The organism is Comamonas sp. C24C (genome assembly GCF_053345995.1).
This window is the reverse complement of the sequence record NZ_JBKFBC010000004.1, coordinates 249,850-290,516: the sequence shown is the minus strand read 5'-3', so window position 1 is coordinate 290,516 and position 40,667 is coordinate 249,850. Positions and strand designations below refer to the sequence as shown.

At 61.3% G+C, this 40,667-nt stretch carries 25 protein-coding genes, 1 tRNA gene and 2 pseudogenes (1 of these 28 running past the window's edge); 7 read left to right on the top strand and 21 right to left on the bottom strand.

Translation table 11 applies throughout. The annotated features are described in order from the left end of the window. Positions 1-39 precede the first annotated feature (39 nt). A complete protein-coding gene (locus ACLBXN_RS10105) occupies positions 40-1,500 on the top strand; it encodes an efflux transporter outer membrane subunit (protein WP_447612030.1) in 1,461 nt (486 codons plus the stop codon). A gap of 113 nt (positions 1,501-1,613) precedes the next feature. Here ACLBXN_RS10105 and ACLBXN_RS10100 read toward each other — a convergent pair. The 12 genes and pseudogenes from ACLBXN_RS10100 to ACLBXN_RS10045 form a co-directional block, all read right to left on the bottom strand. Beyond that, positions 1,614-1,823, bottom strand: a pseudogene (locus ACLBXN_RS10100) (IS3 family transposase); the annotation flags it as partial. Positions 1,824-2,033: 210 nt separating this feature from the next. After that, on the bottom strand, positions 2,034-2,675 hold the full coding sequence (locus tag ACLBXN_RS10095) for a response regulator transcription factor (protein ID WP_447612029.1): 642 nt from the start codon (positions 2,673-2,675) through the stop codon (positions 2,034-2,036). Next, positions 2,672-3,745 carry a sensor histidine kinase gene (locus ACLBXN_RS10090; RefSeq protein WP_447612028.1) on the bottom strand — a complete coding sequence of 358 codons (1,074 nt, stop codon included), beginning with the start codon at positions 3,743-3,745 and terminating at the stop codon, positions 2,672-2,674. Before ACLBXN_RS10090 ends, ACLBXN_RS10095 begins: the two co-directional genes overlap by 4 nt. Positions 3,746-3,906: 161 nt before the next feature. Beyond that, positions 3,907-6,693, bottom strand: coding sequence for a magnesium-translocating P-type ATPase (gene mgtA, locus ACLBXN_RS10085; protein ID WP_447612027.1), 2,787 nt, complete (start codon positions 6,691-6,693; stop codon positions 3,907-3,909). Positions 6,694-6,721: 28 nt separating this feature from the next. After that, positions 6,722-8,128, bottom strand: coding sequence for a TolC family protein (locus tag ACLBXN_RS10080; RefSeq protein ID WP_447612026.1), 1,407 nt, complete (start codon positions 8,126-8,128; stop codon positions 6,722-6,724). 20 nt (positions 8,129-8,148) lie between these two features. Beyond that, a complete protein-coding gene (locus ACLBXN_RS10075) occupies positions 8,149-11,325 on the bottom strand; it encodes an efflux RND transporter permease subunit (RefSeq protein ID WP_447612025.1) in 3,177 nt (1,058 codons plus the stop codon). Next, positions 11,318-12,451 carry an efflux RND transporter periplasmic adaptor subunit gene (locus tag ACLBXN_RS10070; RefSeq protein ID WP_447612024.1) on the bottom strand — a complete coding sequence of 378 codons (1,134 nt, stop codon included), beginning with the start codon at positions 12,449-12,451 and terminating at the stop codon, positions 11,318-11,320. Before ACLBXN_RS10070 ends, ACLBXN_RS10075 begins: the two co-directional genes overlap by 8 nt. Positions 12,452-12,521: 70 nt before the next feature. After that, positions 12,522-12,839: a hypothetical protein gene (locus tag ACLBXN_RS10065; protein WP_447612023.1), complete on the bottom strand. Its 318-nt coding sequence runs from the start codon at positions 12,837-12,839 to the stop codon at positions 12,522-12,524. A 372-nt stretch (positions 12,840-13,211) separates the two neighbouring features. Next, a pseudogene (locus ACLBXN_RS10060) lies at positions 13,212-13,523 on the bottom strand (IS3 family transposase); the annotation flags it as partial. Between the two features lie 651 nt (positions 13,524-14,174). After that, positions 14,175-14,741: a sigma-70 family RNA polymerase sigma factor gene (locus ACLBXN_RS10055; RefSeq protein ID WP_447612022.1), complete on the bottom strand. Its 567-nt coding sequence runs from the start codon at positions 14,739-14,741 to the stop codon at positions 14,175-14,177. Positions 14,742-15,675: 934 nt separating this feature from the next. Next, positions 15,676-17,094, bottom strand: a complete 1,419-nt coding sequence (locus tag ACLBXN_RS10050; RefSeq protein WP_447612021.1) for an amidase — start codon at positions 17,092-17,094, stop codon at positions 15,676-15,678. 170 nt (positions 17,095-17,264) lie between these two features. Continuing rightward, a complete protein-coding gene (locus ACLBXN_RS10045) occupies positions 17,265-18,200 on the bottom strand; it encodes an AraC-like ligand-binding domain-containing protein (RefSeq protein ID WP_447612020.1) in 936 nt (311 codons plus the stop codon). Between the two features lie 721 nt (positions 18,201-18,921). Here ACLBXN_RS10045 and ACLBXN_RS10040 point away from each other — a divergent pair. The 4 genes from ACLBXN_RS10040 to ACLBXN_RS10025 all read left to right on the top strand — a co-directional run bounded on the left by ACLBXN_RS10040 (position 18,922) and on the right by ACLBXN_RS10025 (position 24,455). After that, positions 18,922-19,692 carry a fimbrial biogenesis chaperone gene (locus ACLBXN_RS10040; RefSeq protein ID WP_447612019.1) on the top strand — a complete coding sequence of 257 codons (771 nt, stop codon included), beginning with the start codon at positions 18,922-18,924 and terminating at the stop codon, positions 19,690-19,692. Between the two features lie 84 nt (positions 19,693-19,776). Next, positions 19,777-22,431 carry a fimbria/pilus outer membrane usher protein gene (locus tag ACLBXN_RS10035; RefSeq protein ID WP_447612018.1) on the top strand — a complete coding sequence of 885 codons (2,655 nt, stop codon included), beginning with the start codon at positions 19,777-19,779 and terminating at the stop codon, positions 22,429-22,431. Next, positions 22,428-23,645 (top strand): fimbrial protein, encoded by a 1,218-nt coding sequence (locus ACLBXN_RS10030; RefSeq protein ID WP_447612017.1) that lies wholly within the window; start codon positions 22,428-22,430, stop codon positions 23,643-23,645. Before ACLBXN_RS10035 ends, ACLBXN_RS10030 begins: the two co-directional genes overlap by 4 nt. 291 nt (positions 23,646-23,936) lie before the next feature. Then, entirely contained in the window at positions 23,937-24,455 is a 519-nt protein-coding gene (locus tag ACLBXN_RS10025) for a hypothetical protein (RefSeq protein ID WP_447612016.1), read from the top strand. Here the strand turns inward: ACLBXN_RS10025 and ACLBXN_RS10020 are convergent. Then, on the bottom strand, positions 24,452-24,964 hold the full coding sequence (locus ACLBXN_RS10020; RefSeq protein WP_447612015.1) for a pyridoxamine 5'-phosphate oxidase: 513 nt from the start codon (positions 24,962-24,964) through the stop codon (positions 24,452-24,454). The genes ACLBXN_RS10025 and ACLBXN_RS10020 overlap by 4 nt on opposite strands. A 182-nt stretch (positions 24,965-25,146) precedes the next feature. Between ACLBXN_RS10020 and ACLBXN_RS10015 the strand changes: the two genes are divergently transcribed. Continuing rightward, positions 25,147-26,835, top strand: a complete 1,689-nt coding sequence (locus tag ACLBXN_RS10015; protein ID WP_447612014.1) for a long-chain fatty acid--CoA ligase — start codon at positions 25,147-25,149, stop codon at positions 26,833-26,835. 17 nt (positions 26,836-26,852) lie between these two features. Here the strand turns inward: ACLBXN_RS10015 and ACLBXN_RS10010 are convergent. From ACLBXN_RS10010 to ACLBXN_RS09975, 8 genes are all read right to left on the bottom strand, one after another. Beyond that, positions 26,853-26,948: transfer RNA gene (locus ACLBXN_RS10010), tRNA-Sec, on the bottom strand. Between the two features lie 182 nt (positions 26,949-27,130). Further along, on the bottom strand, positions 27,131-29,056 hold the full coding sequence (gene selB / locus ACLBXN_RS10005) for a selenocysteine-specific translation elongation factor (RefSeq protein WP_447612013.1): 1,926 nt from the start codon (positions 29,054-29,056) through the stop codon (positions 27,131-27,133). 95 nt (positions 29,057-29,151) lie between these two features. After that, positions 29,152-30,591 carry an L-seryl-tRNA(Sec) selenium transferase gene (gene selA, locus ACLBXN_RS10000; protein WP_447612012.1) on the bottom strand — a complete coding sequence of 480 codons (1,440 nt, stop codon included), beginning with the start codon at positions 30,589-30,591 and terminating at the stop codon, positions 29,152-29,154. 89 nt (positions 30,592-30,680) lie between these two features. Further along, positions 30,681-31,649, bottom strand: coding sequence for a formate dehydrogenase accessory protein FdhE (gene fdhE, locus ACLBXN_RS09995; RefSeq protein WP_447612011.1), 969 nt, complete (start codon positions 31,647-31,649; stop codon positions 30,681-30,683). 102 nt (positions 31,650-31,751) lie between these two features. Then, positions 31,752-32,378, bottom strand: a complete 627-nt coding sequence (locus ACLBXN_RS09990) for a formate dehydrogenase subunit gamma (protein WP_211456137.1) — start codon at positions 32,376-32,378, stop codon at positions 31,752-31,754. Beyond that, positions 32,375-33,304, bottom strand: a complete 930-nt coding sequence (fdxH, locus tag ACLBXN_RS09985) for a formate dehydrogenase subunit beta (RefSeq protein ID WP_003055535.1) — start codon at positions 33,302-33,304, stop codon at positions 32,375-32,377. The genes ACLBXN_RS09990 and fdxH overlap by 4 nt, the downstream gene beginning before the upstream one ends. Positions 33,305-33,316: 12 nt before the next feature. Then, positions 33,317-36,382 carry a formate dehydrogenase-N subunit alpha gene (gene fdnG / locus ACLBXN_RS09980; RefSeq protein WP_447612010.1) on the bottom strand — a complete coding sequence of 1,022 codons (3,066 nt, stop codon included), beginning with the start codon at positions 36,380-36,382 and terminating at the stop codon, positions 33,317-33,319. 234 nt (positions 36,383-36,616) lie between these two features. Beyond that, the gene (locus ACLBXN_RS09975) at positions 36,617-37,792 is read right to left on the bottom strand and encodes an AI-2E family transporter (protein WP_211456139.1); all 1,176 of its coding nucleotides are present in this window, start codon (positions 37,790-37,792) and stop codon (positions 36,617-36,619) included. 220 nt (positions 37,793-38,012) lie between these two features. On the opposite strand from ACLBXN_RS09975, the gene ACLBXN_RS09970 reads away from it, so the two are divergent. Beyond that, positions 38,013-40,667, top strand: the 5' portion of a protein-coding gene (locus tag ACLBXN_RS09970; protein WP_447612009.1) for a 2-oxoglutarate dehydrogenase E1 component. It continues 225 nt past the right edge of the window; 2,655 of the gene's 2,880 nt are visible here — the first part of the coding sequence; the start codon lies at positions 38,013-38,015; its stop codon lies beyond the right edge, outside the window.

The window sequence follows — 40,667 nt, the reverse complement described above, 5'->3', positions numbered from 1 at the left end:
CGGGCAGCAAGCTGCCGGCACGCAGACGGGAGTGAACCCATGAAAGTGAATGCAAACCCCATGCCCCGGCGTGCGCTGCAGGCCGTGGCCTGCGCCGCGCTGCTGGCGCTGGCCGGTTGCGCCAGCATGGCGCCGGTCTATGAACGCCCGGCCCTGCCGGTGCAGCCCAGCGTGGGCGGCCAGGTGGGAGACAACGGTAACGTCATCGGCAGTGGTGCTGCGGGTGGTGCGCAGGAGCAAGCCGCCGCACTGGCCGCACTGCAGTGGCAGCAGGTCTTTACCGACCCGCGGCTGCAGCAGGTGATCGACGCCGCGCTGGCCAACAGCCGGGACCTGCGGGTGAGCCTGCTGAATGTGGAAAAGGCCCAGGCCCAGTACCGCATCCAGTCGGCCAGCCTGTTCCCCAGCGTGGCGGCCAGCGCCAGCCAGACCAATGCGCGCAGCGCGGTGGTGGCCGGCGGTGAGGCGCAGGCCCAGACCAGCCGCAGCGGCGGTCTGAGCGTGGGCTTTACCAGCTGGGAGCTGGACCTGTTCGGCCGCGTGCGCAGCCTGAAGGACGAGGCGCTGGAGAACTACCTGTCCCTGGCCCAGACCGGGCGCAGCACCCGCATCAGCCTGATCGCCCAGGTGGCGAGCAACTGGCTGAATGTGGGCGCCTACGGCCAGCGCCTGGAGCTGGCCCGCGAGACCCTGGCCAGCCAGCGCAAGACGCTGGAGCTGACGCAGGCCAAGCACCAGTTTGGCGTGGCCTCCGCCGTGGATGTGAGCCAGGTGCAGACCAGCGTGGAAAGCGCCCGCGCCGATGTGGCCAGCTACACCACGGCGCTGGAGCAGGCGCGCCATGCGCTGGACCTGGCCGTGGGCTCGCACGTGGCCGATGCGCTGCTGCCGCGCACCACCAGCACCGGTGATGTGGCGCTGGCGCGCCTGCCCGATGCGCTGTCGTCCGAAGTGCTGCTGCAGCGCCCGGATGTGATGGCGGCCGAACATGCCCTGAAAGCCGCCAACGCCGACATCGGCGCGGCGCGCGCGGCCTTCTTCCCCAAGGTGTCGCTGTCGGCATCGACAGGCTATGGCAGCGACACCTTGGGCAATCTGTTTGATGCCGGCACGCGCACCTGGTCGTTCGTGCCCAGCATCTCGCTGCCCATCTTCAATGCGGGATCGCTCAAGGCCTCGCTGGATGTGGCACAGATCCAGAAGAACATCTATGTGGCGCAGTACGAAAAAAGCATCCAGAGCGCCTTCGGTGAAGTGGCCGACGCGCTGAGCGCACGCCGCCATATGGCGGAGCAACTGGATGCGCAGCAGGCCCTGGTGCAAGCCGCGCAGACCAACTACGACCTGTCCGATGCGCGCTGGCGCAACGGCGTCAACAGCTACCTGCAGGCGCTGGATGCCCAGCGTTCGCTCTACAGTGCACGCCAGTCGCTGATCAGCCTGCAGCTCAGCGATCTTGTCAACCGAGCAACCCTTTACAAGGTTCTCGGCGGAGCGTAAGGAGACCTCAATGCAATCAAATTTTACGGATGACTAAATGCGCTATTTAGTTATCGAAGTCGCCCTTGCCCGGTTGAATCGCACCGGGTTTCGCGGAGGCCGTTTGGTTTAAGTCAGGCCACCAATGCTGTGCTCTGACTGGCGAGTTGCCGGCAGTAGTTTGCCTCGGCTTCTGCTGGCGATATATATACGATGGGTTCGAGCAGGCGGTGGTGATTGAACCACGACAACCATTCGAGTGTCGCGAACTCTACGGCCTCCTTTGTCTTCCAGAGAGCTCGGCGGTGAATCAACTCTGCCTTGTAGAGCCCGTTGATGGTTTCATGCTCTCAGCTAGAGCGTTGTCTTCGGCGCGATGGACTCGATGGCTGCCCACAGCGATGGGTATTTCCGACGATGCTCCCGCACTATCCTCATGGCACGCTCACGGATTCCAGGCGAAAATTTGTTCGACTCCTTCATGGCTCAATCCTCTCAGAGTGTTGAGCCTCCTCCAAAGTCGGGGCGGTTCACTTTTGAGTGCTGAAGGCAACTCAGGGAGGCGTCAAACGATCGACGATGCGAACCAGATCCGCCAGGGTCCTCACCTGCAACTTGCGCATCGCTTGGGCACGGCGAACCTTGATGGTGATCTCGCTTACACCCAACTCAGCAGCGACTTGCTTGTTCAGCAATCCGGCGGTCACGCCACGTACCACGTCCTGCTCACCGGGCGAGAGACTGTCCCACTGGGCCTGCAACGATTGTTCAATCTGGAGGCGAGCTTTGCGAGCGCGGTCCAGTGCAATGCCCTGCTGTATGGCATCCAGCAGCTCCTGATCACGAAATGGCTTGGTCAGAAACTCGATGGCGCCACCCTTCATGGCTTGCACGCTCATCGGAATATCGCCATGGCCGGTGACAAAGATCACTGGCAGTTCCAGGCCCAGGTCTTGCATCTGCCGCTGGAACTCCAGGCCGCTTTGCCCCGGCATGCGAATGTCCAGGACCAGGCAGGAGGGCAGATCATGGCTGATGCTGTGCCAGTGTTCGTTGAACTCGGCAGTGGAGCCGAAACCTTGTACCGCCAACCCGACAGAGGCGAGTAGATCCTCAATGGCGGCGCGCACAGAGCTATCGTCGTCGACCACATAGACCATGGCAGCAGGCGCAGAGTGTGAAGGGGTGCTGCTCATGGGCGGGAGTCCTTGGCTGCTGGCAGGCTGATATGAAACTGTGTGCCGGGCAGGCCGTGGTCGCGAGGTTCTGCCCAGATGCGGCCTCCATGGGCTTCGACCATGTTGCGGCTGATGGTCAGTCCCAGTCCCATGCCGTGCGATTTGGTGGTCCAGAATGCATCGAACAAATGGGCCTGGACAGCGGGTGATAGGCCGCAGCCACAGTCGGTCAGCGTCAGCTGTAACTGCTCCTCACCGAGGCGGCGTGCTGTGATGGTGATTTCAGGCTGCCGGTGGTCGGTAGCGATGGCGTCGATGGCATTGAGCAGCAAATTGCCCACCACCTGCTGAATCTGGATGCGATCGGCCCAGGCATCGGGCAGGTTGGGGGCAAAGTCCCACCGCACGGTAATGCCGCGTTGCTCCAGGGCTCCCCGTGATAGCACCACCATTTCGCGCACGGCATCCTTCAGCACAAAGCGCTGGTGCTGCGGGGCCTCACCAGCAGCCATGCCGCGGATGCGGGTGATGACATTGCTGGCGCGTTCGGCATCGGCCAGTATTCGCAACAGGGCCTGGTTGGCCTTTTCCAACTGGGGAGGTTGCTGGCCCAGCCAGCGCTGGCCGGCTTGGCTACTGGTGACAATGGCTGCCAGAGGTTGGTTGACTTCGTGGGCAATGGAGGCCGTCAATTCCCCCAGGCTGGTGGCGCGCACAATTTGCAGCAACTGGGCCTGAGCGGCATGGGCAGCGGCCTGGGCAGCCACCATCTTCAGTCCGAGGTAGGCGGTGATGGCAATGGCCAGAATGCTGATGCCGGTGTTGACCAAACCCACCTGATACATCCCATCGTGTGTGAGTGCAAAACTGATCAGGGTCAGCACAATGCACAGCGCTGTCAGCGCAATGACGGTACGTGGGTGAAACCAGCGCACGGCCATCAAGATGACGGCGGTGTAGAAAACAGCAGCTGCCACTGCATATTCAGTCATGGTGTCTGCCACAAAAATGGAAACCATGACCAACCCCAGCACCAAGGCAATCAGGCTGCGACGTAGCGAAAGGGAAGTAGACGATCGGGAAGTCATCGAGGCAGGCGATGCGGCAGGGCACGAAAGGCGTACATAGCGTATATGGTAGAGGAGACCAAGTCGTAAGCTGCTACGAATAATGCATCTGCTTGAACAGCCTGGGTGCAGAGGGCCTGTGCATTACAAGCCCACTGCAATCGCAATATGCCCGCCTTGGCTTATTGCCAGCCAAATCTGCGGATGTAGTAGCGTTTGACCACGGTAGTCAATGTGGCGTAGCCCAGCAAGATGACCACGAGGAAGGGCCAGTACATCGGTGGCAGTGCTTCCATCTTGAAGTAACCGGCCAGCGGTCCCATGGGCACGAATACGCCGATGGCCATGATGGCTGCAGTGGCCAGCAGCAGCGGCCAGGCGGCACGGCTTTCAATGAAGGGTAGATGAGGGGTACGGATCATGTGCACGATCAGGGTCTGGGTCAACAGACCAACCACGAACCACCCAGACTGGAACAGCGTTTGCTGTTCTGGCGTATTGGCCTGGAAGATCCACCACATCATGCCGAAGCACAGAATGTCGAACAGTGAGCTCAGCGGGCCAAAGCACAGCATGAAGCGTCCTATGTCCTGAGGGTTCCAGGTCAGAGGCTGGCGCACCAGATCGGCGTCTACCTTGTCAAAAGGAATGGCGATTTGGGAGATGTCGTATAGCAGGTTCTGCACCAAAAGCTGCAGAGGCAGCATGGGCAGGAATGGCAGGAACACCGAAGCCACCAATACCGAGAACACATTGCCGAAATTGGAGCTGGCCGTCATGCGGATGTACTTGAGCACATTGCAAAAGGTCCGGCGGCCTTCGACCACACCCTGCTCCAGCACCATCAGGCTTTTTTCCAGCAAGATGATGTCGGCGGCTTCCTTGGCGATGTCTACAGCGCTGTCCACGCTAATGCCGATGTCGGCCGCGCGCAGTGCGGGAGCATCATTGATGCCGTCGCCCATGAATCCCACCACCCGGCCTTGGGCGCGCAGTGCATGGACAATCCGCTCCTTGTGAAGCGGGGTGAGGCGGGCGAACAGGCGGTGCTGTTGCACGGTGCTGGCCAGTGCGGAATCGCTCATGCGATCCAGTTGCGGCCCGGTCACGGGCTTGCCCACATGCAGGCCCACATGCTCACAGACCCGCGCTGCGACCAGGTCGTTATCCCCGGTCAGCACCTTGACATCGACACAGTGTTCGGCAAGTGCTCGTAGCGCCGGCGCAGTGGACTCCTTGGGCGGGTCGAGGAAAGCGATATAACCCACCAGGGTCAGCTCGGTTTCGTCGGCCACACTGTAGCTGTAGCTGGACACGGGGCTGGCCGGCAGTTGACGGCTGGCTACGGCCACCACGCGCAGGCCCTGGGCGTTCAGCCCTTCGGTGACTGCTCGCACGCGAACCAGCATGGCGCTGTCCAGCGGCACCGTGGCATCGCCGTTGCGTACCTGGGTGCATACGGCCAGCATTTCCTCGACCGCGCCTTTGCACACCAGCAGGGTGCCACCTAGGTCGTCGTCAGGGTGCAGGAGCACGGACATGCGCCGTCGTTCGAAATCGAAGGGGATCTCATCAATCTTCTGCCAGTTTTGCGTAAGTCTGGATTCCGGGTGCTGGTCCATGTGTTCGATGACGGCGCGGTCCAGCAGGTTCTTCAGCCCTGTCTGGTGGTAGCTGTTGAGCCATGCCAGCTGCAGCGTCTCGCGCGACTCGTTGCCGAACACGTCGGTGTGGCGTTCCAGCGCGATCCGGTCCTGAGTCAGCGTGCCGGTCTTGTCGGTGCACAACACATCCATGGCGCCGAAATTCTGGATGGCATCCAGTCGTTTGACGATGACTTTCTGTCGCGAGAGCACCACCGCACCTTTGGCCAGGGTGGAGGTGACGATCATGGGCAGCATCTCCGGTGTCAGGCCAACGGCCACGGACAGGGCAAACAAGAATGCCTCCATCCAGTCGCCCTTGGTAATGCCGTTGAGAAGCAGCACCAGCGGCACCATGACCAGGGCAAAGCGGATCAGCAGCCAGGAGACGCTGTTGACTCCGGCCTGGAAGGAGGTGGGGGCGCGGTCGGTGGCAATGGCGCGGTGGGCCACTTGACCGAAGTAGGTCTGGTTGCCAGTGGTGACGACCACGGCTGTGGCCACGCCGGAGACCACGTTGGTCCCCATGAACAGCAGGTTGGATTGCTCCAGAATGCCATTGGAGAGGTGCTGTCGCTCGGTGAACTTCTCCACCGGTAGAGATTCACCCGTCATGGCCGCCTGGGCTACAAACAGGTCCTTGGCCGTCAGCACGCGGCAGTCGGCGGGCACCATATCGCCGGCAGAAAGCCAGATATGGTCACCGGGTACCAGTTCGCGCATAGCGACTTCGCGTCGGATCTGGGGGCTGCGCGAGTTGATGCGCGCATTGACGTCGCTCTTGGCGAGCTCGGCAGCCTTGGCGTCCACGTCGCGGCGAATCACCGTGGCGGTGCTGCTCACCATGGCCTTGAGCTGCTCGGCACTGCGCTGTGAGCGGCCCTCCTGCACAAAACGGATGACCGTGGACAGCAAGACCATGGTGCCAATGATCACGGTGGCCTGAATGTCTTCGGTGGCCCAGGAGACGATGGCCAGCAGCGTCAGCAGCACATTGAAGGGGTTGCGGTAGCACTGCCACAGGTGTTGCCACCAGGGGAGCGGCTTTTCGTGGTCGACCTCGTTGGGTCCGGTGCGATGCAGGCGCTCTGCCGCTTCCGTGTCGCTCAGCCCATCCTCATGGGACTGCAGCCGTACCAATGCGCCAGGTATGTCGTCGCAGGCCGCGCGCCACAGGGCGCGGGTCAGATGTTCCGGGACGGAGCCCGGAGCGATCGGCTTGCCACCAGTGCCGTGCTCTATGCCCGGCAGTGCGCTGCGGCGGAACAGTCTCAGGTTGCGGCGGCGGCGCAGGAACTGTCCAAACCATGCAGTGAAGAAATCCAAAATTCGCTCCTCAGGTGGTTTCCATGCCTCAGAGAGAGGGGCGCTGCCCCACACTCAACTGCAACTCGACCGTGGCAGTCGCCAGATCAGCCTGGGCCTGCAGATAGTCTTGGTAGGCTTCGTCGGCAGAGCGCTGAGCCGACAGCAGTTCCAGCAGTGAGGCCGCACCCTGGCGGTAGGACAGACGCATGCCCTCCAGCACCTTTTGCGCATCGGCCAACACTCCGTCGCGGTAGCGTTTCACAACGTCGCGTGCAGCCAGGAAGCGAAACTGCGCGGCGCGTACTTCGGCCTCGGACTTATTGCGGGCATGATCAAGTTCTAGCATGGCCTGGGTCACTTCGGCTTCGGCCTGGATCAAGGTTCCCCTGTTCAGCCGTGAGAATGGCAGCGGCACGCTGATCCCTAGTTTGAGCATTCGCGAGCGCATGCTCGCGTCATAAGGCTCTCCTTCCCCACCTATACCCGCCGCGTGGCCGGGCGTGCGCCCAACGCCGACCGACACCGTGGGATTGACCCAGCGCTCGGCCTGCGCCAGATCGGCCTTGTCGCGAGCATTGGCCAGGGTAGCTTCGGCGATGCGAATGTCATCGCGCGCACGCATGGCCTTTGGCAGCAGGGTTTGCAGGTCATCGCCCTGGGAGAACTGTCTGAAGTCGCAAAACAGTGATGCTTCGCCCGGTCCGGTGCCCAGCACTTCGGCCAGACGTCCTCCCAGCGGTACCGACAGGGCCAACATGGCTGCCTGGGCATCTGCACGGGCGGAGGTCACGTCGGCGGCGAACTGATTGCGTTCCACACGTGATTGCAGCAGCTCGATGCCACCTACGTCTCCGGCTTTGCGCCGTACCTCGTTGGCTTGCACCACAGCGCTCAACGCCTTCAGCGTCTGCTCCTTGCGCACCAGCACTTCTCGGGTGCGGCAAGCCTCGGTGAAGGCAGTGGCTGCAGTGTTGAACAGCGCGTTGCGGAAGCCTTTGACCTCCGCCTTCTTCAGCCGTACCTCGCTCTTGGCCGTGCGAATGCGCGCGTCTCGCTTGCCCCCGGTCTCCACTTCCCAACTGAGGGTGGGCGTAAAGGTAGAAGGGCGGGGTTCACCAGTGTGCACGCGCTCACGTTCCCATTCCATGGATAGCTCGGGGTCGGGTCGCAGGCCGGCAATGCCGACCTGGGCCTTCGCGGCGGTAATGGTGGTTTTCTGGGCTTTGAGTTCCAGACTGTGGGACTCCACAGCCCGCAGGTAGTCGGAAAAGTGCACGGACTTCTGGGGCTGGACATCTGACGTCGCATCCGCCGATGCGGTGAGCGGTGCTTGGGCTGATCCCGCGGCGGTCAACGGCCCGGCCAGTGCGGCTGTGGTGTAGACCAGGCTCAGGCTGCCAAGGGCCAGTCGCACGGCTTGGGAGAGGGAGGAGTAGAAAAAGACAATACGCATGAGATTCCTCGCAGCAGGCCTCAACGGCCGGTGTGGGTTTGCTCTGGATGGTCTGCTTCGGCAGGTTCGTCCAGCAGGTTCCAGTCGATGTCGCCGCGGAGCGCTGCGCGGGCTGCTTGGCGCTGGGTCCGACGCTGCTTCCAGGCTTCGACCGCGTAATAGATCGCGGGCAGCAGAAGCAAGGTCAGCGCGGTGGCACTGATCAGACCACTCACCACTACGGTGGCTAGCGGGCGCTGCACATCGCTGCCCAGATCGGTGGCGAGCATGGCCGGCATCAGGCCGAAGGCGGCCACGCTGGCGGTCATAAGCACGGGGCGCATGCGGCTGGTGGCACCCTCGATCACCGCTTCGCGTAGTGCCAGTCCGGTTTCCTGGCGCAGGCGGTTGATCTGCGACACCAGCAGCACACCCGAGAGCACGGCCACACCGAACAAGGCGATAAAGCCCACGGAACTGGAGACATTGAGCGTCATGCCGCGCAGGTGCAGGCCGGCCAGGCCACCAATCATGGCCAGTGGCACCGTGGCCAGCACCATCAGTGGTTGACGAAAGTTGCCGAAAGCACCGAACAGCAGAACCAACATCAGGCCCAGCGTCAGGGGCAGAATCAGTGCCATCCTGGCCTCGGCACGCTGCAGGTTTTCGAACTGGCCACCCCATTCAAGCCGGATGTGTTGTGGGTCGAACTGGAGGCTGCGGTCGAGGGTGGCCCGGGCTTCGTCCAGAAAGCTGGCCAGGTCGCGGCCACGGACGTTGAGCTTGACCAGGATGTGGCGCTCGCCGCCTTCGCGCACGATAACGCTCTGGCCTTGAGTGGTGGATATGCGTGCCACGTCGGCCAGAGGTACCTGAGCACCGTTGGACGAGCTTAGGCGCAGTTGGGAGATGGCGTCGATGTTGTTCCGTGCCGCTGGCGCGAAGCGCACGGCGATGTCGTAGTTCTTTTCTCCCACATACAGATCGCCAATGCTGGCGCCGCCGATACCGGTGGCGATCAGTTGGGCCACGTCGGCCGCGTTGACTCCCATCCGGGCGGCTGCAGCACGGTCCAGTTCTATGCGCAGATTGGGTAGTGGTGGCTCGATGTCCACGGCGACATCGACGGCACCGTGCACGGTTTTCAGTAGGGCAGCCACTTCGTTGGCCACGCGGCGATCGTTTTCCAGATCGTCACCAAAGACTTTGAGCGTCAGGTCGCTATGGGCGCCGGAGAGCTTGTCCTGCACGCCGTCGATCATGGGCTGCATAAAGCCGATGCTGTAGCCCGGCATGCGGGCAAAGCGTGCCTCCATGTGGCTGATCAGCTCCTGCTTGGTCCAGCCGGACTTCCAGCTCTTGTAAGGGTGCAGGCCTACGCTGGCTTCAATGTGAGAAGGAGTCCAATAGTCGGTTCCGTCGTCATTGCGCCCGGTCTGGGTGACCACATAGGACACCTCGGGGAACTCGCGCGCGGCACTGCGCAGTTCGTCCGCCATTTGCTGGGCCTTGCCCAGCGTGATGCCGGGGGGCAGTTGCACCTGCAGCCAGATCGATCCTTCGTCCAGGTAGGGCAAAAAGTCACGGCCTATGGTGGCGCCCAGCCCTGCCAATGTCAGCAAGGCCATGCACAATGTGGCTACCCACCAGCGGCCTCGGCCAACGACCCGCTGCAGAAACAGGCCATAACGTGTTTCCATGGTGTGCAGTACCGGGTTGTGGAAGATCTTGCGAGGATGGCGAAAGGCCAGCCAGGCCAATGCCGGCGTCAGCAACAGGGCCACCGCCAGCGCAGCGGCCAGGGCGGCGGCCACGGCACTGGCCATCGGGGAGAACAGCTTGTACTCGATGCGCTCGAAGGCGAACAGCGGCAGATAGGCTGTCGCGATCACGCACATACCAAAAAAGATGGGGCGAGCTACCTGCAAGGTGGCCACTACCGCTTGGCGCGGTGATAGCGGCCGACCGGCGCGTTGCTCACGCTGGCGCAGCATGCCCTCGACCACCACCACGGCACCGTCCACCAGAATGCCGAAGTCGATCGCGCCCAGAGATAGCAAATTGGCGGGAATGCGGGCGTGATGCATGAAGGCGAAGGCCAGCAGCAGCGACATGGGAATGGTCAGTGCGACGATCAATGCGGCGCGAGGGCTGCCCAGGAACAGCAGCAGCACCAGGGTGACGACCACCAGGCCTTCGATCAGGGTGTGGCCTACGGTGTCTATGGTGCGATCGATCAGTGTGCTGCGATCCAGGTAGGGGACGACCTTGACATCCTTGGGCAGCAGTCGGTTGTTGAGTTCATCGACGGCGGCGTGGATGGCTTGTAGTGCCTGGGACGGGTTGGTGTCCTTGAGCAAAAGCACAATACCGCTTACCGCGTCGCTGTCGTCGTCCTTGCCAAGCACGCCGCGGCGCTCAACGTCTCCATACACCAAGCGGCCCAGATCTTTGACCAGCACTGGCACACCATCCTTGTTGGTTTTGACAACCACATGGCCCATGTCTTCCAGCGAACGCAGCAGGCCTACACCACGAATTACGTAGGAGACTTCGCCTCGGTCGAGCACGCTGCCGCCACCGCTGGCGTTGTTTGCATTGATGGCCTCCACGACCTCGGCCAGCGTCACGCCGTACTGCAACAGGTGCTGTGGGTCCAGCTCCAACATGTACTGCGTGGTCAGTCCACCGAAGTTGGTCACATCCACCACGCCGGCTGCTTTCCTCAGCCTTGGTATTACGGTCCAGGTCTGTAATTCGGACAGCTCGCGCAGACTGCGGGAGGGGCTTTGCAGCGTGTAACGATAGACCTCACCGGTCGGCGAGCTGTATGGGTCCAGTTCCGCCTTGGCCTCGTAGGGCAGTTTGACCTCGTTGATGCGCTCCTGCAGGCGCTGGCGAGCCCAGTAGCCGTCCACGCCGTCTTCAAACACCACAGTGATCAGCGACAGTGCAAACAGGCTGCGCGATCGCAGCACGTGCATGCCTGGTGTGGTCAGCAGGGCGCGCTCCAACGGTATGGTGATCTGTTGTTCGATTTCCTCGGCAGCCAGCCCCGGTACCTGGACCACGATTTGGGATGTGGTGTCGGCAATGTCGGGATAGGCCTCGATGGGTAGTTGCTTCCAGCTGAATGCGCCATACAGGGCGGCAAAGGCGAATACCAGCCAGACTAGGTTGCGCCGCTGAAAGCACAGGGTGACCAAGCGTTCAATCATGGAGGAACACTCCTCCGTTGACGACCACGCGCTCGCCCGCCTTCAGACCTTCGCTGATTTCCACCTGCTGGTTCTGTTGGGAGCCCACTTGCACATCACGTTGCTCGAACTGGCCGGTAGACTGCTCGACAAATACACGGGTACCCACGCTGCTTTGCAGCAGGGCAGAAGCGGGAACCACGGTCGCCTGGCGGACAGGGCCATCAAATCGGACCTGGGCAAACATACCGGGGAGCAAGCGGCCATCCCGGTTGTCCACCGCCATGCGTACTTTCACACTGCGGGTTTCGAGATCCAGCAATTCGCCGACATAGCGCACTTTGCCCAGCAGAGTCTGGTTCGGGTAGGCGTTGAGAACGATATGAGCGTTCTGCCCCACTTTGATGTTGCCCAGATCCCGCTCAGGCACACTGGCACTGAGCCAGACGGTGGACAGGTCCGCCACGGTCATCACGGATTCGTTGATGTCGTTCCAGTAGCCACCTTGTGCGCCGTTCATCTCCACCACGCGGCCATTGATGGGTGAACGCAGCACATAGCTGCCACGGCCACTGCTCTTGGAGGGGGCGCCGATTTGTGCGAGATGATCCGTCACCGCAGCCACATCCGCCCGTGCCGTGGCCAGTTCCCGCTCGGCGGCTTCATAGTCCTTGCGTGCGGCAATCTCGGCCTTTAGCAGCATCTTTTGACGATCGGCTTCGCGTTGGGCATGGACCAGCGCAGCCTGGGCCTTAGCTTGGTCGGCTCGCAGATTGGCCATATCGGCCGAGTCCATGGTGAATAGCGGATCACCTGTGCGCACGGTATCGCCCAGTGCTCGATGGATTTGAACCAGCCGTCCGGCCAACGGAGGTGCCAGCTTCACCAGCTTTTCGGGTGCGGCCTCGATACTGGCTGGGGCGGTCACGGGAGTGGATAGCTCGACGTTGCCAACGACTTCCACCTGCAGCTTGTTCAGCAGAGGCGAGTCCAAGGGAACCTCGATAACGTTGCCCTGGCGGCGCAACACCAGCGCGTCAGCGGTCCGGGTGTCGGTAGAGGCGGCATTGGGGTGGCAGGCGCTGAGCAGGCTGCACACGAGCAGGGCGGTGCCGGGCCGCAGTATGGCGGCCATATGGAAAGTCATGGGAGTTCCTCGCGGGAGAAGAAAACAGCAAGGCCGGCTTCACATCGAAGAGACGCCGGCTTGCGCAGAGTCAGGCTTGGATGTGCGCGTCGGAATTAGCGCTGGTCAGCAGTTGCCAGCGGATACGGCGGGTCGGATAGGGTGTGGCCACGGCGATTCCCAGCGGTGACAAGCTGTCGCATAGTTTCCGTGGCAGGTGGCGCAGCACGGCATTGCGGTTGCTCTGAGGGAGCAGGCTCAGTGCGTCGGCGGCAACGCGAGGAGAACAAAGCGCCACAGCGCTGGAAAAAGTGGGCAAGCCATAGGTGGCCAGCAAAGCGCGGATTTGTTGCACATTGCGCGACATCAGGGCGGCGCGCAGAGCAAGGGTGAGAGATTGGCGGGTCATGGGAGCTCACTGTCAATGTGGCGATCGAGAGCCCCCTGTGATTAAGCGATCAGAGGTTCTCGAGTGGCAGCCAGGTGGGCAGGGAATGGCAACGCTTGTGCCATGCGGAGGTCTGGAAGATGGAGGTGCACAAGCACCTGTCAGGGCCGGGTTCCATAGCTGTATGTCGTTAGGGTGGAAAGACATCAAGCAGCACTCAAAGGAGAGAGGCCTTTGCTTGAGCAACAGGGGGGATTTTCTGGATTACCCGGTATAGCGTCTAGCCGCCATTGGGAAGGCGCAGCTATACCTTCGTATAGCGTCGATTGCGGCAGAAGGGCGAGGAGGCGCCGCTTTCGATGCGGAATGTGCAGCTGAATCGACCAGCTTTTCCTAGATAGCCGCGAGCCTCACGAAATTGCGCCTCTCAAGCGCTACTGGAAACAGGCCATCCGCAGGCGAATGTCTGCGGATGGGGTTGTAGAACATCTCGACGTAGCTAAAGATTGAACTGCGGGCCTCTTGCCTCTTCGCATAGGTTTGTTTGCGAATGCGTTCACGCTTGAGTAGTTGGAAGAAGATCTTCGCCACGGCGTTGTCGTGGCAATTGCCCCGTCTGCTTGTGCTGGGTTGCAGGTTGTGGCTCGCCCAGAAGCGCTGCCATTCATGACTGGTAAATTGGTAGCCCTGATCGTCGTGTTCGAGCTCGCTCTTAGCGGTGATTGAAGCGCATTGGCCGTTAAGCGGCCGCTGCAGGTCGATTGCCAGCCGGAAGTGACTTACTAGGCAGTGAATTCAATATGCATTCACGGAGTTGCTGGTTCACCTTTGAAGTCCAGAAATCACCGCGAGGATTGCCACAAGTGCCACACGCGGGTGCTCGATGGCTTGCTCATGTACTTGCGGTTTTATTGCACTCCCTGACTCCGAAAGGACTGCAATCGCAGAAGTGACGGTCCCGCCACCAGTCTGAAACATGCGTTCTAAAGCGATTGAGCAGGGCCGCTCTTTCATCAGGCTACAAGCCTTTCGGCGTTCTGGAGCCCAGGCAGTGTTTGCAATGGGCTGAACTGTGACAGCTTCAGACTGCCCCATTGCATTGGCTTGAGCCTCAAGCTGCTGTTCAGCGATTGCAGAGGTGACCCCGACTAAGGAATCAGTCTTTCACCGCCTCATCGGGGGACAGAATATTCTCCCGATACGTAGTGAGCAGCGCTGATAGCTGCTGGTCGTTTCGTGCGAAAGTCCGGCAGTAGACGCAAGTCAGTCGGTGCTGGGTGACCCGAAAACGGTCAATCAAGCGGGCTTCTTGTGCTTGCCCTGACGTGACGTAAAAGATGTATTGCTTGCAGGTCATCATAGTAGAGTCGCATCTCCAAACCATTCCTGGTTCAAGCACAGCTGCATCTGTTTTCGTGCCCGGCTCATGCATTGCCAGTAATCGGTTTTGCTCAAGCCCAGGGTGGAACAGATTTCATCAGCTTCACATTCCAGAAACTCCTTCATGCTGAATACCTGGGCAAGCTTGGGTGGTAAATGATGCATGCAGAGGTCCACCACCGCAAAAAATTGAGCTGTTTGCATCTGCTCATCAGGCCTATGCCAACGTGCCGGAGCGACACCAATCAACCAATGACCGCTCTCATCGAACAAACAAGTGTCAAGAAGATCATGGGGGGATTCTTCACTGTATCTTGCTGCGTCGCGGTAGTGTTTGCGTAGTCGGTCCATGATCTTGTTCCTGAGAATTCCGAACAAGTAGCGTTTTGGTTCCGTGCTTTGCAGCTTCTCGAGGTCAACTTCACATAGCGCAAGCAATGCTTCCTGTACAGCGTCCTCTGCCTCCTCAAGCGGACTCAAGTGCAGGCGAGCAAAACGAAGCATTGGCCCACGGCATTGGTTTATCCATTGCGCCGAATTCATACGGCGCTTTGCGAGGAAGAAGCTCGCTTGTATTCGTCCTGTGTGATGTTGGCTACGGCTCCTGCATGCCCAACATTCAGAGAGAGCCGTCCTGGCCCCTGAGATAGAAAAGTAGATGGCCTCGGCCCTTGCAGAGTTGTCGCCCCTCCCTGACCTGCACTGGCCTGTCGCTCCGCGCCTGTCACAGTGGCCCAGGGCAACGCAGCGATCGCTGTGGTGAATGTAATGGTGATGGTTTTGAGATTGACAGTGATCAAATTTATTTCCTAGAAAATGGAATGCACAAAATGAGTACGAATACCAATTCGTAACTAGATGTGTATTTCTGACATGTCTCGGAAAATTATTTTGAGTCAGTAGCCTTTCGCAGACCTTGTTCAAGGCGCACCTGGAGCCGATACCCCGGGCGCTTGGCCCTGACGGGTGGGCGGCCAAGGCGTATGGTGTTCAACGAGGTCTACAGACCGGCGTTACCGGTCAGAAGCCGCCAGTCGGCCAGAGATTTTCTAAGCCAACCGCTTTAGGCTGATTGCGCTCCTTCAGCCTCTCCAGGCCGATGTCGGTTCCGCCCTGAACGCTGCCGTCGAGGGATTGCTCCCGTGTACATCTAATTGCGCGGCACTCTCCAGGAATTGCTGATCCATGAGCCGGCCGCCGACCCACAAACCCTCTAGCCAGGCAGCGCGACCCTGCATCTAACAGCGCTTCTGGACGAGCTCCGCGTGATCATCCTGTCATAGGGGGCTCGGGCAAGACCGCACAGTTCCAGAACGTGCCCCGTCAGCCGCTGGAGCAGGGTAAGGCCGCCTTTTTTGCGCCTGGAGCACGTTGCCCACGATTTCGACTCGGCGTTCGTTGAGAGAGGCTTTCTGGAAAAGAAAATGCCTCTGTCACTTGGGCAGAGGCATGATGCCGGCCAAATCAGTGACCGCATTCAATGTGAATTATTGGGTGTGAGAATAGGGCGACGTTTGTGCCAGATGGTTGCACGCTGGAAGGCCCAGCCGGCGCGAATCAACAGATCTTCCCCGAAATGCGGAGCGACGAACTGAAACGCAACAGGCGCGCCATCGGATGTCTGACCTCCCGGCAGCGTGATCGTTGGGTTGCCGCTGAGATCGAACGGACAGGTGTAGCGCAGCATGCCGGAAAACAGCTCCGCGTCGTCACCGAAGGTCGCCATGCGTTCGACAGTTTGAGCGGCAAATGCCGTTGTAGGAATCAAAAGAGGATCCACGGATTGGAACAAGGTACGCACGCGTCCAGTGAAGTCAGCGCGTCGCAACCTCAGCTTTTGATATTCGAATGCCTGCAACGCCAGCCCGGTATCAATCAAGCCAGCAAGGCCGGTGCCATACTCGTCGCGGCGGCTGGGGAACGTCGCTTCGTGCGCGACAGCCGTCTCGGTTGCACACAGAGGAACCCAGTCCGCGACGGCCTGGGCCGCATCGGGGAAAGAGACGTGCCGAATCTCGGCACCCAGTGCTTGTACCGTGTGCAGAGCATCTTGCATCACTACTTGGGTGGGGTGGTCGATGCCATCCATGGCCCATGCGGTGTCGATGCCCACGCGCAGTCCCTGGAAGCCTTGCCTCATGAGGGCCAGATAGTTGGGTACCGGGTGATGCGCTGCAGTGGGATCCAAGGAGTCAGCGCCGGCGATGGCGTTCAGGATTGCGGCAGCATCGGCGGCGCTACGCGCCATTGGTCCCGTATGGTCCAAAGAGGCTGCGAGCTCGAACGTCCCATGCCGGCTTACACGGCCCCAAGTGGGCTTGATGCCTGTGACTCCATTGGCTGCTGACGGGAAGCGGATCGAGCCGCCGGTATCCGTGCCTAGCGCGCCGAAACACAGTCCGGCGGCAGTGGCGACACCCGAGCCGCTGGATGACACGCCCGGCCACAACGATGCTCCCCATGGATTCACAGGTGGCAAGATCTGTGGGTGATGATCGGCAAAGGCACCTTCTGTTTGTTGCAGTTTGCCCAGGATCACGGCACCGGCACTGCGCAGTCGGCGCACGACAGTGGCGTCCTCCACGGGCTTGTGGCTCTTGTGAATCGTCATGCCATGCGCGGTCGGAGTGCCTGCTGTCCAAAACAGATCCTTGAGCGCCAAGGGCACGCCATGGAGTGGGCCACGTATCATGCCTGCCGCAATTTCACGATCGGCGATGTCAGCGTCCTTCAAGGCTTGTGCTGTCATAGGGAATGCATAGCTTCGAAGCTGGGGGTCCAGTGCCTCAATGCGCACCTGTAGTTGCTGCGTCACCTCGAGCGAAGATATCGCGCGTGATTGGATTTTTTCACCTACTTCAAGCAGGTCCAAGAAATGAACGTCCGTGTCTTCCATGACAATGCCCCTCATACGGCGAGCGCCGAAAACTGCGGAAAAGCGCAGGGGGAAACCAATCCTGCGATGCCCGCTTCGACCGTAGCAGGAGGTGTTATGAGGCGCTGTTCTGCCAAGGACAGAGGGCTGTGCCTGGAAGGACAACCGGGGCCGGATCCAAAGAGGTGTCTTCAGTGCTTTCGGATCAGCAAGTGCGGTGCGTATCCGTAGGCGCTGCGAAATACGCGACTGAAATGGGAGACATCCGAGAAGCCATGGTCGAATGCCGCATCGGTGACGCTACGCACCCGGCCTTCGGCGAGCGCTTGCTGACTGGCCTCCAGCCGCAAGTTCCAAACCATGCCCATGGCAGTCTGGTTGTGTTTGGCAAAGGCCCGCGTCACGGTCCGTGACGAGACATGTTGAGAGGCAGCAAGCCTGTCGAGTCCCAGGTCGGGATCCTTGAAGTTGCATTGAATATAGTTGACTAGGCGAGCATACAGATCACGCTCGGGAGTCGATTCGCGAGCCACATCGTTCTGGAATTCCAGCGCTATGCCGACCAAGTCCAATAGGGTACTGCCAAATCTTGCGGCCGAAGCGTTATGTGCTGTGCCGAAGTCCACGGCCGCAGCCTGAAGAATCATGGATCGTAATGGGCCTACGCCGGGCTTGGCGCCGTCGAGCGTACGGGCCGTCATGCGCTCGGCATCTGGGAAGCGTTGCAGCAAAGCTTGGCGCGGCAGGCGTATTAGGAAGGCGGCTTTTGACACCAGGCTGAACTCGAAACTTCGGGCGGCGTCATATAACACCATGTCTCCATTGTGAAGGACCGCTTGTCGGTCCTCCTGGCCGACCAGAGCACTGCCTTGGTGTAGGTAGCCAAGCCATATGTCGTCATGCGCCCCTGCTCGAAGGTGGTGTGCTGCGCGGGTCCATTGGTGCCAGGGAGCTGCCATCTCACTGATATCGACTGCGCCGATAGATTGCACGGTGAGGCGAGCATCAAAGGTGCCGGGTTCCAACATGCGGCTTGCCGCCGGGATGCAGTGGCGGCACACGACGTCGTTCCAGTATTCAAAGCGGCGTGCTGGGTCGACTATTCCCGTGGAGTATTGCGTGTTCATGTTTTCGGTCTTTCCCACGACGGCAAGACGACGAGGCCTTGCAGGCGATGAGGCCAAGCATGAGGCGCATGGCTTTTGGCCATTCTTGGTCAAAACGGGACGCACGGGGAGTCATTGCGATCGGGGCTTTCCCGAGAAGGTGCATTGAGGTGTGGAGGCTGACGAAGTGCGTGCCCCTGGGAACTTGCTCCATGGGCGGGACTGGATGTCCTGAGCGAAGGTCGCCGAAATGCGCTTGGTGATTTACCAGATCATGCTGTCGATCGCACAATGCAAGACGCCTTCGATCCAGCCACTTGTGAATGAGTATGTGTCTGTCGCCGGCGAAATAGATGTTCGCTGGATTAAGGCTGTTCTTTTGTTTCTGAGGTACATCATGAAGTTATCGGTGAACGCGCTGTGACGAGGAATTGAAGTTCAGTTGAACGCAGTTGCCGAAATAAGGCGAAATGCTATTGAAAAAGCAATTCTCGCCATCGCCGTTCTATCCACCCAGCGTTTTCGACCATTTCTCACGCAGTTCCCAGTATGGGTCCTACCGGCGTGGTTAGCTTCATCGGTAGACTCACTGCCGAGACATGCTCCGTCAGCGATGCTGGTGCTAGCAGCACTGGCGGTAATCTGAGCTACGACACAGGGGCGGAGGCGGACTAGATCGGTTTCCCTTCTGTGGGCTGCATGTCCAGTCCTGTGGAAGGGCTTTCATGGAGGGCCCACATAGATGACCGCATCTCGTATCCACACCTTGGCTCGACGCGCGCTGCTGGCCCTGATGCTCACGAGCGCTGCCGGCGCATATGCCGATATCTCGCTCAACACCACCCGCGTCATTTTCGACGGCAAGAACAAGGAAGCCAGCCTGATTGTGCGCAATGGCGCCAATCCCGTGCTGATCCAATCCTGGCTGGAAAGCAATACGCCTGACGACAAGGGCGAGCTGCCTTTTGCCATCACCCCCACACTGGCCAGAATGCAGGCCAACAGCCAGCAGCTGCTGCGTGTGCTGTATGCCGGCGGTGCCAACGCCATGCCTTCGGACCGCGAATCGGTGCTGTGGGTCAATGTCCAGGAAATTCCGCAACAGGCGGAATCGGAAAACAGTTTGCAGATCGCGATTCGCCAGCGCATCAAGCTGTTTTACCGCCCCACCGCCCTTCCCGGTACGGCTGCAGAAGCGCCTGCTGCACTGCGTTGGAGCATCGACAGCGCTGACGGCAAGCAGGTATTGAAGGTGCAGAACCCAACGGCGTTCCATGTCTCCACGACAGGCATCGACCTGGGCTCGGGCGTCGACAAGCAGCGCGTCAGCGAGCCCGTGATGATTGCGCCAGGCGAGAGCAAGAGCTTCGCTCTCAAGAGCGCTGCCGCTTCCACTTCGGCGGTGAACTTTACGGCCATCAATGATTACGGCGGCTCCGAGTCGTATCAGGCGCCCATCGGCGGTGCAGCGCCAGCACAGGCAAGCCCGGTCACCGAGCGTAGCCAGAACTAGGCGCCCCGCGCCCACCTGTCGCCAGACCCTACAACCGAAGACTTATGAGTCTGGATCGCCTGAGGCGATTTCAAGCGTTTGATCATGAGCAAACTGAAGTCCAAGGTTCCCTTTGTGCTGTCTTGCGGCAGTACGTCGTTTCGCCTGAACCCGCTGTACCAGATTCTGTTTGGTTCGCTGGGCGTGTTGCTGCCTTATTGGGTCTTTGCACAGAATCAGGTCGATCTGGCGAACCAGGGCGTGATGAAGGGCTTCAGCACGGAATTTCTACAAGGCCTGGGGTCCAACGTCGACGTCAAGACCCTGCTGTCCAGCAGCGAGATCATCGCCGGCAATTACCGCGTGGACCTTTTGGTCAACACGCTGCAGTCCAGCCGCATCGATGTGCTCTTCTCGATGAACGCCAAGACCGGCGAGGTCGAGCCTTGCTTTACCAAGGACATGCTGACCCAGGCCGGCGTGGATATGGCCAAGGTCGACTGGGAGCAGGCTTCTGACCAGGACCCGTCCTGCCTGCGCCTGCCCGAGTTGATTCCGCAGGCTACCGCGCAATTCGATGCTGCGCGCCTGCGCCTGAACCTCAACATTCCCCAGGCCTATATGAGCCAGGGACGTCGTGGCTATGTGGAGCCCTCGCAGTGGAGCAACGGCGTGCCCATGGCATTCGCCAACTACAACTTCAGCACACGCTACACCAATAGTTCGGGAGGTATCGCCGACCAGCGCATCACCAATCTGGGCCTGAACATGGGCGTCAATATCGGCCCCTGGCGTTTCCGCAACAACTCCTACCTCAGCAGCGGCTCGCAGCAGCCGACCCAGTTCCGCAGGCAGAACACCTATGTGCAGCGCGATCTGACCGAGTTGCGCAGCCAGCTCTGGATGGGGGAGACCTACTCCACGTCGCAGCTGTTCGACAGCGTGCGCTTTCGCGGCGTGCAGATGGCCTCCGACGACGCCATGCTGCCCGACAGCATGCAAGGCTATGCGCCCGTGATTCGCGGCAATGCCGAGTCGAACGCGACCATCGAAGTGCGTCAGAACGGCTTCCTGATCTACACCACCAACGTGGCTCCGGGTCCTTTCGAGATCACCGATCTGGCGCCCTCGGGCACGAACGGAAATCTGGAAATCACCGTCATCGAGGCCGACGGCAGGCGCCGCGTGTCCGTCCAGGCATTTTCCAGCCCGCCGCTGATGGTGCGTGAAGGCCGCTTCAAGTACGACGCCACGGTGGGTCAGTATCGCAACAACTACAGCGGCGGCAGCACGCCGGCCTTTGGCAGCACCTCGTTCCTGTACGGCCTGACCAGCAACGTCACGGTGGCAGGCGGCGCGCAGGCGGCCCCGGGCTACCAGATCTTCTCGGCGGGTGCCGGCCTGAATACCGAAGTCGGTGCCTTCTCGCTGGACGCTGCGCATTCTCGCAGCAGCATCAACGGCGACACGAACTCCGGCAGCCGCATGCGCTTCATCTACCGCAAGTTCTTCGAGCAAACGGCCACCCAGGTTTCCTTCTCGGCGCAGGAAAGCCTGAACGAGGGCTTTCGCAATCTGAACGATCATGTCCAGGCCCGGGATTGGGCCAGCGATGCAAGCGGCCAGCGCTTTCGCCCCTTCACGCCCCGTACGCAGCTGAGCATGTACCTGAACCAGAACCTGGGCGTTGGCACCCGCTATGGCAGCGTCTACGCAAGCGCAGCCGCAGGTCGCAACTGGGATGGTGCCAAGACCAGCAGTGTGTCGGCAGGCTATAGCAACACCTGGGGGCCCGCCTCTTTCAACCTGAGTCTTTCGCATTCGCGCAATGTGGCCAGTACCCAGTTTGCAAGCGGCCGCTACAGCGACACCGGGGTCTTCCTGTCCGTCACCTTCCCGCTGGGCAAGGCCGGCAGCAACACGCCCAATATGTACACCAATGTGGGGCATGAGAAGACCGGCACCAATGTGCAGACGGGTATCAGCGGCAGGCTGCCCAGCGATCGCGACATCAGCTACTCGGTGATGGCGCAGCGCGATGCCAACGGCACGGCCGTGGCTTCCGCCTACCTCGGGGCAGCGACCTCGGTGGCGCAGCTCAACGCCGGCTATTCCTATGGCAACCGTTCGAACACCGCGTCGCTGCAGGCCAATGGCTCCATCGTTGCGCACCAGGGCGGTGTCAACTTCGGCCAGCCTGTGGGTGAAACCTTTGCACTCGCTCAGATCGACCCGCCGGTGCCTGATGTTCGCGTGTCCAGCTACAGCGGCGTGGCCACAGGTCGCAATGGTTATGCCATCGTGCCCAACGCGGTTCCGTACCGTGCCAACTGGATTGCAATCGACGGCAAGGGCCTGAGTGCCGACGTCGAGATCGAAGGCGGCATGGAGCAGGTCATCCCGCGCCGCGGTGCGGCCGTGCTGGCCACCTTCAAGAGCGACGAAGGCCGCCGCGTGCAGTTCGAGCTCACCCAGCCCGATGGCTCCCCCATGCCGTTTGGCACGGTTGTCGAAAGCGCCGACGGCACGCGACTCGGCATTACCGACCCTCGCGGCCGTGTGCTGACCATGCTGCAGCCGGAGCAGGCCGAGGGCCAGTTGCGTGTCATCTGGGACGAGCAGGAATGCCGCATCCCTTACGAGCTGCCTGCCAAGGCGGACGGCGAGAACTATCAGCGCATTGCGCTGGCGTGCACCGAGGCAAAGCCTGTGCCGCCCACGCCCCACAAAAACGGAGCCGATAAGGAATTAGATCCATGAAAGAACATTTCCATCTGTTTCCCGTTCTCCCTCGCCGAGCCATGCGCTGGGCTGGGTTTGCCAAGGCCGTGGCCGCATGCGCCGTGACGGCGGGCGCCTTGCATGTGCCCGAAGCCGCTGCGGCCGGCGGCAATCAGTCATGCTCTTCGTCTTCAATGCGGGCTGAGACCTCGTGGAACGTCATGAATAACTTTGCTGGCATTGCGAACGGTGTTTCGATTGCCGATATCACCTTCAGCCAGACCACTACGGCCCTCAATACATTGATCAATTACGCCGTAGAGGCCGTGGTCTTGATGCCTGCAGGTAGCTTAGGACCGTACCAGACCATTCCGCTTTCCACGTTTCCAGGTCTCGGGCTGAGATGGTCGTGGGCCGGTTACGAAGACCTTGGCGGTGCCGCAGTCAACACCAGCATGCTTCGCCCGGTGGGCACAGTCGTCACCAGCAGCGCCATATTTACGAACGCAACGTTCACCTCGACTCCCACCACCAAGACATTCAAGCTCAAGTGGAAGTTCGAGCTGGTCGTGACCGACGTCAGGGCGTATGCCGGCGGCGTCGGCGACTTCAGCCGTGAAAGCAATCTCGGCTCAATGTCGGTCTTGCCCTCTATCAATGACATCACTGCGCCAATCAAGAAGCAGGCATGTTCCCCTGTGCTTTCCGGCTTTCAACAGGCGCTGGGCAAAGGAGGGGTCATTGCGCTGCCCGAGCTGCCCAAGCCTCCGACACCGACCTGCCAGTTTCCGATTTCCACGCTGAATCAGACCGTCACACTCAATGACTCCTCGACCGGCAGCGTGCCTGCCAATGGGGCAGCCCGCACAGAAGGGGCCGCGAGCGAGACGCGTTTCAATATCAATGCGGTCAACTGCGGGGCTAACTCCAATTACGCCATCTACTTCACCGACACCAGCGCGGCCGGAGCGAGCAAGGACTATCTCAACAGCACGTCAGGGGGCGCATTGTCAGGCAAAGTCAATCTCAGACTCTATCAGGGCAGCAATAGCGTGCCCGTGCAGTTTGGCCCGGCGCCTACGGGTAGCAGTCTGCCGGCCAACCCTCCCGGCGTGACCAATAGCGGCACCCAGGCGGGCTCGAGTTTTGTGCACGATTTTTATGCGCAGTATGTCCGGGCACCGGGTGTGACCGGTACCCTGCCGGCAGGAACGATGGGGGCGCAGACTACCGTCACGGTGGTGTATCCCTGACCGGCTTGAGCCGTGGAAAACCGGGACCCGGAATTCGCCAGGGCCTATGGAAAGTGCTTCGACCCCCATGCCGCGGTGTCGGTGCGTTTTCAGGATGGCGGGTATATTCCGGGCTCGGCCATTGTGGAGCTATGGCTGGCAGGTGGTCCTGCTGCACGAGCGCCCGCATTTCTCGGTGCAGGCTCCGCAGCCGGGCCAGGTCTTCGAGTTCTGGAACGTGACGGGAGTCTCTGAAATGCGGAATTCTCCTTATGCGCGGCTTGCTGCCTGATGTTCTGGCGAAGAAGCCTGATGCCGGTCGAGACCGGATTCGTGCAGCGGCTTTTCGGCACTGCGCTGGATGAGTTGCTGCCCGGCATGCGTCTGCATGTGCGGCGTCTGGGTGATACCCGGCGTGCGCTGTCCCTGGGTGGCGGGCGCATCTATCTGCAGCGCAGCTTTTTTGAGCAGGCTGACCCGCATCGGCCGCTGCGGCTTGCCCACCCTGGGGTGGCAGGCGTCTTCGCCCATGAGCTGTTGCATCAGTGGCAGCGCTTGCAAGGCCGGGCAGTGACATGGGAGGCGTTCGGCCTGCATCTGCGCGCGGCATGCCTGCGGCGCGATCCCTATCACTATCAGGCCTGTGCAGATCCGCAGCAGATGCTGCAGTGCTTTCTGGACGCAAGTGTGGAGCAGCAGGGGCAGATCTGGCAGGACTATGTTCAGGCCCTGATGCAGGGCCAGCCGCTGGCCTGCATGTGCCTGATTGCCGAGCATGTGCTCCAGGCTCAAGCTGGCCAATCCAGGTCGGGCCAAGCCAGCAAAGGCTAGGTAGCCGGGTTGAGTGCGGCTATCAGATCGTGCTCGTCCACATCGCGCGCCGCGCCGAAGCCGGCGACATGCCTGCCGGCTTGCGGCGTGATGCAGACAAAGCGAAAGTCGCCCAGCGCCGTCATGGGCTCGGCTTCGGGAAAGCGCGCCAGATAGCTGGCACGGGCGCCTTGCCACAGAGCGCTGTCGCGCGGCGGAGTGGATGCCACGCCCTGGATGCTGATGCGCTCCAGCGCATGCACGGCTTGCTCCGCCGATTCGAGCCTGCTGATCAGCAGGCTGACGGCGGGATGCCGCTCCATGGCCTGGGTGTGGCTGGCCAGCGCACTGACATGCAGTACCAGACAGCTGAAATCGCCACTCCAGGCCCAGGGCACCAGAGACAGCCCCGGGGCCGGAAGATATCCGGGCGCCGAAGAGCTGGCCTGTGGCTGCACGGCCAGGGCGGCGGTGCGCTGGCTGGCGAGTAGGTGGCGCAGCGACTGCTGCAGGCGTGATTCATGAGGCATTGGTGCATGGTAAGCCAGAGCGCTAGGCTGGGTCAGGGCGAGCCGTGCCAGGCCGCACCAGCCGTCACCTGAGTGACCGGCTCTTGGGGGCATTCCGGATGCCGGGCCGTGTCGGCAGGCCTAGTCTTGCGAACTGATTAGTCCACCCGGACTATGTATACGCTTTTCGGATTGCCTGACTCATGCCCGCTCATCACCAGTTTTGGCCCAATCGGCTGCCATATTCCATCACCGTTCCAGCAACCAGCGTCTGGGATAACCTGGCCGTCAATGCCAGGCGCTATCCGGACAAGGCCGCGCTGGTGTTTCTGGGTCGCACCACGACCTATAAGCAGCTGTGCGAGGGGACGGAGCGCATGGCCGCCTATCTGCATGGCCTGGGCGTGAAAAAAGGCGACCGCGTCATCGTGCTGATGCAGAACAGCTCGCAGCTGGTGCTGGCGCATTACGCCATCTTTCGCGCCAATGCGGTGGTGGTGCCGGTCAATCCCATGAATACGGCAGAGGAGCTCAAGCACTACATCACGGACTCGGGTGCCAAGGTGGCCATTACCACGGCCGATCTGGCGCCGGAACTGGCCAAGGCCAGCAATGCCCTGGAGCCCACCGAGGCGCTGCAGCACTTGCTGGTGACACGGTTCACCGACGGCTTTGATGCCGATGTGCAGGGGCCGGATGCGCCGCCCGAAGCCTGGCGCAACTGGCTGCTGGGCGAGCGCGAGCCTGCCAGCCTGAACCACGGCCAGGTCCATGCATGGACGCAGGCACTGGCCTGCAGCGAGCCGCCGCCGCCGCATACAGCGGGTCGTGACGATCTGGCCCTGCTGCCCTATACCAGCGGCACCACAGGCCATCCCAAGGGCTGCATGCATCTGCATCGCAGCATCAACCACAACGCCGTCTCCGGCGCGATGTGGGGCACGGGCACCAGCGAGAACGTGGTGCTCGCCGTCGTGCCCATGTTTCACATCACGGGCATGGTGTCCGTGCTGCATAGTGCCATCTACATGGGTGCGACGCTGATCATCATGCCGCGCTGGGAGCGTGAACTGGCAGGGCGCCTGATCTCCCACCATCAGGTCACAAGCTGGACCAATATCCCGACCATGGTGATCGATCTGCTGGCCAGTCCCAACTTCGCGTCCTTTGACCTGTCCAGCCTCAAATACATCGGCGGCGGCGGTGCCGCCATGCCCCAGGCCGTGGCCCAGCGGCTGCTCGAGCAGTACGGGCTGCGCTTCTGTGAAGGCTATGGACTGACCGAAACCGCCGCACCCTCGCACAGCAATCCGCCCGACCATCCCAAGCAGCAATGCCTGGGCATCCCCTTCATGAGCACCGATGCACGCGTGATCAGCCCCGACACGCTGGAAGAGGTGGCGCAGGGAGAGCAGGGTGAGATCGTGGTCCATGGGCCCGAGGTGTTCGAGGGCTACTGGCAGCGTCCCGAGGCGACCGAGCAAAGCTTTATGGAGCTGGATGGCAAGCGCTTTTTCCGCACCGGCGATCTGGGGCGTGTGGATGAGGAGGGCTATTTCTTCATCACCGACCGGCTCAAGCGCATGATCAATGCCAGCGGCTTCAAGGTCTGGCCGGCCGAGGTGGAGTCGCTGATGTTCCGCCACCCCGGGATTCAGGAAGCCTGCGTGATTTCCGCCAAGGATGCCTATCGCGGCGAAACCGTGAAGGCCGTGGTCGTGTTGCGCGCCGGTCATGAGGCCACGACAGCAGAGCAGATCATCCAGTGGTGCCACGACAATATGGCGGTCTACAAGGCACCGCGTCTGGTGCAGTTCGTGACGGCCTTGCCCAAGAGCGGCAGCGGCAAGGTGATGTGGCGAATGCTGCAGGAGCAGGAAGCTGCAGTCTGAATACCTGAGAAGGGGAGTGGCGGAAAGCAGCTGGAGTCGAACCAACCCGGGAGCGGCTGACGCCCCCCACCGGGTTTGAAGCCCGGCCGCGCCACCGGGCACGATTGCCTTCCTTTGGGTCAAGAGTGGCAGCTGCCACTCTTGTAGAAGATAGGACTGCGATTGTAGCCAGCAATCCGGCACTTGATGGCAAACCGCACGACAAGGCCTCATGCCCCGCTATTCTGATTTGATAGCTTGTTGCGCAGGCTCCATAAGGAACCTGGGCTGATTTCTATCTGCTTTCCTTGCAGGATCAGCGCTGCGTGCTATTCCAATGCACATCTGGGCGCAGCAGATGGACGTCGCGCACGCGGCGCGTGTAGCCGGTGCGGTCGAAGAATTCGAGAATCTGGATGGCGCGCTTGCGGCCCAGACCGGTGGCGTCGCGGAATGCGCTGGCTTCCACTTCGCCCTTGGCGTGCCTGCCGGCGATGTCGGCAACCAGGGCGGCTAGTTCATCCATGCGCGCCGGTGCATAGAACAAGTCCTTGACGACCTGAAACAGCTGGCCCTGGCGCGAGAGCTTTTTGAGCAGCTGGCGCACCAGTTCTTCGCCTGCGGCATGGTCGCGCGCCAGATCGCGCACCCAGGGCGGGTCAAAGCGGCCTGCCGCGATGGCGGGCAGCAGTTTTTCGGCCAGCGTCTGCTCGGCACTGCTCAGTTGCACGCTGTGCTGCGGCAAATGCAGCCAGGCGCCGGTGCTGGCCAGCTTCTGACTGCTAAGCAGGGCATCGACCAGGCCCTGATAGAGCGCGTCGTAGCTGTTTTGCTGCAGGCCGGGCAGGGCCATGCGCCTCAGCCGCGCTGCGTTGACGCCGGGTTCGTCGGGCGATTTTTCATGAAAGCGCGCCAGGCTGTCGATGAGTTGGTTCTGCAGCAACTGCCAGCGCTGCAGGCCCAGCACCATGGCATCGCCGCCTGCAATGGGCAACTGGATGGTGTCGGCCAGGCTGGCCTCGGGGAAGGCATGGCCGCTCAGACGCACCAGCTGCGAGCGCGCAATGCCGTGCGGGGCCTGTGCGATCAGCGGCCTGAAGTCGCTGCGGGCTATGAGCTGCTCCATGGCGTCGAGGTAGGCCATGCGCTCTGCGCTGCGGCGCTTGCGGCTAGGTGCATAGGGGTCGAGCACCATGCCGCCGGCGATGGTGCGGCTGGCCTGGGCGTTGCGCAGGATCAGGCGGTCGCCGGGCAGTGCGAAGACCGGCGCATCCAGCACCAGCTGCACGCGGGCTTCGGTGCCGGGCTCTATGGCCTGGTCCTGCAGCAAGGCCACATGGCCGGTGGTGCGCCTGGTGCCCAGATGCACATGGACGGGCGTCCACTGGGCCAGCGAGGGCGCTTCGCTGAGCAGGTGCAGATGAATGTCGAGGCGGTCCGTGGCCTGCAGCAGGCGCGGGTCCATGATCCAGTCGCCGCGTTCGATCTCGTCCTTGCCTATGCCTGCCAGATTCAGTGCGCAGCGCTGGCCGGCGACGCCGCTGTCGCTGCTCTGGTTCTGGGCATGAATGCTGCGCACGCGCACGGTCCGGCCGCTGGCCGAGTGTGCCAGCGTGTCGCCCACCCGTACCTGGCCATTGAAGACCGTGCCCGTGACCACCGTGCCCTGGCCCGGCAGCGTGAAGACACGGTCCACGGCGAGCCGGAACAGGCCGTCCCGGGGGCGCGCCTGCATCATCTGGGCCTGCACCTGCAGGTGTTCGCGCAGGGCCTGTACGCCGGCATTGCCGGGTTCTGCGGCATTGGTCTCGAAGATGGGGCTGTCGGCCAGAGCAGTGACGCCGAGAATGGCGTTGATTTCCCGGTGCACGTCGACAATGCGCTGCGGCAGCACGCGATCGACCTTGGTCAGCGCCACGCTGCCGCGCCTGACACCCAGCAGCTGCAGAATTTCCAGATGCTCTATGGTCTGGGGCATGACGCCGTCGTCGGCAGCCACGACCAGCAGGGCGTGGTCAATGCCCACGGCACCGGCGGCCATGGTGTGGACGAATTTCTCGTGGCCCGGCACGTCGATGATGCCCAGCACATCGCCATTGGGCAGCGGGCTGTAGGCATAGCCGAGTTCTATGGAGATGCCGCGGGCTTTCTCTTCCTTGAGGCGATCGGTTTCCACGCCCGTGAGCGCACGCACCAGCGTGGTTTTGCCGTGGTCGATATGGCCTGCGGTTCCGATGATCATGGTGTGCTTATGGTTTTGATAGCTGCTAGCGCTTGTGTATCAAGCGATGCAAGGTGTTCTTCTATAAATTTGCGGGGCGCAGTCATGGGACTGGCTCAGGCCAGCAGAGGCAGCTGCGCGGCAAACAGGGCCTGTGCCGGGTTTTCCAGACAGCGCAGATCCAGCCACAGGGCGTCGTCATGCAGGCGCCCGATCACGGGCCGGGGCAGGGCACGAAAGCGCGCTTCGAGCCGGGTCAGCTGGCGACCCGCCTGTTTGCCGCTGGCCGGATAGATCCTGAGGCCGAAACTGGGCAGATTTTCCACGGGCAGGGCGCCGCTGCCGATCTGGCTGTTCATGGCCGCGGTTTCCACTACATAGTCCTGGCCCAGTGCCTGCTGCAGCAGAGGCTGCAGCTGCCCGGCCTGGGCCTGCATGTCGGCGGCCTTGCGTGTGAACAGGCGCAGCGTCGTCAGCTCCTGGGCGAGCTTTTCGGGGTTCAGGTACAGGCGCAGCGTGGGCTCCAGCGCCGCCAGCGTGATCTTGCCCACGCGCAGCGCGCGCTTGAGCGGGTTCTTCTTGATCTGGGCAATCAGCTCCCGCTTGCCGACGATGATGCCGGCCTGCGGGCCGCCCAGGAGCTTGTCGCCACTGAAGGTGACGATGTCAGCACCGGACTCGACCGTCTCGCGCACCGTGACTTCATAGGGCAGTCCCCAGTCGCGCATGTCGATCAGCGTGCCGCTGCCCAGGTCGACGATCATGGGCAGGCTGCTGTCGTGCGCAAGGCGGGCAACATCGGCATCGCTGACGGCTTTGGTGAAGCCGGTGATGGCGTAGTTGCTGCAGTGCACCTTCATGAGCGCGGCCGTGTTCTCGCCGATGGCCCCTGCATAGTCTTTCTCGTGGGTGCGGTTGGTGGTGCCGACTTCGATCAGCCGGGCACCGGCGCGGGTCATGACATCGGGGATGCGGAAGGCGCCGCCGATTTCAACCAGCTCGCCGCGCGAGACCACGACTTCCCGACCCGTGGCCATGGTGGACAGCACCAGCAGCACGGCAGCGGCGTTGTTGTTGACAACGGTCGCGGCTTCGGAACCGGTCAGCTCGCAGATCAGCGATTCGACCAGGTCGTCGCGATCGCCGCGGCCGCCGTCGTCCAGGTCGTACTCCAGATTGGCCGGTGCGCTCATGGCCTGCACCACGGCGTCGATGGCAGCCTGCGGCAGCAGCGCGCGGCCCAGATTGGTATGCAGCACCGTGCCGGTGAGGTTGAAGACAGGCTGCAGGCGTGGCGCGAACCGGGCCTGAAGCTGGCGCTGTGCGGCCTGGACGATGGAGCCGATGTTGGCTTGCACGCTCTGGGCTGGCTGATCGCCAGCGCCCAGAAGCTGCTGGCGCAGCTCTGTCAGCACGTCCCGGACGGCTTTGGTGCAGGCGTCCAGGCCATAGGATTGACGCAATGCCTGCATCTCGACCGCGAGCAAGACCTTGTCCACGGCAGGAAGCTGGGAGGGGTGCGAAATTTCGGGGGCAGTCGCTGCGGTATTGCTCATGGCCAGGGTGTGTCGGGTCGTCGAAAAATCAAAAAAGGCGGCAGGAAGACCTGCCGCCCTCATTATGGTGGCGCTTGGCGCCCGCAGGTTCAGGCTGCTGGGTCCACCAGCTGCTGGTCGGCCTCGCCTTGCTGCTCTTCGGCTACGGCCACAAACAGCAGAGGATTGGCGCTGGCGCGCTGGAAGCCGGTCTCGCTCATCAGCAGGTCCAGCATCAGGCTGGCCAGATCATCGGCCAGAGGCTCGACCATGGGGTTTTTTTCCTGGTTGACGATCTTGCGGTAGCTGCCGCATTCGTCGCAGGTTTCGGCCAGGACTTCCTCGCCGCCGCCGTCGATGCCCTGGTAGTGGATGCCCTTGGTCGATTCGCAGTGCGTGCACTTGACGCGCACCATATGCCATTCGCAGGCGCAAGTGCCGCAATGGGCGTAGCGGTGACCGGCAAGCTTGCCGCCAATGCGGATGACGCTGGCCACGGGTTCGCTGGCGCACACGGGGCAGATGGTGGCAGGTTCGGTATAGGGCACGTCCTGCACCTGCAGGGCTGCTGCGCGCCTGGCGAAGACCACCTGCAGCGCGGCCATGATGAAAGGCGCCATGCCGATATGGCGGGCAGCCACTTCCTTTTGCAGCAGGCGCTGGGCGATTTCATCGCGCTCTTGCAGGCTGAGTTCGCGCAGCGAAGTGATCAGCGGTTGCAGGGGCTCGGGCAGGCCTTCGCTTCCGGCCAGCGTGTCCAGCATGGCATTCAGCACCTCATGCCAGGCCGGATCGATGTGGTCGGCCGCAGGCAGCAAGGGCATGGAGTGCTGCTGCGCTCGCTCGATGCTGTCGGTGTCCAGGGGCTGCAGCTCCACTCGGGAGGCTGCGGCATGCTGTGCATCCACGATCTTGGCTGCAAACTGCAGGTAATCCGCAATCGGATTGCCTTGCGACAGCTGACGCAGGCGCGCGGCGCGGTCGGCAAACAGGCTGGCCACCTGAGGCAGCAGGATGCGGGGGAAGCTGGTCTTGTCCAGCGCTTCGATTTCGCCGGGTTGAAGAATGCGTTGTTGCATAGAAATAGGGGTCCCGAAACTGAAGCCGCCGGCACGCCCAGCAGAGGGCGTCCGGCGGCGATCAACAAGTGTCTAAGTGACTTTATCCAAAGACCGATGCGATCAGTCGTTGTCGCCAGTCATCTTGCGATACCAGCCGCGGTGGTGCTGCTTGGCCCAGGCACGGGTCACTGTGCCATACAACATGGCGCGAATGGTGCCGCGAGTCCAAATAGCCGCATAGACGTGCATGATGATCAGGCCGATCATCCATACCGCAGCGATGGCATGCACCACCGAAGCGGCACGCACCACGCCCACGGGCAGCGTCCACCAGGCACGCCACATCAGCACGCCGGTGACCGTGATCAGCAGCATGCCGATCACCAGACCCCAGAACAGCAGCTTCTGGCCACCGTTGTACTTGCCCTGTTCGGGCATGTCGTGGTCGTCGCCGTCGATCATCTTGTTGACGTTCTTGAGCCACTCGATATCGCGGGGTTCCACGATGTTGAGCTTGGCAAAACGGCAAGCCATGATGACGAAGAACAAGGCCATCACCACCCCGATATAGGGGTGCAGAATGCGCGTCCATGGGCCGCCACCGAACAGCTGTGTCAGCGGAAAGAAGGCGGGATGGAAGAACGCCAGGCCGGACAGGGCCAGCAAAATGAAGCAAATGCCTACCACCCAGTGGTTGGCGCGCTCCGATGCGTTGTAGCGCACGAGGTCGCGAGGGTTGCGTTTCATTGGCCGTTCTCCTTGTTCTGCGCTTCGGCGTCCTTGCGCTCCATTTCATCTTCCAGGTCCTTGGACACGTCGTTCGGACCCTTGGTGATGTAGTGGAACAGGCTGCCGACAGCAGCTGCACCCAGGGCGGCCATGGCCAGAGGCTTGGCCACACCCTTCCACAGGGACACCATCGGGCTGATCTTGGGATCGTCCGGCAGGCCCTTGTAGAGCGAAGGCTTGTCCGCATGGTGCAGCACGTACATCACGTGCGTACCGCCCACGCCCTGCGGGTCGTAGAGACCGGCCTTTTCGTAGCCGCGTTCCTTGAGGTCCACGACACGGCGGGAGGCCTGCTCCTGCATGGCTTCCTTGGTGCCGAACTGGATGGCTCCGGTTGGGCAGGTCTTGACGCAGGCGGGTTCCTGGCCAACAGCCACGCGGTCCGAACACAAGGTGCACTTGTACGCCTTGTGGTCCTTCTTGGAGATGCGCGGAATGTTGAACGGGCAGCCCGTGACGCAGTAGCCGCAGCCCACGCACTGGTCCTGCTGGAAGTCCACGATGCCGTTGGCATATTGGACGATGGCGCCAGGCGAGGGGCAGGCCTTGAGGCAGCCCGGGTCTTCGCAGTGCATGCAGCCGTCCTTGCGGATCAGCCACTCCAGGTTGCCTGTGGCTTCGTTTTCGTACTCGGCAAAGCGCATCACGGTCCACGATTCCGACGTCAGATCCGTCGGGTTATCGTAGACGCCAGCGGCCACTGTGCCGATTTCGTCGCGAAGGTCGTTCCACTCCATGCAGGCTGTCTGGCAAGCCTTGCAGCCAATGCATTTGGAGACGTCGATCAGCTTGGCGACTTCACCCGCATGCGCACCGCGTGCGCTGGGTGCGGGTGTCGTCGTCGCCGAGCGGCGTTTGATATCGAGAGACATGGTTGAGGACATCAGCGTGGCTCCTTAGATCTTTTCCACCTTCACGAGGAAGGTCTTGGATTCAGGGGTCAAGCTGTTACCGTCACCCACGGAGGCTGTCAGGTTGTTAGCCAGATAGCCCTTGCGTCCCGTCGTGGAGAAGCCCCAGTGAATCGGCACGCCTACGTGATGGATGGTCTTGCCATCGATCTTCATGGGCTTGATGCGCTTGGTCACCACGGCCACGGCCTTGACGAAGCCGCGCTTGGACGAAACCTTGACCTGGTGGCCGGTTTCGATGCCCAGCTCCTTGCCCAGTGCCTCGCCGATTTCCACGAACTGTTCTGGCTGGACGATGTTGTTCAGCTGAACATGCTTGGTCCAGTAGTGGAAGTGCTCGGTCAGGCGGTAGGTCGTGCCCACGTGCGGGTAGTCCTTGGGATCGCCCTGGGTGCCCTTGGCGGTTTCCAGGATGCGTATCACGGGGCTGATGACGGCCAGCTTGTTGTTGGGGTACATGGGGTTGTAGCCCAGCGGGTTGTCAAACGCCTCGTAATGCGTGGGGAACGGACCTTCTGCCATGCCCTTGCGAGCAAACAGGCGGGCCACCCCTTCGGGGTTCATGATGAAGGGGTTGATCACCTCGGGATCCAGGCCCACGGCCACGTCCGGCACGTCCGCACCCCCCCATTGCTTGCCGTTCCACTTGATCAGCACGCGTTCGGGATTGAAGGGCTTGCCCTGACGGTCGCAGGATGCACGGTTGTACAGCACACGGCGGTTGGCAGGCCAGGCCCAGGCCCAGTTCAGCGTGTTGCCTATGCCTGTGGGGTCGCTGTTGTCGCGGCGCGCCATCTGGTTGCCGGACGAAGTCCAGCTGCCAGCCCAGATCCAGCAGCCGCCCAGGGTGGTGCCGTCATCGCGCATTTCGCCAAAGCCCGCCAGCTGCTCGCCCGCCTTGCGGATGAGCTTGGTGGGGTCCTTGGGGTCGAACAGATCCACCAGCGCACGACCGTTGTACTCCTTGGCCACTTCCTCGGAGGAGGGGTGGTGGGCTTCGGCGTAAGGCCAGTACAGATTGGTGATGGGCTCGAAGAACTTGCCGCCTTCCTTCTGGTACAGGGCCTTCAGGCGCAGGTGCAGGCCGGACATGATGGCAATGTCGGTCTTGGCCTCTCCCGGAGGTTCGGCAGCCTTCCAGTGCCACTGCAGCACGCGCGAGGAACTGACCACGGCACCGTCTTCTTCGGCGAAGCAGGTGGTGGGCAGGCGGAACACCTCGGTCTGGATGGAGGCGGAGTCCACGTCGTTGAACTCACCGTGGTTCTTCCAGAACTCCGAAGTCTCGGTCACCAGCGGATCCATGATGACCAGGAACTTCAGCTTCTTGAGGCCTTCGCGCACGCTGTTGCTGTTGGCCAGGGCCGCCAGGGGGTTGAAGCCCTGAGCGATGTAGCCGTTGACCTTGCCCTGCGTCATCATCTCGAAGATCTGCAGCATGTCGTACTGCTTGTCCAGCTTGGGCAGATAGTCAAAAGCCCAGTTGTTTTCTGCAGTTGCCGCCGGGCCCCACCATGCCTTCATCAGGCTGACGTGGAACTTGGGCGTGTTCGACCAGTAGTTCATCTGGCCGGGGCGCAGCAGCTTGGGCGTGCGTGTGGCGATGTACTGGTTGTAGTCCTGCTCGGCTTCGTTCGGCAGCGTCAGGTACCCGGGAAGCGAAGCGGACAGAATGCCCAGGTCGGTCAGACCCTGGATGTTGGAGTGGCCGCGCAGCGCGTTCATGCCGCCGCCAGCGATGCCGATATTGCCCAGCAGCAGCTGGATCATGGCGCCGGTACGCAGAATCTGCGCGCCCGTGGTGTGCTGGGTCCAGCCCAGTGCGTACATGATGGTGGCAACACGACCTGCTTCGGCAGTCGAAGCAAGCTTCTCACACACGTGCAGGAATTTTTCCTTGGGCGTGCCGCAGATGGATTCCACCTTCTCGGGGGTGTAGCCTGCGTAATGCTTCTTGAGCCATTGATAGACGCAGCGAGGGTGTTCCAGTGTGGGATCGACCTTCACAAAGCCATCGTCACCGAGCTCATAGTCCCAGGATGCCTTGTCGTACGTGCGCTTTTCGGGGTTGTAGCCCGAGAAAATACCTTCGTCGAACGCAAAGTCCTCGCGCACGATGAATGAGAAGTCCGTGTAGTTCTTCACATACTCGTGGTGAATCCTGTCGTTGGTCAGCAGGTAGTTGATCACACCGCCGAGGAAGACAATGTCCGAGCCGGAACGGATCGGTGCATAGAAGTCAGCCACGGATGCCGAGCGGTTGAAGCGCGGATCGACCACCATGAAGTGAGCCTTGTTGTGCTCCTTCGCTTCGGTCACCCACTTGAAGCCGCAGGGGTGTGCTTCGGCGGCATTGCCGCCCATGATCAAAATAACGTCCGCGTTCTTGATGTCGACCCAATGGTTCGTCATCGCTCCACGGCCAAACGTCGGGGCAAGACCTGCCACCGTCGGGCCGTGTCAGACACGTGCTTGGTTGTCGAGTGCAAGAAGGCCCCAGGAGCGGGCCACTTTGTGCGTGATGTAGCCGGCTTCGTTGCTGGAGGCCGAGGCGGCCAGCATGCCGGTGGTGAGCCAGCGGTTGACCTTCTGGCCTTTTTCGTTGGTTTCAACGAAGTTGGCGTCGCGGTCTTCCTTGAGCAGCTTGGCGATTCGGTTCAGCGCCTCGTCCCAGGACATGCGCTTCCACTCGGAGGAGCCGGGCGCGCGATATTCTGGATACTTGAGGCGGCTTGGACTGTGGACGAAGTCCAGCAGCGATGCACCCTTGGGGCACAGTGTGCCGCGATTGACCGGATGATCCGGGTCGCCTTCCACGTGCATCACGGACAGGCGGCTGTTCTTGCTGCCGTCGCCCAGGGAATACATCAGGATGCCGCAGCCTACGGAGCAGTAGGTGCAGGTTTGGCGGGTTACGGTGGCAGCAGACAGTTTGTACTGTCGCACCTCAGCGAGCGCAGCTGTGGGTGAGAAACCCATCAGCGCCAAGCTGGAACCCGCCAGAGTCGAACCAGTCACTTTCATGAACTGGCGTCTGGAGAATTGGACCATTGTGGGGTACCTTTTCGTATGAACGCTTATAGTGAAAGCAAATTTTACGACCCCCCTCATTTTTGATAGCAGTTACAAACCCTTAATTCTTGAGTAACGTCAAGCGGTTTTGCTCCTTATTTTTCGTTTTTGTATTTCTTTATCGCCACCATAGTTTTCGGCCTGCGCTTCTGAACTTATCAAGTTTCAGGGCGAAACACCATCAGCTGACAGGCCGAATTGCACAGAAAATTCCTAGTCTGTGTCGCTTTTTGGTGTTTCGGTCGAGGGCTCTGCAGTGACGGCAAGCGGGCTCTCGGCAGGCTGAGGCTCATCGGCCGTTGTGCGTTTTTGCGCGCTTTCGCGGCTCAGTTGCTCTTCCTCCTGCGCCTGCATGGAGGCAAACAGCTCCCAGGCAGCCATGAACAGAGCGGCGATGGCCGGACCGAGCACAAAGCCCGAAAGACCGAACAAGGCCATGCCTCCCAGTGTGGAGATCAGCACCACATAGTCAGGCATCTTGGTGTCCTTGCCGACCAGCAGGGGGCGCAGCACGTTGTCCACCAGTCCGATGACCAGCACACCGTAGGTGGCCAGGATCAGGCCCTTGGTGACGGCGCCTGTGGCCAGGAAGTAGATCGCGACCGGCCCCCAGACCAGACCTGCACCCACTGCGGGCAGCAGCGACAGAAAAGCCATGACCACCGCCCAGAGCACCGCGCCCTGGATGCCCAGAATCCAGAAGATCAGCCCCCCCAAGGCGCCCTGTGCGGCAGCGACGGCCAGGTTGCCCTTGACGGTGGCGCGGATGACGGTGATGAACTTGATGGCCAGCTCGCGCTTGTGCTCGGGTGCCAGAGGCGTTGCAGCCCAGATGCGTGCCACCAGTTCCTTGCCGTCGCGCAGCAGAAAGAAGATCAGATAGAGCATGACGCCGAAGCCCACCACAAAGCCCAGGGTGTTCTGCCCCAGTCCCACGGCCTTGGTTGCCGCGAGCTTGCTGGCCTGCAGCGCGATATTGGAGAGCTTGGTCTGGATTTCTTCCAGCGTGCCCAGGTGCAGCTTCTCCATCCACGGTGTCAGCCAGGAGGGCAGGGCGTTGAATATCTGCTCCACATAGTTGCCGGCGGACAGGTTGCCGCTGCTGACCTGGTCATAGATGGCAGCGGTTTCCTTGATGAGCGACAGCCCTATCAGAGACAGCGGCAAAATGACCATTACCAGACTAATTAGCAAGGTTGCCAGCGCGGCCAGCGTGGGCCTGTTGGGCATGCGCATCAGCAGCTTGCGGTGCAGGGGGGCGAAGACGATGGCAAATACCACGCCCCAGAAGATGGCAACGGCATATTCCTCAAGAACCAAGCCGAATCCAGCAGTTACTGCTATCAAAAGAAGAATGAATGCACGTTTGTGAAGCGGCAAAAGCGGCATGCGAATCCTTGTTTACGGAGTTCCTGCAATGTAAGCGAGTCCCAGGGGTGTAAACATCTTGTCTTTTATAAGACCAAGACTTTGAACAGTGGCACAATGGCTGCCGCAACTCAAGGCCCTTCCCCAGCCACAGTCGCATCCGCCAATCGGTACAGCCGTGTCGCGGGAGGTTCCACAAACCAGCTAATGCTTTCCGAAGGAAAGCGGAGGTCAGCGAGATATGAGCGATCAGTCAACGATCTATCAAGCCTATCAAGGCAACACCTATCTGTTCGGCGGCAATGCGCCCTATGTCGAAGAGATGTACGAGAACTACCTGGGCAACCCCGGTAGCGTCCCCGATTCCTGGCGTGAATACTTCGATGCACTGCAGCATGTGCCTGCAGTGGACGGCACCGACAACAAGGACGTTCCTCACCTGCCCGTGATCAATGCTTTTGCCGAGCGTGCAAAGCAGGGCGGCACCAAGGTGGTGGTGGCTTCCGGCGCTGACTCCGAGCTGGGTCGCAAGCGCACGGCCGTGCAGCAGCTGATTGCTGCCTACCGCAACGTGGGTCAACGCTGGGCCGATCTGGATCCCCTGAAGCGCACCGAGCGCCCCGAAATTCCCGAGCTGGAGCCTTCCTTCTACGGCTTCACCGACGCCGACCAGGAAGTGGTGTTCAACACCAGCAACACCTTCTTCGGCAAGGAAAGCATGACTCTGCGCGAGCTGATGAATGCTCTGCGCGAAACCTACTGCGGCACCCTGGGCGCCGAGTACATGTATGCCACCAATCAGAATCAGAAGCGCTGGTGGCAACAACGCCTGGAATCGATCCGTTCCAAGCCCGTCTTCAATGCGGACGAGAAAAAGCGCATCCTGGACCGCCTGACCGCTGCCGAAGGTCTGGAGCGTTATCTGCACACCAAGTATGTGGGTCAGAAGCGCTTCTCGCTGGAAGGTGGTGAGTCCTTCATCGCCGCCATGGACGAACTGATCAACTCCGCCAGCGCCAAGGGCGTGCAGGAAGTCGTGATCGGCATGGCTCACCGCGGCCGTCTGAACGTGCTGGTCAACACCCTGGGCAAGGCGCCCAAGGATCTGTTTGCCGAGTTCGACCACACCGCTCCCGAAGATCTGCCTGCCGGTGACGTGAAGTATCACCAGGGTTTCAGCTCCGACGTGTCTGCCAAGGGCGGTCCCGTTCACCTGTCGCTGGCCTTCAACCCCTCGCACCTGGAAATCGTCAACCCCGTGGTGGAAGGTTCGGTGCGCTCGCGCATGGACCGTCGCGACGACCCCATGGGCAAGCAAGTGCTGCCCGTGCTGGTGCACGGTGACGCGGCCTTCGCCGGCCAGGGCGTGAACCAGGAAACCCTGGCGTTGTCCGAAACCCGTGGCTACACCACTGGCGGTACGGTTCACATCATCATCAACAACCAGATCGGTTTCACCACCTCTGACCCTCGCGATCTGCGTTCCACGCTGTATTGCACCGACATCGTCAAGATGATCGAGTCGCCCGTGCTGCACGTGAACGGTGATGATCCTGAAGCCGTGTGCCTGGCCATGCAACTGGCCCTGGAATTCCGTATGGAATTCTCCAAGGACGTGGTGGTCGACATCATCTGCTTCCGCAAGCTGGGTCACAACGAGCAGGACACTCCTGCACTGACACAGCCTCTGATGTACAAGAAGATCGCTGCCCACCCCGGCACGCGCAAGCTGTACGCAGACAAGCTGGCCACTCAAGGCTTGGGCGACACGCTGGGCGACGACATGGTCAAGGCCTATCGCGCCGCCATGGACGAAGGCCGTCACACCCAGGACGTGGTGCTGACCAACTTCAAGAGCAAGTACGCCGTGGACTGGAGCCCCTTCGTGGGCAAGACCTGGACCGACGCTGGCGACACAGCTATTCCCTTGACCGAGTGGAAGCGCCTGGCCGAGAAGATCACGACTTTGCCTGCCAGCGTGAACCCTCACGCTCTGGTCAAGAAGGTGTACGACGATCGTGCAGCCATGGGCCGCGGCGATGTGAACGTGGACTGGGGCATGGGTGAAACCATGGCCTTCGGCTCCCTGGTTGCTTCGGGCTATCCCGTGCGTCTGTCGGGTGAAGACTCGGGTCGCGGCACCTTCACGCACCGTCACGCCGTGGTTCATGACCAGAAGCGAGAAAAGTGGGACGAGGGCACCTATATTCCTTTGCAGAACGCTGCCGAAAATCAGGCTCCGTTTGTCGTCATCGACTCCATCCTGTCCGAAGAGGCAGTGCTGGGCTTTGAATACGGCTATGCATCGAACGATCCCAACACCCTGGTGGTGTGGGAAGCCCAGTTCGGCGACTTCGCCAACGGCGCCCAGGTGGTGATCGACCAGTTCATCGCATCCGGTGAAGTGAAGTGGGGTCGTGTCAACGGCCTGACACTGATGCTGCCTCACGGCTATGAAGGCCAGGGCCCCGAGCACAGCTCGGCGCGTCTGGAGCGCTTCATGCAGCTGGCTGCCGACACCAATATGCAGATCGTGCAGCCCACAACGGCCAGCCAGATCTTCCACGTGCTGCGTCGTCAGATGGTTCGTGGCCTGCGCAAGCCGCTGGTCATCATGACTCCCAAGTCGCTGCTGCGTAACAAGGACGCAACGTCGCCCCTGTCCGAGTTCACCTCTGGTGGTTTCCAGACCGTGATCCCCGAGCAGGACGAAACCATCGTCAAGAACGCTGCCAAGGTCAAGCGCATCATCGCCTGCTCGGGCAAGGTGTACTACGATCTGGTCAAGAAGCGTGCCGAGAAGGAATCCAAGGACGTCGCCATCATTCGCGTCGAGCAGCTGTATCCCTTCCCTCACAAGGCGTTCGCCGCCGAAGTGAAGAAGTACGCCAACGCT

Excerpts from the sequence above, each read along its gene's own strand:
- ACLBXN_RS10105 (WP_447612030.1), top strand. The coding sequence starts at position 40 with ATGAAAGTGAATGCAAACCCCATGCCCCGGCGTGCGCTGCAGGCCGTG.
- ACLBXN_RS10095 (WP_447612029.1), bottom strand. The coding sequence starts at position 2,675 with ATGAGCAGCACCCCTTCACACTCTGCGCCTGCTGCCATGGTCTATGTG.
- ACLBXN_RS10090 (WP_447612028.1), bottom strand. The coding sequence starts at position 3,745 with ATGACTTCCCGATCGTCTACTTCCCTTTCGCTACGTCGCAGCCTGATT.
- ACLBXN_RS10080 (WP_447612026.1), bottom strand. The coding sequence starts at position 8,128 with ATGCGTATTGTCTTTTTCTACTCCTCCCTCTCCCAAGCCGTGCGACTG.
- ACLBXN_RS10075 (WP_447612025.1), bottom strand. The coding sequence starts at position 11,325 with ATGATTGAACGCTTGGTCACCCTGTGCTTTCAGCGGCGCAACCTAGTC.
- ACLBXN_RS10070 (WP_447612024.1), bottom strand. The coding sequence starts at position 12,451 with ATGACTTTCCATATGGCCGCCATACTGCGGCCCGGCACCGCCCTGCTC.
- ACLBXN_RS10065 (WP_447612023.1), bottom strand. The coding sequence starts at position 12,839 with ATGACCCGCCAATCTCTCACCCTTGCTCTGCGCGCCGCCCTGATGTCG.
- ACLBXN_RS10055 (WP_447612022.1), bottom strand. The coding sequence starts at position 14,741 with ATGAATTCGGCGCAATGGATAAACCAATGCCGTGGGCCAATGCTTCGT.
- ACLBXN_RS10050 (WP_447612021.1), bottom strand. The coding sequence starts at position 17,094 with ATGGAAGACACGGACGTTCATTTCTTGGACCTGCTTGAAGTAGGTGAA.
- ACLBXN_RS10045 (WP_447612020.1), bottom strand. The coding sequence starts at position 18,200 with ATGAACACGCAATACTCCACGGGAATAGTCGACCCAGCACGCCGCTTT.
- ACLBXN_RS10040 (WP_447612019.1), top strand. The coding sequence starts at position 18,922 with ATGACCGCATCTCGTATCCACACCTTGGCTCGACGCGCGCTGCTGGCC.
- ACLBXN_RS10035 (WP_447612018.1), top strand. The coding sequence starts at position 19,777 with ATGAGCAAACTGAAGTCCAAGGTTCCCTTTGTGCTGTCTTGCGGCAGT.
- ACLBXN_RS10030 (WP_447612017.1), top strand. The coding sequence starts at position 22,428 with ATGAAAGAACATTTCCATCTGTTTCCCGTTCTCCCTCGCCGAGCCATG.
- ACLBXN_RS10025 (WP_447612016.1), top strand. The coding sequence starts at position 23,937 with ATGCCGGTCGAGACCGGATTCGTGCAGCGGCTTTTCGGCACTGCGCTG.
- ACLBXN_RS10020 (WP_447612015.1), bottom strand. The coding sequence starts at position 24,964 with ATGCCTCATGAATCACGCCTGCAGCAGTCGCTGCGCCACCTACTCGCC.
- ACLBXN_RS10015 (WP_447612014.1), top strand. The coding sequence starts at position 25,147 with ATGCCCGCTCATCACCAGTTTTGGCCCAATCGGCTGCCATATTCCATC.
- selB (WP_447612013.1), bottom strand. The coding sequence starts at position 29,056 with ATGATCATCGGAACCGCAGGCCATATCGACCACGGCAAAACCACGCTG.
- selA (WP_447612012.1), bottom strand. The coding sequence starts at position 30,591 with ATGAGCAATACCGCAGCGACTGCCCCCGAAATTTCGCACCCCTCCCAG.
- fdhE (WP_447612011.1), bottom strand. The coding sequence starts at position 31,649 with ATGCAACAACGCATTCTTCAACCCGGCGAAATCGAAGCGCTGGACAAG.
- ACLBXN_RS09990 (WP_211456137.1), bottom strand. The coding sequence starts at position 32,378 with ATGAAACGCAACCCTCGCGACCTCGTGCGCTACAACGCATCGGAGCGC.
- fdxH (WP_003055535.1), bottom strand. The coding sequence starts at position 33,304 with ATGTCCTCAACCATGTCTCTCGATATCAAACGCCGCTCGGCGACGACG.
- ACLBXN_RS09975 (WP_211456139.1), bottom strand. The coding sequence starts at position 37,792 with ATGCCGCTTTTGCCGCTTCACAAACGTGCATTCATTCTTCTTTTGATA.